This window comes from Aedoeadaptatus coli (genome assembly GCF_900343085.1).
Lineage (GTDB): Bacteria > Bacillota > Clostridia > Tissierellales > Peptoniphilaceae > Aedoeadaptatus > Aedoeadaptatus coli.
In genome coordinates this window covers 1-57,671 of sequence record NZ_OPYI01000012.1, presented here as the reverse complement: position 1 = coordinate 57,671, position 57,671 = coordinate 1, and the positions used below count along the sequence as shown (strand labels likewise).

Annotated in this window: 37 protein-coding genes and 1 other annotated feature; of the genes, 5 read left to right on the top strand and 32 right to left on the bottom strand. The window is 51.0% G+C overall.

Annotated features, from left to right (window positions below; genetic code table 11):
• Positions 1–11: 11 nt before the first annotated feature.
• Positions 12–128, bottom strand: a sequence feature (ribosomal protein L10 leader region).
• 36 nt (positions 129–164) lie between these two features.
• Complete coding sequence (locus tag DG046_RS07450; protein ID WP_234411481.1) at positions 165–1,229, bottom strand: aminoacetone oxidase family FAD-binding enzyme; 1,065 nt, start codon at positions 1,227–1,229, stop codon at positions 165–167.
• Positions 1,226–1,372, bottom strand: a complete 147-nt coding sequence (locus DG046_RS09835; RefSeq protein WP_159082098.1) for an NAD(P)-binding protein — start codon at positions 1,370–1,372, stop codon at positions 1,226–1,228. The genes DG046_RS07450 and DG046_RS09835 overlap by 4 nt, the downstream gene beginning before the upstream one ends.
• Positions 1,373–1,452: 80 nt before the next feature.
• Between DG046_RS09835 and pepT the strand changes: the two genes are divergently transcribed.
• Together pepT and crcB are read left to right on the top strand one after the other, a co-directional pair.
• Positions 1,453–2,670, top strand: coding sequence for a peptidase T (pepT, locus tag DG046_RS07445; RefSeq protein ID WP_108831880.1), 1,218 nt, complete (start codon positions 1,453–1,455; stop codon positions 2,668–2,670).
• Positions 2,671–3,027, top strand: a complete 357-nt coding sequence (gene crcB, locus DG046_RS07440) for a fluoride efflux transporter CrcB (RefSeq protein ID WP_108831879.1) — start codon at positions 2,671–2,673, stop codon at positions 3,025–3,027. It abuts the gene before it with no gap.
• 47 nt (positions 3,028–3,074) lie between these two features.
• Here the strand turns inward: crcB and cydC are convergent, their stop codons facing one another.
• From cydC to purF, 27 genes are all read right to left on the bottom strand, one after another.
• Entirely contained in the window at positions 3,075–4,721 is a 1,647-nt protein-coding gene (gene cydC / locus DG046_RS07435; protein ID WP_199909597.1) for a thiol reductant ABC exporter subunit CydC, read from the bottom strand.
• Positions 4,714–6,453, bottom strand: coding sequence for an ABC transporter ATP-binding protein/permease (locus DG046_RS07430; RefSeq protein ID WP_108831878.1), 1,740 nt, complete (start codon positions 6,451–6,453; stop codon positions 4,714–4,716). The genes cydC and DG046_RS07430 overlap by 8 nt, the downstream gene beginning before the upstream one ends.
• 57 nt (positions 6,454–6,510) lie before the next feature.
• Complete coding sequence (locus DG046_RS07425; protein WP_108831877.1) at positions 6,511–7,365, bottom strand: stalk domain-containing protein; 855 nt, start codon at positions 7,363–7,365, stop codon at positions 6,511–6,513.
• A gap of 11 nt (positions 7,366–7,376) precedes the next feature.
• Complete coding sequence (locus DG046_RS07420) at positions 7,377–9,818, bottom strand: S-layer homology domain-containing protein (RefSeq protein WP_108831876.1); 2,442 nt, start codon at positions 9,816–9,818, stop codon at positions 7,377–7,379.
• Complete coding sequence (locus DG046_RS07415) at positions 9,815–10,330, bottom strand: flavodoxin family protein (RefSeq protein WP_108831875.1); 516 nt, start codon at positions 10,328–10,330, stop codon at positions 9,815–9,817. The genes DG046_RS07420 and DG046_RS07415 overlap by 4 nt, the downstream gene beginning before the upstream one ends.
• Positions 10,331–11,098, bottom strand: coding sequence for an ABC transporter ATP-binding protein (locus tag DG046_RS07410; RefSeq protein ID WP_108831874.1), 768 nt, complete (start codon positions 11,096–11,098; stop codon positions 10,331–10,333).
• On the bottom strand, positions 11,088–12,104 hold the full coding sequence (locus DG046_RS07405; protein WP_108831873.1) for a FecCD family ABC transporter permease: 1,017 nt from the start codon (positions 12,102–12,104) through the stop codon (positions 11,088–11,090). Before DG046_RS07405 ends, DG046_RS07410 begins: the two co-directional genes overlap by 11 nt.
• Complete coding sequence (gene isdE / locus DG046_RS07400) at positions 12,088–12,972, bottom strand: heme ABC transporter substrate-binding protein IsdE (protein ID WP_108831872.1); 885 nt, start codon at positions 12,970–12,972, stop codon at positions 12,088–12,090. The genes DG046_RS07405 and isdE overlap by 17 nt, the downstream gene beginning before the upstream one ends.
• The gene (locus DG046_RS07395) at positions 12,944–13,918 is read right to left on the bottom strand and encodes a heme-binding Shp domain-containing protein (RefSeq protein WP_108831871.1); all 975 of its coding nucleotides are present in this window, start codon (positions 13,916–13,918) and stop codon (positions 12,944–12,946) included. Before DG046_RS07395 ends, isdE begins: the two co-directional genes overlap by 29 nt.
• Entirely contained in the window at positions 13,915–15,741 is a 1,827-nt protein-coding gene (locus DG046_RS07390; RefSeq protein ID WP_108831870.1) for an NEAT domain-containing protein, read from the bottom strand. The genes DG046_RS07395 and DG046_RS07390 overlap by 4 nt, the downstream gene beginning before the upstream one ends.
• A 19-nt stretch (positions 15,742–15,760) precedes the next feature.
• Positions 15,761–16,138: a YbaN family protein gene (locus DG046_RS07385; RefSeq protein WP_108831869.1), complete on the bottom strand. Its 378-nt coding sequence runs from the start codon at positions 16,136–16,138 to the stop codon at positions 15,761–15,763.
• 16 nt (positions 16,139–16,154) lie between these two features.
• Entirely contained in the window at positions 16,155–16,988 is an 834-nt protein-coding gene (locus DG046_RS07380; protein WP_108831868.1) for a MarR family winged helix-turn-helix transcriptional regulator, read from the bottom strand.
• A gap of 136 nt (positions 16,989–17,124) precedes the next feature.
• Positions 17,125–23,463, bottom strand: a complete 6,339-nt coding sequence (locus DG046_RS07375; RefSeq protein ID WP_108831867.1) for a S8 family serine peptidase — start codon at positions 23,461–23,463, stop codon at positions 17,125–17,127.
• Positions 23,464–23,499: 36 nt separating this feature from the next.
• Positions 23,500–29,982, bottom strand: a complete 6,483-nt coding sequence (locus DG046_RS07370; protein ID WP_108831866.1) for an S-layer homology domain-containing protein — start codon at positions 29,980–29,982, stop codon at positions 23,500–23,502.
• 286 nt (positions 29,983–30,268) lie between these two features.
• A complete protein-coding gene (locus DG046_RS07365) occupies positions 30,269–30,985 on the bottom strand; it encodes a hypothetical protein (protein ID WP_108831865.1) in 717 nt (238 codons plus the stop codon).
• A gap of 136 nt (positions 30,986–31,121) precedes the next feature.
• The gene (gene rplA, locus DG046_RS07360) at positions 31,122–31,820 is read right to left on the bottom strand and encodes a 50S ribosomal protein L1 (protein WP_108831864.1); all 699 of its coding nucleotides are present in this window, start codon (positions 31,818–31,820) and stop codon (positions 31,122–31,124) included.
• A gap of 42 nt (positions 31,821–31,862) precedes the next feature.
• Positions 31,863–32,288, bottom strand: a complete 426-nt coding sequence (gene rplK, locus DG046_RS07355) for a 50S ribosomal protein L11 (RefSeq protein WP_108831863.1) — start codon at positions 32,286–32,288, stop codon at positions 31,863–31,865.
• Positions 32,289–32,346: 58 nt separating this feature from the next.
• The gene (gene nusG, locus DG046_RS07350; protein ID WP_108831862.1) at positions 32,347–32,904 is read right to left on the bottom strand and encodes a transcription termination/antitermination protein NusG; all 558 of its coding nucleotides are present in this window, start codon (positions 32,902–32,904) and stop codon (positions 32,347–32,349) included.
• A gap of 19 nt (positions 32,905–32,923) precedes the next feature.
• Entirely contained in the window at positions 32,924–33,145 is a 222-nt protein-coding gene (gene secE / locus DG046_RS07345; RefSeq protein ID WP_108831861.1) for a preprotein translocase subunit SecE, read from the bottom strand.
• An 11-nt stretch (positions 33,146–33,156) separates the two neighbouring features.
• Positions 33,157–33,306, bottom strand: a complete 150-nt coding sequence (gene rpmG / locus DG046_RS07340) for a 50S ribosomal protein L33 (protein WP_108831860.1) — start codon at positions 33,304–33,306, stop codon at positions 33,157–33,159.
• A gap of 133 nt (positions 33,307–33,439) precedes the next feature.
• On the bottom strand, positions 33,440–34,003 hold the full coding sequence (locus DG046_RS07335; RefSeq protein WP_159082097.1) for a hemerythrin domain-containing protein: 564 nt from the start codon (positions 34,001–34,003) through the stop codon (positions 33,440–33,442).
• On the bottom strand, positions 33,990–35,540 hold the full coding sequence (locus DG046_RS07330; protein WP_108831858.1) for an NAD(P)/FAD-dependent oxidoreductase: 1,551 nt from the start codon (positions 35,538–35,540) through the stop codon (positions 33,990–33,992). Before DG046_RS07330 ends, DG046_RS07335 begins: the two co-directional genes overlap by 14 nt.
• A 114-nt stretch (positions 35,541–35,654) precedes the next feature.
• Positions 35,655–40,598, bottom strand: coding sequence for a phosphoribosylformylglycinamidine synthase (locus tag DG046_RS07325; RefSeq protein ID WP_108831857.1), 4,944 nt, complete (start codon positions 40,596–40,598; stop codon positions 35,655–35,657).
• A 9-nt stretch (positions 40,599–40,607) separates the two neighbouring features.
• Complete coding sequence (purH, locus tag DG046_RS07320; protein WP_108831856.1) at positions 40,608–42,134, bottom strand: bifunctional phosphoribosylaminoimidazolecarboxamide formyltransferase/IMP cyclohydrolase; 1,527 nt, start codon at positions 42,132–42,134, stop codon at positions 40,608–40,610.
• Positions 42,131–42,685 (bottom strand): phosphoribosylglycinamide formyltransferase, encoded by a 555-nt coding sequence (gene purN / locus DG046_RS07315; protein ID WP_108831855.1) that lies wholly within the window; start codon positions 42,683–42,685, stop codon positions 42,131–42,133. The genes purH and purN overlap by 4 nt, the downstream gene beginning before the upstream one ends.
• On the bottom strand, positions 42,682–43,716 hold the full coding sequence (purM, locus tag DG046_RS07310; protein ID WP_108831854.1) for a phosphoribosylformylglycinamidine cyclo-ligase: 1,035 nt from the start codon (positions 43,714–43,716) through the stop codon (positions 42,682–42,684). The genes purN and purM overlap by 4 nt, the downstream gene beginning before the upstream one ends.
• Positions 43,717–43,724: 8 nt before the next feature.
• Positions 43,725–45,071 carry an amidophosphoribosyltransferase gene (gene purF / locus DG046_RS07305; RefSeq protein ID WP_108831853.1) on the bottom strand — a complete coding sequence of 449 codons (1,347 nt, stop codon included), beginning with the start codon at positions 45,069–45,071 and terminating at the stop codon, positions 43,725–43,727.
• 422 nt (positions 45,072–45,493) lie between these two features.
• Between purF and DG046_RS07300 the strand changes: the two genes are divergently transcribed.
• From DG046_RS07300 to DG046_RS07290, 3 genes are all read left to right on the top strand, one after another.
• Positions 45,494–46,318 (top strand): patatin-like phospholipase family protein, encoded by an 825-nt coding sequence (locus DG046_RS07300; protein WP_108831852.1) that lies wholly within the window; start codon positions 45,494–45,496, stop codon positions 46,316–46,318.
• Positions 46,319–46,734: 416 nt separating this feature from the next.
• Positions 46,735–46,992, top strand: coding sequence for an AbrB/MazE/SpoVT family DNA-binding domain-containing protein (locus DG046_RS07295; protein ID WP_199909596.1), 258 nt, complete (start codon positions 46,735–46,737; stop codon positions 46,990–46,992).
• Positions 46,989–48,119 carry an alpha/beta hydrolase gene (locus tag DG046_RS07290; protein ID WP_108831851.1) on the top strand — a complete coding sequence of 377 codons (1,131 nt, stop codon included), beginning with the start codon at positions 46,989–46,991 and terminating at the stop codon, positions 48,117–48,119. Before DG046_RS07295 ends, DG046_RS07290 begins: the two co-directional genes overlap by 4 nt.
• Positions 48,120–48,252: 133 nt before the next feature.
• Here the strand turns inward: DG046_RS07290 and DG046_RS07285 are convergent, their stop codons facing one another.
• From DG046_RS07285 to DG046_RS07275, 3 genes are all read right to left on the bottom strand, one after another.
• A complete protein-coding gene (locus tag DG046_RS07285) occupies positions 48,253–48,882 on the bottom strand; it encodes a hypothetical protein (RefSeq protein WP_108831850.1) in 630 nt (209 codons plus the stop codon).
• 65 nt (positions 48,883–48,947) lie between these two features.
• Complete coding sequence (mgtE, locus tag DG046_RS07280; protein ID WP_108831849.1) at positions 48,948–50,273, bottom strand: magnesium transporter; 1,326 nt, start codon at positions 50,271–50,273, stop codon at positions 48,948–48,950.
• A 160-nt stretch (positions 50,274–50,433) separates the two neighbouring features.
• Positions 50,434–57,120: a S8 family serine peptidase gene (locus DG046_RS07275; RefSeq protein ID WP_108831848.1), complete on the bottom strand. Its 6,687-nt coding sequence runs from the start codon at positions 57,118–57,120 to the stop codon at positions 50,434–50,436.
• Between the last annotated feature and the right edge of the window lie 551 nt (positions 57,121–57,671).

The window sequence follows — 57,671 nt, the reverse complement described above, 5'->3', positions numbered from 1 at the left end:
ACCTCCTCGTTTTCTACATAAAAAAATCACATTGCAGACACAATGCGAGTACTAAAATCAAATTCAGTCACCTCGGCAGGAAATTAAGGCGAACCACCTGCTGTCTGCGGTTTCAACTCATTCATAATACCAAAGAAAAGCCCCTGTGTAAAGGGACTTTTTCATTATTTATCATTTTTTTTGATGGCCCGGGCGATGCGATGGGCCGAGGCCACGGCCCAGTGAATGTTGTAGCCGCCGCAGTCCCCGTCCACATCCAGCACTTCCCCGGCGGCGTAAAGACCCGGGGCGTAGACGGATTCCAAATTATCACTGAAGCCCGAAAGGGCCATGCCGCCGCAGGTGACCTGGGCGTAGTCGAAGCCCCGCACGCCGGTAACGGGCAAGGGAAAGGAAAAAAGCAGATTCAAGAGGCGGTTTCTCTCGTCCCAGCTCAGCTGATCCATGGGCTCTTCCCCTTTCAGGCCGCATTCCTTTAAGACCACGTGCGCCCATTTGTTGGAGAGAATGCCGTCGAGAAAATCCTTCGCCGCCACGGGAAGGTAGCTGCGCCCTTCAAGGATGTTTCGGTAATCCGGGAGTTGTTCCAAATGATTCAGCATGGGAAAGGAGACGGCGTAGTCTCCTTTTCTCTCTCCCACGGCGCGGGCGAGATCCAAAACCGGCGGCCCGCTGATGCCGTCTTTGGCGAGAAGAATTTCCCCTTCTTCCGATGCAATCGCCTCCCCGTTTCTGTAAAGGGTGATTCTACCCTGCACTTTCGTGCCGTTTAAGTGTTTTAAATAGGGGCTTTCGCAGAGAAGGGCGGAGATTCCCGGAAAGGTGCGGGTTTTCTTGTGGCCGAAGGCTTTCATGAGGCCGTAGCCCTTGCCGTCGGAACCCGATTGAGGCATGGCCATGCCGCCGGTTGCCACGATGACTTTGTCGGCGAAAAAAGAATTTTCCCCGCTCGCGAGCAGAAAGCCGCCTTTTGATTGTTCGATTGTGTCGATGCAGGTCTCCACCACCTCTTCGCCGCCTGCTACAAAAAAGCGGCGCCTGAGGGCGTTTAACACGGTGCGGGCCTGAAGGGTGGAGGGGTAGAGCTTGCCCCGATCCTCCTCGACCAAGTCGATTCCCAGGGCGTCGAAAAATTCCCGCCGCGCCTCGGCTGAAAAATAGGTGCCGGGATCGAAGGGCAGGGGCGATTCGCTGTGCCAATGGCACGCGCTGAGATCCTCGTTGCTCACATTGGCGCGGCCGTTTCCCGTGGCCAGTAATTTTTTCCCACCCGATTTTTTCGCTCGTAGATCCTTACGGCACATCCCGCCTCGGCCAGGAGACAGCCCGCCGTAAGACCGCTCACGCCGCCGCCGATGATGGCGATTTTCATAGCAAAACCCCTTTCTTTTTCCCCGAGTATAGCACGCCCATGTGCTACAATACAAGTTAGGAAAAACGAAAGGAGATTCCATGAACATTACCGAACGACTGAAAAAATACGTACAAGTTTACACCACCAGCGACGAAAGCTCCACGACCTATCCGTCCACGGCGCGCCAATTCGACTTGGCCCACATTCTCGTGGACGAGCTCAAGGAACTGGGCCTTTCCGACGCCAAGGTCGACGACTACGGCTACGTCACCGCCCATCTGAAAAGCAATGTAGACAAAGACCTTCCCACCTTGGGCCTCTTGTCCCACATGGACACGGCGCCCGCCGCAAAAGGCGAAGGCGTAAAGCCCCGCGTGGTTCGCTACGAAGGCGGCGACATCCTTTTAAATAAAGAAAAAAACATCGTCCTCTCCGACAAAGACTTCCCCGCATTAAAAGATGTGGTGGGCCTGGATCTCATGGTCACCGACGGCACCACCCTTTTAGGCGCCGACGACAAGGCGGGCATCGCCATTATTATGGACAGCCTCCGAACCCTCATCGAAGAAGATTTGCCCCACGGCGATTTGGCCATCGCCTTTACTCCCGACGAAGAGGTGGGCCGCGGCGTGGATCACTTCGACGTAGAGGCCTTCGGTGCCGATGTGGCCTTTACCGTCGACGGATCCCGCCTGGGCGAAGTGCAATACGAATGCTTTCACGCCACGAGCGCCAAGGTTGACATTCAGGGCGTAAGCGTTCACCCGGGCTCGGCGAAAAATCACATGATCAACGCCATCAGCCTGGGCATGGAGCTTGACCGCATGCTACCGGAACAAATGCGCCCCCAATACACGGAAGGCTACGAAGGCTTTTTCCACTTGGATCAATTCCGCGGCAATGTGGAGGCGGCGGAAATGGACTACATCCTCCGCGACTTCGACGCCGATAAAGTAGAGAACATGAGCGCAATCATACAAGCCGCCGTGGACTTCTTAAACAGAAAATACGGCGAGCGCATCACTTTGACCCTGGAAGAAAGCTACCGCAACATGCGTGAAAAAATCGAGCCTCACATGGATCTTATCGACCTCTGTGTCGAGGTCATGGAAGAAGAGGGCATCGAGCCGATTATCGAGCCCATTCGCGGCGGCACCGACGGCAGCCGACTCTCCTGGATGGGCCTGCCCACGCCGAATTTATTTACCGGCGGCATGAACTTCCACGGCCCCTACGAATACATTCCCATTCAACACATGGAAAAAAGCCGAGACGTGGTCGTCGGGCTCATTCAAAAAATGGCGACGAGGGCGTAAATGCAAGTCCTCTGTGCTGCAGCCGGTGGCGCCCTGGGCGCGGCGAGTCGCTTCTTGATCTCCCGGCTGCCCCTTTCAGGTTACGGCCTGCCCCTTCCCACCCTTCTCGCCAATCTCATCGGCTGCTTTCTCATGGGCCTTATCGCCGCCAAGGCCGAGGCCCGCGGCATGGATCCAAATGTGCAGATTTTTCTGAAGACCGGCTTTTGCGGCGGCCTTACCACCTTCTCCGCCTTCAGTGCAGAAACCGTGGCCATGATGGAAAAAGGCCACATGGCAACTGCCGCGATCTATGTCATCGCCACGGTGGCGGCGGGCTTCATCGCTCTCTACGCCGGCGGCCAATTGTTTAAATAAAAAAGAGCTTCCGGCTCGGATTCATTCCAAGCTCGGAAGCTTTTTTATTAAGAAACGCGGTCTGTCTCTAAATGGATGATGCGATCCGCCACAGTTAAAGAGGAGGGGCGATGACTCACCATGAGCACCGTCTTCTCCCCTGCCGTCTCCTTCAGAGACCGCAAAATCATGGCTTCGTTTAAGCTGTCCAAATTCGACGTGGGCTCGTCCAGGAGCAAAAAGGGGGCGTCGTGCAAGAAGGCGCGGGCAAGGCCCAGGCGTTGTCGCTCCCCCGAGGAGAGGCGGCTTCCCATTTCGCCGATTTTCGTGTCGTAACCTTCCGGGAGGGAAAGGACGAAATCGTGCACGGCGGCGCGTCGACAGGCCGTCTCTATTTCCTCATCCGTGGCATCCAAGCGGGCCAAACGCAAATTCGACGCAATGCTATCGTTAAACAAATAGGTATCCTGGGTCATAAACCCCTCCGCCTTTCTTAAAGACGCCGTGTCGACGGTTCGAATATCGTAGCCGCCGATCTTCACGCGGCCGTCGTCCACGTCCCAAAAACGCATAAAGAGTCGAAGAATCGTCGACTTCCCCGAGCCGGACTTGCCCTGAAGAGCGAGGATTTCGCCTTTTTTCACTTCCAAATTCATGGCTTGCAGAATCGCCGTGTTTTCGTAGGAAAAGTCCACCTTTTCAAGCGCCGCCCCCGTGAAATTCACGGCGTCGCCATGTTCGACTTCTTCCACTTTCGGGCTCTCGTCTAAAATATCCAATACCCGATTGCCGGCGGCAAAGGTGGGCTGCAGGGTATTTCCCAAGGCGGCCAGGGCGAGCACGGGACCGTAAGAGGAAAGAATGTATGCCACCGCCGTAAGAAGCGTGACGGGATCTTTTGTGCCTCTCAGGTAGATCGTGCCCGCCAAGATCACAAGACCCATGTGCAAAAGACTTAATACCATGCCCGTCATCGCCATGCCGAAAGCCGTTTCGTCTTTTAAGCGGCCGTTGGCCTCGATGCTTTCTCGGCTCATGGCATTTAAATTCTTTAAATAGCTGTCCTCGAAACGGTACTGAAGAATTTCTCTTAGTCCCCGCAAGCCGTCTAAGACGAAGCCGCTTAAGCGGCCGCTCGCATTTCGCGCATCGAGACCCAGATTTTTATTTCGCCCGGAAAGGTACAGGGGCAGCCCCACGCCGACGACGGTGTAGCCGAAGGCGGCATAAATCGCCAAGAGCGGCTCCGCCTTTGCGAGAAAGACCACGGATATGAGGGAAAAGATCAATGCAATGGCCGCCGGGGAGATGGTGTGGGCGTAAAATACTTCCAACAATTCGATATCCGAGGTGATCAGGGTAATGAGATTACCCTTGTCTCTTCCCTCTAATTTCGCCGGAGCCAATTTCCGCAAAGAAGCAAAGACCTTACTCCGCAAAATGGCGAGAATTTTAAAAGCGATGTGGTGATTGCACAACTGCTCGCCGTAGCGCAGGGGGCCGCGCAAAAAGCCTGCGATGAGAATGGCCGCCACGAGGAAAGAAGGTATCTGCCCGCCCATATAGGCCGATGCCAGTCCGTAGGCCGTAAGGGCGGAAATAGCCGTGGCGGAAAAAAAGCCCAGTACGCCCAGGGCTATGGCCAGTGCCATCACCGGAGCCAGGGGCTTCACCAATCCGACGAGACGCCTCATCACTTCAAATGGTTTACGCATAAGTTTCGCCTCCCCGGTATCGCTCAAGTTCCGCCTGTGTCTTCCACAGGGTACTGTACATGCCACCCTTTTCGATCAATTCGTCGTGGGTGCCCTCTTCCGCCAGGCGCCCCTTATCCAGCACCATCAGCCGCCCGGCATCTTTCACATTGGCCAGGCGATGGCTGATAAATAAAACCAGGCGGGTTTCGGCCAAGGCGCGGATTTCGCCGACGATTCTTTCTTCGCTTTCCACGTCGATATTCGACGTCACTTCGTCGAAGATGTAAACGGGCGTATCGTGTAAAAGGGCCATAGCGAGGCTGAGTCGCTGCCGTTGACCGCCGGAAAGATTGCTGCCACCGCTTTGGATGATTGTCTTCAGTCCATCTTCCGCGGCAAAATATTCCTTTAGATTTACACGCTCCAAGCTGTCCCACATGGCCGCTACCGAGGCCTTTGGATTGGCCATGGCCAAAAGTTCTCTTACACTTCCGCCCATTAAATAGCTTTCGGCACCTAAGTAAGTCACGTGATCCAAAAGGCTTTTTTCCTTCGTTTGGGAAAGTTCCACATCGCAGAACGCCAAGGATCCGCCGTAACCTTTCAGCTGTTTCGATAACACGGCGGCTAAAGTGGATTTCCCCGAGCCCGACGGCCCGACAATGCCCACAAGTTGCGGTCCTTTTACGTCGAAAGACAATTGATCCAAGGCATTTTTCTCACCGTCGTAAGACAAACTCAGACCCTGTGCCGTCAAGTGATCGATCCCGGGCGCCATAGCCAGAGTACCGTCTTCTTCCTCCTCCAAGTCGAGAAGATCAAACATTCTGTCTGCAGCCGCCATGCCGTTCATGGCGATGTGGAAAAAAGATCCCAATTGCCGCATGGGCAAAAAATAATCTGCGGACAAAAGCAAGATAAACAAGGCATCGAAAAAAACTAAGCGGCCGCTCATGCAGGCCTTTAAACAAACCACCAAAGCAATGGCCGCACCGCCATAGGCGACGAAGTCCATGACGATAATGGAATTAAGCTGCATGGTCAAGACCCGCATGGTTTGCACGCGAAAAGCTTCCGCGGATTTTTCCATTTGCCTGTGGCGATAAGGATCGGTGCCGTAGATCTTCAAGGTGGTGAGGCCCTGAAGGTTTTCTAAAAACTCGTCCCCGACATCGGTGTATTCCGTCCAATACTTGGCGAAGGTTCTTTTCGCAAAGGTCTGAATCAAGGCGATGGCCAAGGGAATCAGGGGCACACCGATTAGAAGAACGATGGCCACGGTCCAGGACATGGAGCCGATGAGAAAAAACAGAAAAACCGGCGCAATCATGCTGTAAAAAAACTGGGGCAGATAGGCGGAAAAATAGATTTCCAATTGATCGATCCCCTCGCCGATCATCTGCACCGCCTCCGCCGAGCGCAGACGCTCTTTGTAGCGGACGCCAAAGTTCATAAGCTTTCGAAAGAGTGCACTGCGCATTTTTTCTTTTACAGATGCCGATGCGGCGTAGGCCAGGCGCACTTCTTTTTTTGCCACGACAAAGCGCAAGAGATAAATTATAAAACTGCCGATTACGGCAAAGGATAAGGACCTTTGCCAAGCACTTTCCGTAAAAAACAGGCGCAAAGCATAAACCAAAAGCCCCGTCGCCAAACTATTTAACACCAGGAGCAGGCATTTAAGCCCCACGACCTGAGCGATGGCTTTTTTCGATTCGCTGAAATAGCGAAGTAATCGCTTGTCGATCAATCCTTTCCCTCCTTTCTTTCAGAAAATAAAAGTGCCGGCGAAGGCGCCGGCTCCCTTCTATTTTTGAATGATGACTTCGCGATTGGCTGCGTTCCAGTCCACTTTGGCGCCGGAAAGTTCGCCGATGGCGCGAATGGGCACCATGGTGCGGCCGCCCTTAATCATGGCGGGCACGTCGATGGCCGTTTCCTTGCCGTCGGCGCGAACAATTTTCTTCGAGCCGATGGTAAGTTTCATGGCCTTTGCGCCTTCGTCGACGGTGACCGTGCGGGTTTTTTGATCCCAACCCACTTTCAGCCCCAGGGCTTCAGAGATAAAGCGGACAGGCACCATGGTGCGACCGTCTTTGATAAATGCAGGGCTGTCTGTTTTGACTTCCTTGCCGTTGACCAAAATGGTGATGGCGTTTTTGTCACCTTTGGCTTCGGGGGTTTTGTTCGATTCCGCCGCTTTGGTCATTTTTGCTTGAGACCAGTCGAAAACCAGGCGCGCCTTTTGTTCACCGGCACCGGGCGTGCCGCCTCGCATTTGGTCCATGACATCTACCCATACGGCGACGTCCACCATGTTTTCTTTTGCTCCGCTTTCAAAAGTGAAGCATTTCGTGTATTCGCCTTTGCCTGCGAGGCCGGTAGCTTCTCTACGGCCTCCCGTGAGGACAAAGAGATTGGTTAAATTTCCTTGTTGATTCATGAAATTCAGGGGCTTTACATAGACTTTGTAGGTGAACTTGCCCCCTTCTTCCTTCACTTCTGCAACGGGAGAAAGGGCCTTGTTGGCCATGGATTCTTTTTCGGCTGTGGCATGTTTTAATGCCACGGGAACGTCGTAGGTTTTGCTCGATTCGGCGCGGGCCACATTGGGTGCCAGTAAGCATACAAGGGCCAGGGCCAAGGTTAGGAATTTTTTCATCGTCGCTCTCCTTATTTCATATCTTTGGTATCAATGGTGTACAACACTTGTGCGGCTTGGGCACGGGTAAAGCTGCCTTTCGGCACGAAATTTCCGTTTCCGACGCCGGACAAGAGGCCTTGATTGGTCATTTTTTCGACGGATTCTTTTGCCCAGGATGATACCTTGAGGCCGTCATTAAACTGACCTTTGTTTGTCGAAGAATAGGTTTTGTTCTGATCGGCGAGGAATTTGTCCAAAATCACGGCCATTTCTTCTCGCGTAATGGTGCGGTTCGGTTCAAATTTTCCGAAGCCTGTGCCCTTGACGATGCCTTTGGACTCGGCCCAAGCCACGTAGGGGGCGTAGTAGGCATCGGCTTTCACATCCCCGAAAGCGGTGGATGCGCCGGTTGGGGTGATGCCCGCTTTTCTTCCGAGAATCGTGACAAATTCTGCACGGGTTATGGCGCGGTTCGGTGCGAAACGGCCTTCCCCTTCTCCTTTAAAATAGCCGCGGGCCACGCTGTGGGCGATGGCATTAAGGGCCCAGTGATCGGCGCCGATATCCTTGAATTGCGTCAAAACAGCGTTGCGTTCTCTTTCGCTTTTCGCCTTGAGGGCTTCCTTTTTCTTTTCTTCAGCGGACTTCTGCTCTTCTTTTTTCTTGTCTTCCGTTTTCTTCTCTTCTGTTTGCTTTTCAGGCGTCTTCACTTCGCCGTCGATGCGACGCGTTTCCCTTGCGCTGTTCCAGTCAAATTGCAGGTAAGCGTCTTGTTCGCCGGCTCCGGGCTTGCCCCCTTGCAGCTCGTCCATAATATCCACCCAAAGGGCAATTTTTTGGGATTGGACTTTCTCCTGTAAAGTGAAGGACCACAGGCCGTCGCCGTGATAAGAGGCTCGGCGTTTCGCGCCGCCGTCATAATAGAAGAGATTGGTCAGACGACCTTCCATATTGTTCATCTTCAAGGGTTTAAATTGAACATAATAGGTGTAGCGGCCGTTGTAGAAATCCACCGTGGCAGAGGTGCTCAAGGCCGAGGCGGCCATGGACTTTCCGCCACCGACTTTGGTCAATGCCACAGGGAGTTCGTAGCGAACGGTTTGAGCCTTTTTCTTTTCGTCCTTTTTGTCGAGGGGATTTTCACCCTTCGACTTGTCTTTGTTTTCATCCTTAGGCTTGGTCTCGTTGCCGTCTTTCGGCTTTTCTTTATTTCCATCCTTCGGCTTGGTTTCGTTGCCGTCTTTCGGCTTGTCTTTATTTCCATCTTCGGGCTTGGTCTCGTTGCCGTCCTTCGGCTTCTCGGGCGTTTTTCCGCCATCGTCTGGTTTTTGTCCTTCACCGCCCGGTTTCTTATCGCCGTTTTCAGGTTTGTCTTCCTTAATGCCGGAAAAATCGAATTTCAAGCAGGCGTCTTGTTCACCGGCTCCGGGATTGCCGCCTGCTAACTCGTCCATGATATCTACCCAAATGGCGATCTTTTGCGATTCCACTTTCTCGTTCAATGTGAAAGACCACAATCCGTTGCCACGGTTCGTCGCTTGGCGCTTTTCCTTGCCGTCGTAGTAGAAGAGATTGGTCAGGTGACCTTCCTTGTCCATCACCTTCATGGGAATGAATTGAACGTAGTAGGTGTAGCGGCCATTGGCGACTTCCACCTTCGCCGTCTTATTTATCGCCGAGGCGGCCATGGATTTTCCGCCGCCGACTCTTACTAATTTCACGGGGAGTTCGTAGCTTCGGGATTGATCGTTATTTTTGTCTTGAGGCTTGTCTGGGGTCTTACCGCTCTCCTCGGGCGTTTGTCCTTCCCCGCCCGGTTTCTTATCGCCGTCTTCAGGTTTGTCTTCCTTAATGCCGGAAAAATCGAATTTCAAGCAGGCGTCTTGTTCACCGGCTCCGGGATTGCCGCCTGCTAACTCGTCCATGATATCTACCCAAATGGCGATCTTTTGCGATTCCACTTTCTCGTTCAATGTGAAAGACCACAATCCATTGCCATGGTTCGTCGCTTGGCGCTTTTCCGTGCCGTCGTAGTAGAAGAGATTGGTCAGGTGACCTTCCTTGTCCATCACCTTCATGGGAATGAATTGAACGTAGTAGGTGTAGCGGCCATTGGCGACTTCCACCTTCGCCGTCTTATTTATCGCCGAGGCGGCCATGGATTTTCCGCCGCCGACTCTTACTAATTTCACGGGGAGTTCGTAGCTTCGGGATTGATCGTTATTTTTGTCTTGAGGCTTGTCCGGGGTCTTACCGCTCTCCTCGGGCGTTTGTCCTTCCCCGCCCGGTTTCTTTTCGCCATTGCTTTCATTTGCCGACAGACTATTTTCTGACAAAGGCCTTGTCTGCGCCACTTCCCTTGCGACCATCGGCGCTCCGTAAGCCTGAACCTGAGTCGAAAAAATGGGCTGAGCCACGGCAGGGAGCACCATTAATGCCGCCAAGGCTAAACTCGTCTTTTGTTTTTTCATCGAATTCCTCCTTTTTCCAATTGTTCTGTAAAATACACGGCCGCTTCCTTCAATTCATCCTCCGTCGCCTCTCTGGATTTTTCGGAAGCCTCTTTCATCTGCTCCCGCGCATCCTTCGGCACGAAGACGAGCAAATCGATGCGGGCGGCCAATTTTTCGTCCACTTTCCCGGGGCACAGGTAGGTGCCCAAGCTTTCTTTTTCGTGATCGGCGAGGCATTTTTTAAGGCCTTCCATGGCCCGCGCCCCGTGTTCGGAATCGGGCATGGCGCCCAAGGTCAGAAAAAGACCCAGTTTTTTCGGCGCGCGCTCCAAAGCTTTCATCACCGCCTTGTCGGGCAAGGCCCGATCGCACCAGCCGCCGAGAAGGCCGTAGTCGTATCCCGACAGATCCGGCTTGTCCTTTAAATCCAAAAGGACCAAATCCCGATTTTCTTTCAGCGCGTCGTACAGGTACTGTGCCATGCGCTTTGTGTTTCCCGTCTTCGACGAGTAGGCTATAAATCCTTTCATCTAATCCTCCTTGGGTTTTACAATGGACGCGCCGCCGACCTCGATCAGCTCCAGCTCCGTGTCGTAGAGTTTGCTGATCACGCGGCTGTTCAGCACCTCCTTGGGATCGCCTTGGTAGACGATTTTGCCGTGGTACATGCCGATGACTTCATCGGAGTAATTAATGGCTTGCATAATATCGTGGAGCACCATGACGATGGTGGTGTTGCGCTCTTCGTTGATCTTCTTTACCAGACGCAATATTTCCAGCTGATACTTAATGTCCAAATAGGTAGTGGGCTCGTCCAGCAGAAGAATATCGGAGCACTGCGCCAAAGCCATGGCGATAAACACCCGCTGCTTCTGCCCGCCGGACAGGGTTCTGATTTCCCTTTGCCCCAATTCCGTGATGCCGGTCATTTCCATGGCCCGCTCGATTTCTTCCATGTCCTCCGCCGAATACTTCTGCAGGGGCTTTAAGTAGGGGTTTCTGCCGTAGGAAACGTAGTCTTTCACCTTTAAATCGCCGATGATGCGATTTTGTTGATGCACGATGCCAAGCTCGCGGGCGTAGTCTTTCGGCGGATAGGAGAAGATATCTTTTCCGTGCAAAAGCACCCGGCCGCGGCTCGGCTTCATTTGGCGGCTCATAATTTTTAAAAGGGTGGATTTTCCCGAGCCGTTGGCGCCCATAAGGGTGGTAATGGCGCCGGGTGTCACTTTTAAATTGAGCTTGTTTAAAATCAAATGGCCCTTGGTGTAGGCGTAGCTTAGGTTTTTAATCTCCATAGTTTTCGCCTCCCAGCTTCAACAATGCGATAAAGAAGGGCCCACCGAAGACGGCCATAATCACCGCCGCCGGTATTTCGTAGGGATAGGCCGCGATGCGCCCCACCGTGTCCGACAGAAGCAAGATCAAACTGCCGAGGAGCATATTAAAGGGCAAGAGGTATTTGTGATCGCCCCCGACGAGAACCCGGCCGATGTGGGGCACGATAAGGCCCAAAAAGCCGATGACCCCCGCCACCGATGTGGTGACCGACGCCAAAATAATGGCGATGAGGGCCACGATAAAGCGGTCGCGATCCACGCGCACGCCCAGGGCCCGCGCGGTTTTATCTTCCAGGCTCAATAGATTCAGGGAGCGGATGGTAAACAGGGACACGATCAAAAAGACAATTACGTATAGGCACAGAATATGCACATCGCTCCAGGTTTTTTGCGCCACATTCCCTTCGATAATGGCCTGGGTAGCGCTTAAATTTCGTCCCATGACGGATTTTATGCCTTCGCCGATGCCGATAAAGGTCATGTTCAGCGCCACGCCCACGAGAATCAATCGCGTGGGCCGCACGCCGCCGTCCCATGCCAGGGTGTAGATCAAAAAGTAGGCGAAAAGGCCGCCGGCGATGGAAAACAGGGGCGAGAAGCCCAAAAGGGCAGGGGATAAAGCCAGAACCATGGAATTCACGAAGTTTGCCGCCGCGGAAATGCCGATGATCCCGGGATCCGTTAAGGGATTTTTCATCACTGCCTGCAAAAGGGTTCCCGATGTGGCCAGGGCCGCACCGGCCAAGATGGCGATAAACACACGCGGGAAGCGCAAATCGTAAATCCGCGCCACGTCTCCGTCGTAGGAGACGAAAAGCCCCCGCAGGATTTGACCCACGCCTAATTTTAAAGAGCCTGCCGTCAGGGAGAAGAAAAAGACCACGATGAGGAGGACGGCCACTGCGGCGAAGGAAATCCATCGCCTGCGTACTTTTTGTTTTAATTCGTCAATTCCCTTGTCCATAGAACACCTTTTCTAAATCTCCCAGCGCCTCTTTGTAGGAAAAATTGGCGCTCATACCAAATAGCTTCGTGTTAAGGTCAAACACCTTGTCCTCCTTTACGGCGCGGAAGTGTTTCCACACATCGTTGGTTTTAAATTCGTCTTGAAACATTTCGTGCACCTTCTCGGGCATGGCGTGGGCCGTTCGGAGGATGATGTCCGGATCTTTTTCCAACATATCTTCCGTGTTCACCGTTAAAAACTGCTGATCTTCATCGGGATAGACATTTTCGCCCCCGGCCAGCTTGACCAAGCTGCCCACATAGGATTTGTCCGTCGCCACCACATAGGATCCGGGAAGGCCCATGAGGATCAAGACGCGGGGGGCGGGCCCTTTGTTTCGCGATTTGAAATCCTTCATGAAGTCTTCGTAATCTTTTACGAGAACCTCCGCTTCTTTTTCTCGATTTAAAAGACGGCCCAAGTCCTCGATGGAGCGATACATCCCCGGCACATTGGATAAATTCACGAAGCCGAAGTGGATGCCCGCCGCCTGATACTTTGGCAAGAGGTCGGGCATGAGGCTCGCCGGGGAAAAAACGTAGTCCGGATTCATGGAGGAAATTTTTTCCATATCCGGGCTCATGGCCATTCCGATGGTGGGAAGGTTTTTGTAACGCTCCGGCGGCGGTTGCAATTGCGATTCCGCAATGGCGACGAGGTCCACATCCAGCTTGTCCATGATGTCGGCACAAGCCGCCGATGTGGTGATGATGCGGGCGTGATCGCCGTCGATTCGCTTTTGTTGCTTTTCTTTTTGGTTCACGCAGCCGGTAAGCAGAACGAGGATGAAAGCGATGCTAAAAATCTTCAAAACTGAAGTCTTCATCGTCATCTTCCTCTCTTAATTCATTGAGCAGGCGCTTTTTCTGTGCCAAAACATAGAACAGGCCGCCGGCCGCCAGGGCGCCGCAAGTCACAAAGACCAAAATCGCCATCATGGATGCAAAAACAATTCGCGTCGCAGGCCCCCAAGGGGCTTTTTTCTTTGGCGCTTCGGTTTTGTCGCCCTCGACGGTTGCGCCGCCTTCAAGGGATTTTATCTCCGGCGAATCTTCCGTTAAAAGACCGTGTTCGTAACCGATGTCGCTTTCCGTATCGCCGAGGCCCGAGGCACCGCCGTGGGTTGGGGCAGCTTTTTCGGAACCGGCTGCCTCTGCCGTCGGACTTTTTGCCACAGGGGACGGGGTTTGGGCCGCCGCAGCAGCCGGAGATGCGCCGTCGACTTTCGCTTTGGCGCCGACTGCACTTTTTGCCGGTGGCGATTGTTCCGTTGGGGGCTTTTGGGCCGCGCCTTGCGACAAGACGAAATCCGTATTCCCCGGCGTCCTATTTCCCATGTCGCCGTAGAAAACCACTTCCCGCCCCATGGCGTCGATAAACAGACTCAGGCGAATCACACAATCCTTCGCCGGCAGCTGAAAGCGAAAATCTTTCCACTCCCCGCCGCCTTGAGGCGAGTCGTAAGACACATTGCTGAATCCGCTCGCGCCGCGTTTTTGCGCGGCAATGCTTACTTTAGACACATTGTCCATCATGTGGAGGCGAATGGTTAAAAGGTGTTTTTCGCCCACTTCCTCGTAAAGGGCTTGTGGGTCAAGTACGCCCTCCGCCATGCCTTGGCCGATGCCTTCGTTTTTCCCCGCATCTTCAATGGCCCCGGTAACCGGGTGGCTGTAAGCGGCATGCATTTCTACAATGGAAGGACTTTCGGCAAAGCCGATGCCCGGAACGAAGAGCAGCAAGGCCAGAAGAAGAGAAAATAACTTTTTCATCGGCTCTCCCTCTCTCTTTCCGCTTCATAGATCAATTCGTCCATATACATGCGGTAATACTTTCTCGTCATGTATGCGCCACCTCCCAGGGCGGCGAAGATAATCGTCAAACAAAAAATAATCAGACCCGGCCTCTCTTTCTCTTGCATGTCTTCTTCGTCCAAGGGCGCCTTTTGGGTGCTTTCCTCGGCCACAGCCTCCTCGCCTACATCATAGGCGCCTTCTGCAAAAGCCGGTGCGTCCCCATCCGCCGTTGAATACTCAGGTGTCGACGAACTTGCAGCCGTGGGCGCACTCGTCGATGTTGCAGGGGGCGGGGCAGTCGATTTTACATGCTTCGGCCCCTGTCCCTTCGGCGGCTTCACGGCCTTCTGCTTTGCCTGTGGCTTCATCTTCAGGCCACTGCTTGTGACGGGCTTTGAAGGGGTTTTCGCCGTTTTGATGAAGAATGTGCCCAAGCTTTTCGTCGTGAAATGAATGCTTCCCTCTTTTATTTTTGACGGAAGCTTCTCCCCTTTTTCGTTGTAAATCTCCGCCACGGCCCCTTGAAAGGGAATGGCTGCCGCCACGGGCTTTTGCGGCGAAAGATTGGTTCCCAAGGCTTGAACCGAGCCGGTGTAATCTTTCGGAATCCTTTCAACGGGCTTTCGGCAGGCCAGATTGTACGCCTTGGTTCCCGCAGGAAGATTGAGCTTTCCGAGTGCGGTTTGAAGGTCACGCCCGTTAAGGGCGTTGGCGTAAAATTCAAATCCTTCGCTAAAGGCGCCCTCAGGCACAGAGAGCACCACGCCTTTGTCCGCGTAGCGATGGGCTTGGGCAAAAGAAGGCTTCTTCGGTCCCACCTCCGCCCGATGGGCCAAGGTGTTTTCGTCGGCCTCGATTTTTTTCACGCTTTGAAAATCCAATTTTAATCGCGCGTTTAAAGGCTCATCTCCCATCGGGGCCACTTTCGGATCCACCTTCAGTCGAATCATGGCCTTCTTTTCCTCGAGGGGCAGGGCAAAGATTCGCGGACGAGGGAGCGGCTCATTCTCCGGCTTCAGATCGAAGCAGAGAGGGGCTGCCGCGGAAAATCCCTCGTCGGTTTCATAAAACACGCGACTCAACGAGGCCTGTATATTCGAAACTTTTAACGTCTTCGTGCCTAAAAACAAGGTTCCTTTTCCGTCTTTAACGAAAAGCTCCGCCTTCGGATCCAGGGCGCCATTGCCCATGGAAGGCTTATCTTCCGTTTCGTGCCACAGAGCCACATCGAGGGCATACAAACCATCTTCGAAATCAAGTGGCGCCGACGGGGTCAAAGGGGGCGTGTTTTTATTCGCCGCAGGCTCCGTCTTTTCGCCGCCCTTGTGCGGCCAGTCGATTTTTAAACGGGCCTCCTGCTCGCCAAAACCCATTTCTCCCATAACCGGCACATAAAACTTCAAGTCGTAAATGGCGCGATTGGGATCCACGGAAAAGGTGACGGTCTTCGGGTAAAACTTGCCCTTCACTCGGGGATCGCTTCCCTTTTGCGGGTCGTTGTAGCCGTCGTAATCCTTGTAGTAATCCGCCACCTGAACGCTTTGACCCTCTACGGTGACTTCGCCTAAATAGCCGCGGGTACCCATAAAGTCCAAGGGCAAAAATTCCAGGGTGAGCAGATGTTCATTGCCTTTTTCAATCCATTTCGCCTCCGGCTTTAACGCCTTTTGCGCCATGGAAGGGACGTCTTCCGTCTTCTTTAAAAGCATCACTTTCACTGTGCTCCCGCTCGCCCATGCGCCGCCGGGAATAAGTAAAATGGCGAGGACAAGCAGAAGTATGAATTTATATCGTTTCATGTCCCCATCCTTTAAAATCCTATTCCTCTGCAGTTGCCGCCGACTGCGTAGGGATGCGCTTCAAAAAAATGTAGTAGTGAAGCACCAGCACCAGGGCCAGGGCCATGCGGGCGTGTTTTACGGGAACCACCACGAAACAAACAGCGAGAAGAAAAGTAATCAGCGCCAGAAATTTGCACTTCTTCTCCTTCGTCATGCCCTTTCCCTCAAGCAAGGGCTCGACATTTTCTCGATAGAGGGGCAATTCCGTGAGCCATCTGTGAAATTTTTCCGAGCCCCGCGCGAAACACGCCGCCGCCAAAATCAAAAAGGGCGTCGTGGGAAGCACCGGCAGATACACGCCGATGAGGCCGATTCCCGTAAAGAGAAAGCCCAGAATCATAAATAGTATTTTCAACAATCCACTCCTTTCATTAACACTGTGCAAGATTTAAGACCAAGAGATAATTCGCTTCGGCTCGGTGGCCGGAAAAATTCACCGCCGCATAGGAGCGGAACCAAGTGTAGGCGATCAGCACGCCGCCGCCTAAATAGGTCCACTGGCCGAAAACATCCAAGGGAATTTCCGCCCGTCGGTCTTTAAAGGCAATGGCGTGGCTCTCTCCGTCTTTTTGGTAGACCAACTCTTTGACCGCACCGTGTTTCATATGCCCTTTGTGCTCTTTTTTTAGAGGACGGGTGGTGAATACCACGTGGGGCGAGTCGCCGATGACGAGCTCCGCCGTGTTTTCGAAAACCTTATTGGCCATGGACGGGCGAATCGCCGATTCCGCCTCGTCCACATGTTGCTGAAAAATCGTCAGGTGCACGGGATAGGTTTTCTTATCCAAAATCTCGAGAAGAAAATCTCCGTCCACCTTTTCTCCGGGATCCGGCAAATGCTCGAAGAGCTTCGATTTTTGCGACAGGAAACAGGCGATGCAATTCTCTCCCTTACCGATCAGCTGCGAGGAGAAGATCGTGGCCCGATCTTCTTCAATGCCGAAAATACCCTGCATGGTTAGGGCAAGCAATTGCTTTTCCCGCTCCAATTTGTCTTTAATCAACGTGCCGATTTCGGTGACGTAGTAGTCATTTTTCTGCTTATACAAAATCCCCGCCTTCACCATGCGGTCCAGCATTTTCTTTGCATTGGGCCTGGAACACGCAAAGATTTGACTTAAGTCAATAATCGTGCGACTGGGATGCTCGTCGGTAAAGCAAAGCAAATAATTTTGTTGTTGTTCTGTTAAACGTAAATCCGTCATTGCGTCATCCTTCCAATGAAATCATTGATATGTTTTATCATTTCATACACCTTTTCATTGTAAGTTTTTCTTGCCCTGCGTTCAATCATTTTTTAATCATGGAAAGGAATGCGGAATCATCCGCACCCCTCCATGGTTAATTGGCTGCCTTTTGAATTTCTTTATAGGCCCAGTGATTGGCGTCAACATCATTAAATTGCATCGTTCCGGGTCTTCCGACGACCTTAAAGGCGCGATTTACAATGACGACCAACTCCGCGCGGGTGACCGTGCGCTCGCCGCCAAAGGTGCCGTCGGGGTAGCCTTGAATGATTCCAGCATTTTGCACGGCGCCGACGTAGCCGTTGTACCATGCACTGCCTTTCACGTCGTTAAAGCGGGCGTTGTCCACCTTTAGATTTAAGACGCGGGTCATGATGGCCGCAAGTTCCGCGCGGGTCATGCTTCCTTCCGGTCGCAAATTGCCGTCGTTGTAGCCGTTTAAAATGGACAGGCCGTAGAGTCGAGCCACGCTATTTCCGTACCATTCACTGCCGCTTACATCTTTCGGCAGGCGATAGGCGTCGCTGTTTTGAATGAATTGATTCAAAATTTGAGCCACTTCCCCGCGGGTCACTTCCTTGTTCGGCTTAAAGCTGCCATCGGGGAAGCCTTTTACATACGCTTTTTCAGGCGCTTTCACCGTAAAGCTGTGGGCTTTTTGCTCCGTAAGCTTCGGCGCTTCCTTCTTTGCCTCCGCTTGTTTTACCTCAGGCGCCGATGCTTGATGGCTCGGGCGATAAGAAGGCGCGGGCGATTCGCCTCTCGGCTCTTGGCGAGGCCAAGGATTCGGTTTCGGAACGGGATTCGGCTTCGGTGTCGGCACATTGGGCTGAGGATTCGGCCTCGGTGTCGGCACATCAGGCGTCGGCTTCGGCGTCGGCACATCCGGTGTCGGCTCAGGCTTCGGCGTTTCTTTTACCAATTGATCCATGGCGTTGTAAACAGACGTTACTGCCAGGTCCATGGCCGATGCATCGTCGCCTTCTAATGCTACCTTGGCCGAATGAATGGCCTCTTCAAGCTTGGCTTTCGATTCCGCCGTGTACGATGGGGCGGCAAGTTTTGCTTCCGCTTTTTCAATGGCCTCCTTCAAAGCCGTTTTTGCTTTTTCAAGGCCGTCGTCCACCTTCGGCGGTTTTTCTTCCGATTCTTCGATCTTCTTCATGTTAGCGATATCATAGCTTAAACGCATGATATCTTCGTTAAAGCCCGGTCCGTTACCGATGACGTATTTTACTTTTACGAAATGTTCCGGACGAGGGTCTTTGTCCATGTCGATGGTGAACGAGCTTAAGTCGCCCATGGCATCGGTCACTTTGTCGATGACGGGCATGGCGTCCACTTTGCCTTCCCCGTCGGAGGAAGCAAAGAGAATGTCTTTTAAATGACCTTCCGTGTTCCCAAATGGAAGAACTTTGCAGTTGACGACGACACGGTAATGAACCTTGCCTTCTTTGTCCGTTGTCTTAATCACCTTCGCAGGGGATTTGAAGACGCCGGCGGCCATCGATTCCTGATCCTTGCTTGCGTGAAGGGCTCTAAAGGGAAGTTCGTAGATTTCCGTTTTTTCCACTTCTTGCGAGGGTTTTTCCAAAAGATCGATGGCTTCTTTTAAGGTCTTCCGTCCGTGTTTCAAACTGTCCAAACTGGAATTTTCGTCATCGGCAATCTTTTGTACGAAGACGATGCGCTCTTGCAATTGCAACCAGGTTTTTGGCGTATAATCGCTTTTTTTCAGCTCGCGCGCCGCCAAAAGTTCTTGTTTCAACGCTTCGCGTTCAGCTTCCCGCTCCTTCTTGCCCGTAACGGAGTGAAGTTTCGCCATGGCATCGGTTAATTCCTGTGCCGCGGCATTGACATCTTCTTGGGCGGGGAAGGGGCGATTGAAGATTTCTTCTGCCGCTTCCACTGCCAATTCCAAGCGGTCGAAGGATTCCGGCGTATAATCCTCTGCCTTGTATTGGGCCTCTCTGTAAGCTTTCAACGCGTCTTCCAATACTTTTTTGTCTACTAAAGCCGCATCGTCTTTTCGTTTCAATCCGTCAAGGGCCTCATTCAGATCCATGGCGGCAATATCCACCACGTCTTGATTCTTTTTCCCGTCGGGTTTTTGAAGGATGACTTTCGCATCTTTTAGGGCTTTCTCAACTTCTTTCCAGGATTCATCGGTATAGTCATTGGCCTTTAAGCCTTCCGTCCGTTTAATGGCCTTCTCTAATTTCGATTGATCGAAGCGAGATTCGCCTTTTTTGCGCAGCTTGCTGAGGCCATCTCTTAAATTGTTGCACACCTTGTCTACGTCGTCTTGACTTGCCTTGTCGTTGGCTAAAGTTTGTTCCGCCATAGGCAGGTAGAGGTCGATGTACTTCCAATTGCGAATATCTTCTTCCGTCTCCATGGCGTATTCCGACTTGTTGGCCACGACTTCACGAGTCTTGGCCAATAGTGCGCGAAGTGCGTTCTTATCGACGTAATTGGGATCTTTTTCCTCAAGGGGCGTAAGGGTGACGCTCCAAGCACTTGCATTCGCATTGGCAGCCCATGTTTTGGAACGCTTCGCCAATCCGTAATAGCCGTCTTCCATATCTTGGAGCTCTACATTGGAGGGGATGAAATCAAGACGCACGTTCTTTTCAGTTTGTCCCGGTGCAAATTCAATGTTTTGCTCCGTTCGGTACACGTCTTGACCGATTAACTTTAAGCGTAGGGCACCCTCATAGCCATTGCGTTTTAAGCGAACATTTAGTTCTTTGCTTTCGATGCTGCGAACGTTCACGTTCTTCGTCAGCAGCTTTTGACTGTCGACGGTAAAATCTTCGCCGCCGTCGACCATAGCGTAATAGCCTTTCTGAATGCCGCTAACATCGATGGTGTAGTTGCCTAAGGGCAACTTGATGGTTTGAAGGCCGGGGTTGACAATGGTCGGTACATATTCCTGACCTTCCACGTCTTTACTTTTTACCAGTAGGGAGACATTCGCATTGTCCGGATTCGTCAAACTGATATGAACTTCTGCCGTGTCCACGGATTCGAAACGTACTTCCAGCTCTTTAACAAGTTCGTCTTGTCGGATTTCAAATTCCCGGGTTTTCTCGCCGATTAATTTGTAGTTTCCGTCTTTTACATTGACCACAAGTACGTGTTTGCCGGGAGAAAGATTGTTGGGGTCTTCGATTTTTCCCTCCGGACTTTGTACCGTCCAGGTAAAGGCTTCTGCCGGCACGGGATCGTTGCCCGTCAATGCCTTGATGCGCACGCTTCGTTCGCCACCGGTACGTTCGCCGCTCGCCAGGGGATAGTGCAAATCGTTGCGAGCTTGGTCGTTGATTTCCACTTCGTAATCGTCGATCTTTATATTTTTTAAGTCGAAAACATATTTTCCGTTTTCCACCTTGGGCTCGATGCTGTCTTTGCCTTTTTTCAAAAGCACGGATAAAATGCCGGAGCCGTTTTCCTCGATGGATTCGACGGTGTAGGTGCTCTTGTCTCCGTTAAAGTATGCCTTCTTCACGCGGGGATACACTCTGTCCATGGTAATGGGAAATTCCATGACTTGGCTGTCTGCGCCGATGGATTTTCCAGCGGCGGCGACTTTTACCGTCATGTAGTATTTTCCGTCGGGAAGGGGCGTGCCCGATAAATCGTTGCCGCTCCATTGCCAGTGGGGCTTGGTGGTCATCATATTATTGGCAAACATATTTCCAACTCTCGGATCCACGAAGAAGTTTTTCACACCGTGGTCTTCCGGATTTTTGCTGTAATAAACGAGCTTGCCTTGATGATCTCTAATGGCGATTTCGACGCCGCCGAAATTTCTCAGGAAGGTCGCCATGAAAATAGCTTTGTCCACGCGTCCGTCGCCGTTGGGCGAGAAGGCGATCTTTTCTTTATCAAAAATCGGATTTGCCTTCGTCGATTTTGCTTGCGCACCCAATACGATGAGGTTTTTGTCGATTTCGCCGCCGATATTGGTGCCGTAGTAATCGTCTTCGCCGCCTTTGTCGTAGTAGTAGGAGCGCTTCCCTGCCTTCACTAAATCGTAAAGGGGCGTTTCCGCCACTTCCAGCTTGTCGAAATTGCCGTGGAATCCCACAAAGGGAGCCGACAAATTCACGCCGCCTTGTTCTTCGCAGAAGACAAAACCTTCCAGGAAGAAGCCGTTAGGCATGGTTTGCTCCAGCTTATCCAGCCCCCTTACGGGAAGTTCCACCGTTAATTCCATGGCTTCGTGTGCACCTACGGTGACGGTTTTCTTTTCGCTTTCGGAAATTTTTTCGGGACGCAAGAGAATCTTGCCGCCTTCGACTTTGTCCGTATTTAACACGCCGTAATAGGTGTAGGTCTTCGCCTCATCGGACAAATTGACGATTTTAAAAGGCACGGTGACCTTGTCTCCGCTTAAGTTTTTGCCTAAGTTTATGGAGGTTAAACCGTGGGATCCTTCGATAAAGGCGGTGGCCGTAATCGCTTTATCCACTTGCATAAGCCCGGAGCCTTGTTGGCGGGGCGATGCATAGGCGCCGGAGTCCTTGTATTTGTAAGGTTGCGCCGTAGACATTAAAAGTTTTTTAATGAGATCATACTTCTTATCACCGTGAATATCGGGGAAGTCTTTCTCTACCCGTCGTTTCACAAGGGCCACGCCGCCGGCGACGTGGGGTGCCGCCATGGAAGTACCGTCCATGACGCCGTATTGATTGTCATTTAATGAAGAAAGAATGCCGCCGCCCGGTGCCGCAATGTCCGGCTTCAAATTGCCATTGGGCGTCAAGCCCCAGGAGGAAAATTCCGACGGTTGGCCGCCGTCTTCGCTTAGGCTGTAGATATATTCGTCGTTAAAACGAATTTGCGCTTGGGAATTTCTTGCGACGACGTCCTTTAAATAGAGGCCGTCTTTACGCGTAACGAAGGCCGCGGGAATCGTCGTCCCCGGCGCTTCCACTTGAATCAAAGGCATATTCGGCTCGTTATCGTAAATAATAACGCCTGCATAGCCCTTGTCCCTGGCGTTGTTGATCTTATCCGTAAAGGAAAGGGGATCGCCGGCAACAGGGCCCGGCTCGCCGCGCTCGATTAGAGCGTAGGTGCTTTTATCGCCCTGTTCTTTAAAATCATCGGGCCGCCCGTAACCGCAATCTTTTAGGGAAACCCATTGATCCGTTACCTTCCCATTGGTCGTCGGTTGGAAACTTAACACGCGGTCGTCGCCCTTAATTTGAATGCCTTTTTTAGCCACCTGCATGTTTTGAATGGAGGCTACGGAAAGAGAATTGGGGCTGACAGAGGGGTCGGCCAACATGCCGATATCCGGATTTTCCGCTTTCGGCTTGGCATTTGAGCCGGGGGAATAACCGAAGAATCCATTGTTCCCCGCCGCAATGGCCACGAGAATCCCCGCTTGCTTCGCTTTTTCAAGGGCGAGCACGGTGTTGGGGAAGACGTAATCTTCCGTACCTGCAGGGGAGCCGATGCTGATGTTCATGGAATCCACGCCCAGTTTAATGGCGTCGTCAATGGCCTTGGTATAAATTTCCGCCGTGGTGCCGCCACCGAAGACGCCGCCGCCGAAAACGCGCATAAAGACGATTTGTGCTTCCGGCGCCACCCCTTGAATTTTTTTGCTGTTCCCTGCCACAATGCCGGAGACGTGCATGCCGTGGCTCATGGGATCAAATTCTTTGATGGAGGTGGATTTGTTGGCGTAGTTATAGCCGAAAGGAATCTTCGAGCTGAAATACTCGCCGCGAGCGATATCCAAGTCGTCGATCAACTTCTTCACTTCGCCTTGGCTTTTGATTCGACCACTGCCCGGGTCGCTGAGCTTCATGGCTTCGTGGTAAGGATCCACGCCGGAGTCGATGACGGCGATGACACTGCCTTTTCCGGCGTAGCTTTTTTTCCACGCCTTGTCTGCTTCCACCATATTATTGGACGAGGTGTCCGTCTTCCCGAAGGAGCGGGGCATGATGGGTTTTTTCGGCGCCTTAAACTGTTGGGAAATTTCCACAGAGGCGACGTCCGCCATTTTTTCAATGGCGGGAATTTCTTTCCGCTGCACTTCCAGAGCGACGCCGGTATAGGCCACGTCGTAGGTTTCCACCACTTCGTAATGGATTTTGGCCGACTTTAAGTTATTGTAAAAAGTTTCTCGTGCCGCGCGGGCATAGGCCACTTGTGCGCGAATATTTTCTCTTGTATTTAAATCTTCGGCATCCACCGACGGTAATCCCGTTCTTTTTTCTCGCTTGCGCTCTTTCAGCGCCACGAGTAAGGTGATTTTTTCCGATGGATCTTTGTCGCCAAAGGAGGCAGCTTTGGCCGCCCCCTCGGGAGCGGCTGCAAAGCTGGGACTTATCATCGCTGTAAAGAGCATTAAGAAACTTAATACCACAGGTATGACAAATCGTCTGATACGAACTCCTTGTTTACTCATTGGATGAGCATCCTCTCTTTCTTACTTTCTCCGTATTTAGTTTGCAGCTTTTTGAATGTCCTCGTAAGCCCAGTGGTTTTGTGGCAAATCGCTGAACGCCTTCCGGGATTGTTTCTTGGGAATATTGAACGCGCGGTTGATTATGGCGATAATTTCCGCACGGGTAATGACGCGGTCTCCGCCAAAGGATCCGTCTTCGTAGCCGACGACGATGCCCGCTTCTTGAGCGGCTCCGGCATAACCTGCATACCATGCGTTTGCGGGAACATCTTTAAATCCGCCTTGTTTCGGTTGAAGACCTTTTAATCTGGCGATCATAGTAACCGCTTGGGCCCTGGTTACACCTTCATTGGGACGGTAAGTGCCGTCGCCGTAGCCGGTGATAATGCCTGCATTGATTAAGGTTTTAAAGCTGTCGAAATACCAGTCCGTGGTGCGAATGTCTGCGAGGGCTTTTTGCAAATCGCCGCTTACACTTATAAAACGCGCCAGCATGGTGGCGATTTCCGAACGAATCACTTTTTGATTCGGTTTAAAGCTTCCGTCGGGATAACCTTTGACATAGGCTTCTTGGAGCACGTGAACCGTAAAACCGGGTTTTGTTTCCGTCGTCTTCGGTTTTTCAACCGATTTGCTTTCCTGAGCTTTCGTCGGAGCGGATTGAGAATTTCCGCCAGGTCTGTGCCCGATCCAAACGGAAGAGGAACCACTAGACTTGTCTTTCTTATCTTGTGATGGCTTCGGTTGAGGCGTCGGTTGCGGTTGCGGCGTCGGCTGCGGCGTCGGCTTTTGTGCTTCTTTTAAGCCTGCCACCGCTTTTTCAAGATCGGCTTTCGCCTTGTTCATGGCCGCTGTGTCCCTTCCCGCTACATCTTTTTCCGCTTGGTTAATGGCCTTTTCCACAGCCGTTTTCGTTTCAGCCGTGTAGGTCTTGCCGTCCTTCAATTTAGCTTTTGCCACTTCAATAGCCTTGGTTAAAGCCGCTTTCGCTTCTTTAAGCTTCGCATCTTCTTGTGGAACAACTTCCTTTTCTTTAAGAGCCTTCACAGCATTTTCAAGATTAGCTTTCGCCGCGTTCATGGCTTCGGCATCGTTTCCTTTTAATGCTTCTTTAGCAGCTGCCACTTTTTCTTCTACCGCTTTCTTACTGTCAGCAGTATAGTCTTTGCCGTCTTTCAGCTTGGCTTCTGCGGCTTCAATGGCCTTGGTTAAAGCCCCTTTCGCTTCTTTAAGTTTTTCGTCTTCTTGGCTTGCTTTCGGCTTTTCTTTAAGGGCCTTCACGGCATGTTCAAGATCAATTTTCGCCTTGTTCATGGCCGCTGCATCACTGCCTTTTAAAGCTTCTTTCCCTGCCGCTATCTTTTCCCTTGCTGCTTGCTCGGTTTCCTCGGTGTACTCTTTGCCGTCGTTGAGCTTCGCTTCTGCCGCTTCAATGGCTGCCCTTAAGGCATCCTTTACCTTGGCGAGACCATCGTGGGCAGCCGCTTCAGGGGTTTTAAACTCCAGGGTGTAGCTAAATTCCGTTTCGAAATTATTCTTCGAAAGCAATAGGCGACGGGTCAGTTTGTAGTTTGCTCCGGGATCCAATTGAGCTTCAATGACGGGGTTTAAGCTGTCCACCGGATCAATTTCCGATTCAACATCGTTGTGCCCCTTGTTCTTTACAAAACCGTTATAGACGACTGTGGCCTTCTCTCCGTCGACCGTTTCGATGATGTTTTGGATCTTCCAATCCCATCCGTCTTTATCTAAGACTTGTGCAATGCCTAATTGGTCGTTGCCTGTGCGAATACCGTACTTCTTATAAATGGTGTTTTCAACAAAGGCCTTGTATTCACCGGGACTCTTGAAGAATTTCCAATCGTTAATGTCGCCGCTATTCCAGTAGAACATTTGAAGTAAATCCAAGTCTTGGCTTACCTTTACTTTGCCCTCTGCATAGCTTACTTGCGCATTGATGGCGCTACGTTGCGGTTGATAATAATTGTCGTGGGTGTCTTTAATGATGACGCCTGCTTTTCTAATGATGGCCAATTCGTCGCCTGTCAACGTGGATTTCAAGTAGTTGCAGGATACGTCGAATTTGTTGAAGCGCACCCGTTGACCGCTGGCTTTTTCCGCAATCTTTTCGAAGGGAATGTCTTTCAACAGATTGCCCTTGACGATTAAATTCGGATATTTCGTGGCGTATTTGTTGGCATTGTCCGCAAGTCTCAACCATAGACTTTCCGGTAATGATTCAATCGCATTGTTTTCCAAATCGAGGATGACCAATCGGTTTAGTTTATCCATGGTCTTGGGAAGAGCCTTCAGCTTGTTGTTGTTGGCTCGAAGTTCTTCCAAGGAATGATAGCTTCCGAATGCTTCCGGCAAGGACGTCAATTGATTGCCATTAACATTAATGACTCTTAAACGTCGATAGTTGTCTGCCAAAACGCCGTTTAGGGTGGTCAATTCGTTTTCGGAAGCATAGAAGGTTTCCAAACGACTTGCATCTTTCAAGAAGCCCTCCGGTATTTTTTCAATGCCGTTATTGGACAGGTCGACCTCTTTGATTCTCTTGTTTTTCGCCAGTAAATCTTTGTCTAAGTCTTTCAACTTATTCCCGGACATCCATAAGGTGGAGAGATTTTCGTTGTTATCGAAAATGCCCTTGGGAAGGGATTCGAGCTTGTTTCCGTAAATATTTATATGGGTAATGCCCGTCATCTTGTCGAAAAGCCCTACGGGAATTTCGGTAATGTCGTTGCTTGAAAGCTCGATGCCCGTAACGCCGGGGCCGAGATCCTTCAACATGGAAATATCCGGCGTCTTGGCAATTTTTTCTCCGGAAAGATCCAGATGGCCCGTCGCCTTACTCAATTCTTCAGGGGAAAGCTTGCCGTCATTGTTCAAGTCCTTTACGCCGGCATCTAAAAGCTTCAAAGTGAGATTGTCGGCGTTTCTCTTCTTTTGTGCTTCGGGATCCGTGGGATCGTCGTAGCCTGTAAAGCCTTTTTTAATGGGGGCTTTAAAGTGGAGGTCGGCCTTCGTGTACTTATCGAACTGACCGAATTGATCTTTTTTGCCGCCCATAATATCGACGAGAGCTGCCAGTTTTTGTGCTTTATCCAAGTCCTTAATTTCGAAAGTGAAAATAGCTTGGCCTTGATCTAATCCTTCGGTTTTTCTCGTGCCGGATTTAAATGTGTCACCTAATTTCATGGCTAAATCCAACATATTTTTTTCGCTGGATTTTGCACGTAGTGATAAGAACATTTTTCCGTCTTCGACTTTTAATAAACCGCGATCGCCGAAGAAACCGGTAATCATGGTAAATTCTTCCGTGCTTCCTTCTCGGGTCGGTGTGAAGTGAATCGTATATTCGCCGTTGGGAAGCTTGTCCGTCAAATCGAAATTATCGGTCTTGGGAGGCGCTTCGTCGGCTTTTCTATTTTCCCACTCGCTTCTGTCGGAGAAGACCACTTTGATGTGGGGATTTTCTCCCGCCTTTTCCATGGCTTCTTGTAAGCTGTCGCTAATGACGTCAAAACCATTGACGCTGCCGTAAGAGCAGTAGCCTTCCACATTCTTAACGGACTCGCTGCCGTTGACGATAAACGTGGCTTCCTTTATGGCCTTGGCTAAAGCCTTTTGTGCTTCTCTTTCCCCTTGCTTCGGATAGTTTTTAAAGTAGATCTTTAGTGATTTCGAGCCGTAGCTGGAGGTTTCAAGTTTCACCGCTTCAATGGCGAAGCGTTCATTAAGCTTTCGCGTATCCCCGGCCTCTTCCCTTACGCCGGAAGTTACAAAGTAATAGCTGAATTTATCCGCTTCAAAGACGATGTTGTTTCCTTGGATCTTTACATCGTTTACAAGCTCCGGTGCTGCTGCGCCCTCTTTATCGAAATGGTAAACTTTCACGCTGTCTTTGTCGTGGGCCCCGAGAGGAAGAGTCACTTTGACTTTACGTGCAGGTTGTTGTTTCTCGCCGTTGAGTAAGAAGCTGATGTCAAAAGCCGTGACGTTCTTCGCTTTTTCAGCAACGGCTTTTACCGCCTCATTATCTTTTACAAATTGATCGCCTGCGACACCCACGACCTTCAGTTCAGTGCCGTCTTTGAAGGCGCCCTTGGGGTATTCAACGGATACCTTCGCAGCGTCGTCGGTTTTTTTGATCATCTTGTCGCTTGTTATGGCGTAGGTGATAAAGGAGTTGGTGGAGTAGGTAATAAAGTCGCCTTCCACTTCCGGTTTCACTTTGTCGGTTCCCGTTTGCATTTGATCGTCGTCGTCTTCATAAGTATAGGCTTGGTACAACGCGACGCTTGTTTTGTTGTGCTCGCCTACGGGGAAGAAAAGCTTCACATTCTTAATGGTGCCTTGCTTTACTCCGTTCTTTACGAAGGACACGTCGTAGGCGGTAAAGTTCCCTGCTTTGTCGATTTCCTTGTCCGCGTTTTTATAGGTTTCAAAGAATTTCGCCTTATCGACTTTTTTTACTTTTAATTCCGTTCCCTCTTCAAAGACATCGGACATATATTCCGCTTTAACACCTGTGGCTGCATCCACTTTGGTGACGAGCTTGGGCGTTTCCGGTTGCGGTTTCGGCGCATTGGGATCTTCCACCGGCGTAATGGTCACGGTTTTGGTCGCCGTGGTGCCGTCATTGTAGGTAATTTCCACTTTGATTTCGCTCTTGCCGTAAAGGGCTTTGGCAATGGCTTCGTCGTTGGAAATGTAGTGATCGGTGACCCTGCTGTAACCGAAGGTCGATTTATCGTAAGCTTTTCCGTTGATTTTAATGGTCTTAATTTCGTTACCGACTTCGTTTGCCTTTTGAGCCGAACCGAAATCCAATTCCAATTGAGGCGAGGTTCCATTGATTTTAAAGATGATGTTTTGAATGGGGTACTCGTCTTTCTTTCCGGTTTCAGGCGCCGGCGTTTCCTTTCCACTTTCGCCGGGTTTGTTGTCCCAGACGGAACCGTCGGAGAAGGTGACCACAATATGGGGATCTTCCCCTGCTTGTTTTAACGCCTCTCCTAAAGCCGGTCCGCCATACTCACTAGTCGAGTAGGCTTCAAAACATTCGGTCATACCTCGTGTGATCCAGCCTTGAACATTGGTAATTTTTTCTCCACCATTAACTTGGAAGCTGGCTTCCTTCATGGCTTCTTCCAATGCCGTACTTTCCGCCGTATCTGATTTAGGCGGAAGGTTTTTAAAGAAAATTTTAGGCGTACTGTAGTCGTATTCCTTTTTCCAGTTTTTAGAGAAACCGATGCGATCGATTTGGAAGCGCTTAGCCAATGTGTTTTCATTGCCCGTTTCCGGTTTTTGCGTTTTGTCTTCCTTTTCGATGTATTTCCTCACATCGAATTTAATGTCTTTCGGCGCTACATAGCCCGCTTGGGTGTAGGTAATGGTGTTTCCGTCTTTAAAGCCGATGACGATTTTGTGAGGCTTGTTGTCCAATAATTTTAAGCCCGTCATGGCAAATTCAAGCTTCCCGTTAAGCAACGTAAGGTCTCTCGTGTCTTTCTTTGCATCGACAAAGAAGTTTGAATAACCCGGTCTTAACTCATTGCCTTGGTTGTCGTCGACGAGAATGTAGCGAATGTTTTGGAAGTATTTGCCATGCCATTCTTCTTGTGGCGTATCGCTGGAAAGAATCAGAGCGTTGCCTAATTTTTCAGGCGTTCCCACGCCGTCGATTTCCAAACCGGCTGCCATGCCCCCGGTATTCACTTGGCTGAGTTTTTCATTGGGCGCAGGTTCATTGTTCTCGTCCACATAACCTTCTTCCGTCTTCACGACTTCCGAGCCGTCTTTCATGATGATTTTAAATTCGTGAGCGGCGTTGTTACCGAAGTTCTCGACAATGGCCGTCGCATCTTTCATCTTATCCCATGTGCGGAAGACGCCGCCTTGCCAAAGAAGATTGGGATAATTGTCGCTGCCTGTAAAGTTCAGCGTCTTGCCGTCGATGACGGCTCGCTCCACATTGTTTTTTAATAAGTAAGTTAATGCGCCGCCGTTGGAGTCATGATCGTATTTTAATCGAACACCGACGTAAGTTCCTATGGGATCTGTGGCGGATTTTCCTGTTTCAATGGATGTGATCGTCAGGCCATCTGCCATCTGCTTTATGTTTTCGTTTTTGATCACACCTCGATAGAATGTATAACCTTGCGCCGTGATCTCAATGGGATTCTCCGGCAAGACGAGGACGTGGTTGTCGATGATGATCTTTCCTTCGTCTTCATCAAAGTCAAAGGTGTAATTCATTTCGCCTGCCGACGCGCCCTCTAAGTAATAGAATTGCTTGTTTATTTTAATCGACGTGATGCTTCGCATCCAATCGCTTTGCGCTTCGCTGGGCTCGCTGCCTGCAAATCCGATTTTCAAGGCCCCTTCTGATGTATCGAAGACGATGCCCTGAGGCACTTCCTTCGCCCCATTGGCGTGGACGCTCCTTACAGGAAAACTTGTCAGCAACATACAAAAAGCCAACAAGAGTGCGATAGGTCGTTTCATTCATGTTCCTCCTTCTGTCTATGGTTAAATAGAAACTAACTGATTTTTCCTATCATTATGTTAATTAAGCCGATATAATTTATCAATGGATTCGGTGTATTTTTTTGCGTTAACCTTCGTTAACGGAGAAGGAATGATATATCCTCTCATTGCCAATTTATCCCCATGATTACAAGGTTTTTCCCACCGTAAACAGGGGGTTATTCTAATTTCAATCTTTACTTTTCAACGGCACAAAAAAAGCACCTCCGTAGAGATGCTTTTTCGGTCTTTATCATAGATTTTTTTACATTTTTACCGAGGTCAATAGGGACATAATGCTGTCGATGGCATAGGAGCGACGGCTCGGCACCTCGCCCTGTTTTCGCGGTTCTTTTTCTTTCACAGTGGCCACCAAATAGTTTCCCTCTTTCGCGCCTAAGAGGAGCTGATCTTTTTTCGGAAAGTTCTCGGGATTTTCTTCAATGGTGCCTAAAATTTCGCCGGTGGCTTTAAACTTAAAGGCGATGCTGCCCTTGCCCTTTACCACTTCCACCCCTTCGATGCCGTCTACCGGCCAATCCCAGGTAATGGCGGGACCGGTGAGGGTTTCTTTTTGCGTGATGTCGCTGTATGCCAAATCCTTCCGGTCGAAGGTTCCCAGGACGAGAAGATGTTTCTCTTCATCGTAGCAGACGGTCTTTTTCTGCGATTCAAAGACCTCTTCCATGTTCACGTAGCGCTTGTCGCCTTGACGGAGGACGGTATCTTTTCGAATGGGTATTTGAATGATTTTTTCCGATATGGTTTTAAAGGACACATTTTTATCGTCTTTCACGGGCAGGTAGCAGGCCTTTTCCATGACCACCTCTTCGTCGATAAATGCCTTGCCGTCTTTTTCTATGTAATCCGACGCGTCCAAGAGCTGACCGCAAAAGATCACATGATCGATCGTTCGCGACGCCGGCGCCGTGCAACCCACCAAAAAAAGCAAGAGAAGCGCGGCGAATAATCCTTTTTTCATTTCATCTCCCCCTTTTTTCTCATTATAGCAGAGGCCGCTAAAGAAAAAGAGTCGGCGCATCTAAGCTTTTGCAAAGATTTCAGTTCTTTTGGCAAAAGAAAAGCGCCCGCCGAGGCGAGCGCGATCTTTTATTTTGTTAATCCATTAATTTAGAGCCGTTTACGCGGATCCCGGGGCCCATGGTGGAAGCCACGGTGACGGAGCGCAAGTAGCGACCTTTGGCTGCTGCCGGTTTCGAACGAATAATGGCAGACATTAAGGTTTTGAAGTTTTCGGTAAGTTTTTCGGTACCGAAGGATTTCTTGCCGATGGGTACGTTGATGATGGCCGCTTTGTCGACGCGGTATTCAACTTTACCTGCTTTGATTTCTTGCACGGCTTGTGCTACTTCAAAAGTAACGGTGCCGGCCTTCGGGTTCGGCATGAGGCCCTTGGGACCTAAAATACGACCGATGCGACCGACGACGCCCATCATGTCGGGTGTTGCCACGACGACATCGAATTCGAACCAGTTTTCGTCTTGGATCTTCTTCATGAGCTCTTCGCCGCCGACGTAATCTGCGCCGGCTTCTTCGGCTTCTTTTGCCTTTTCGCCTTTAGCGAAGACCAAGATGCGTTCCGTACGGCCGGTGCCGTGGGGCAGGACGACGGTGCCGCGAACTTGTTGGTCGGCGTGACGGGGATCGACGCCGAGACGAACGGCGAGCTCGATGGTTTCATCGAAATTAGCGACGGCGGTCTTTTGTACCAATTCAATGGCTTCGTTCACATCGTAGAGATTGGAACGATCGACGAGTTTAAGACTGTCTTGATATTTTTTACCTCTCTTAGGCATGTTTAACCTCCTTGTGGTTCAAACGAAATGGAATTTCTCCCACTAACCTTCTACTTCGACGCCCATGCTGCGTGCCGTACCGGCGATCATGCGCATGGCCGCTTCGACATCGGCTGCGTTTAAGTCGGGCATTTTCGTTTCGGCGATTTGGCGGCATTGATCTTTGGTGATCTTGGCCACTTTGTTCTTGTTGGGTTCGCCGCTTGCCTTGTCGATGCCTGCCGCTTTTTTAATTAAGACGGCTGCCGGCGGGGTCTTGGTAATAAAGGTAAAGGAACGATCTTGGTAGACGGTCATGACAACCGGAATGATCATACCGGCTTGGTCTTGCGTCTTGGCGTTAAATGCTTTGGTAAATTCCATAATGTTAACGCCGTGGGGCCCGAGGGCGGTACCGACCGGCGGTGCCGGCGTTGCCTTGCCTGCGGGGATTTGTAATTTAACGATTGCTATGACTTTCTTTGCCATAGTACACCTCCTAATGTGGTTTTGCGGGGTTTCCCTCCCACTCTTAATGTGCTTACGTTTATGCCTCGGTTAATTGGTTGACATCCAATTCTACCAATGTGTCGCGGCCGAACATGGAAATGGTGACTTTCACCTTGCGATTTTCCTCGTCCAGCTCTTTGACAATGCCGACGAAATCTTCGAAGGGTCCCGTCAGAACTTTGACGCGATCGCCCACGGCATAGGTATCTGACAGGGCTTCTTTTTTCGTCACGCCTAAGTGCTTGACTTCTTCGTCGGACAGGGGAATGGGTTTGCTCCCCGGGCCGACAAAGCCGGTAACGCCTCTGGTATTTCTGACGACGTACCAGGATTTATCGTTCATGATCATTTTTACCAGGACGTAGGAAGGGAACATTTTGCGTTCCTTTAATTTCTTTACGCCGTCTTTTTCTTCGACGTAATCTTCCATGGGAACCTGGACATCAAAGATCATGTCGCCGAGATCCTGATTTTTCACCATGGATTCCATATTGTCTTTGACTTTGTTTTCGTGGCCGGAATAGGTATGGATCACATACCAATGGGCTTCTTCCTGAGAGTTTTCACCCTGGGTGCGATTTAAATCATCTGTCAATTGAAATCCTCCATACCTCTTACAGGCCGAAAATCAGGCCCATAATGTGGCTAAAGACAAAGTCAACGGCGTAAAGAAACAGGGCGGTGACGATGCTTACGAAAATAACGATTAAGCTATATTGGAATAATTGTTTTTTCGTCGGCCATACGACCCGTTTAAATTCCCTTTTGACACCGCGAAAATATTTCGTCAAGGATTGTTTTTCCTCAACTTTCGGCGTAGTGGATTTTTGCGCCATCGTATCTCTCCTTACTTCGTCTCCTTGTGGACCGTATGAGTCTTGCAGAATTTGCAATACTTCTTGATTTCCATACGTTCAGGCGTATTTTTCTTGTTCTTGTACGTGACATAGTTTCTTTGCTTGCACTCTGTGCATTCTAATGTGACGCGATCTGCCATCACACACCTCCTCTGACTAAATTAATGGAAATAAACTCAATAAAAAAGGGGCTTGTATCAAGCCGCTTTTTCCGGTTTTCCGGATTTGGTTTACGGAGTAATCCTATCAAATATCCGGCTTCCTGTCAATTGTTTAGGCCTTTTTATTTTCCAAAAGCCCTTCCCAACGGTCCAGTTCCTTCAGGTAGTTTTCCCTGCGCGCCGCGTGTTCGGTTTCAAATGCTTTCGTCTCCCGATCCACGGCCTCTAAACGCTCGGCGCTTAAATTTCTTTCGGCAAAGGGATAGACCACGGCGTTTTCACGCTCGGCGTGGGCCTCGAGCAAAAAGGCGTAGTTGTACATGAGCCCGAAGACATCAAGTAAATGTTCTTCCGTTGGATCAGCTTCCCACACTTGCCGCGCCTCGTCTAAATTTCTCACGATGTTTCGCGCCTGATCGTGTTCGACAAACATGCCTTGGCGCACGATATATTCCGCCACATCGCCTAAATCCGACAGCATATAGCGAAAGAGAATGTCCTCTTCTTTTCCGTGGTGATGAGCGTCGGAGTAATTGCGAATAAATTCGATCATGGGAAGCACTTCATCTTGAAACAAAACCTCCCCTTCCAATGCCTTGACTAAATAGCGGCGAATGATCCCGGTAAAGCGCAGGATCTGTTCGTGTTCGTTCATGAGTACATCAATTCCGTACATGGTCTTTCTCCTTTTCGATGATTTTTTCCGCCACGCGCATGCCGTCCATGGCGGAGGAGACGATGCCCCCGGCATAGCCCGCCCCTTCCCCTGAGGGGTAGAGGTTTTCGTGGCTTATGGATTCCAATGTCGTCGCATCCCTCGTGATGCGCACCGGCGAGGAGGAGCGTGTCTCCGGCGCCGTGAGCATTGCCTTTTCGATAAGGGCCGGGAAGCGGCGGCCCATGTCTTTAAGTCCTTCCGTCAAGGCGCGGTCCAGTTCCTCGGGATAAATTTCGTGCAGATTCGCCTCGAAGGTTCCGGGCTTGTAGGTCGGCGTAACGGCCGCCGTTTCCTCGCCGTAAAGGTAGCTGCTCGCGCTTTCAACCGGCGCCTTGTAGCTCTTTGTCATGGCGAAGACCTTCTGCTCGATTTCGCGCTGAAATTCCACGCCGGCGAGGACGCCTTCGCCGTAGGTGGTGTGATCCACGGTGACGAGGACGGCGGCGTTGGCATTTTCCCCGTCGCGAGCCTTGTAGCTCATGCCGTTGGTGACCACGCCGCCTGCTTCCGATGCGGCGGCCACCACTTTGCCACCGGGGCACATGCAGAAGGTGTAGACGCCCTTCTCTTCCACCTTGGCGGTGAGGCTGTAATCGGCGGCGGGGAGAAAGCGGCACATGTCCCCGTACTGGCTTTCATTAATGGCGGCCTGTGGCTCTTCGATGCGAAAGCCCACGGCGAAGGGCTTCTGCTCCATAAAAACGCCTTTTTCGTAAAGCATAGTAAAGCTGTCCCGGGCCGAGTGGCCGAGAGTCAGCACCAGGTATTTGGCGCGAAAATCCCCGCTGTTTGTCGTGAGAAGATAGCCCTCTTCATCTTTTGTAATGGATTTTAACGCCGTGCGGAAGTGAATCTCCGCCCCCATGTCCTCCAGTTCTTTTCTTAAAAGAACTAAAACCTTTCTCAAGGCATCGGTGCCTACGTGAGGCTTCTTCTTGTAGAGAATGCTCTCGTCCTCCGCCAGACGACTGAACAACTCCAGCACCGTGCGACCACGGGGATCTTTGGAGCGGCTGGTGAGTTTGCCGTCGGAGAAAGTGCCGGCGCCTCCTTCGCCGAACTGCACATTGCTCTCGGGATCCAGCTCGCCGGTTTCCCAAAAGGCCTCTACTTTTTTCACGCGATCTTCCACGGCGTCGCCTCGCTCGATCAAGATCGGCGCCATGCCCCGCTTGGCCAGCACCCAGGCGCAGAAGAGCCCGGCCGGTCCCGCGCCGACGACGACGGGCCGCTCCGCCGTTTCGATGGGCGTTAAATCGTAGGGCTTTTCTTTCACGGGAAGGATCTGTTTGTTTTTGCGCACTTTTTTGTCCGTGCTTATGTCCACGGCGGCGGTGAAGCGCATGGTGCGCCCTTTCCGTGCGTCGATGGATTCCCGGTGGCGGTGCCAGGTGTAGTCGCCTGCCTTTAATCCGGTGATTTTTTCGATTTCGGCCTCGTAGGCCTCGGGTTTCGAGTCGATGGACCGATGTAAATTGTTGATTCGATAGTTCATAGGCTCAATTATCCTTTGTCTTTTTCAAAAGGTCAAGTTCAGTATACGTCTTTTCCCGGGAAAATTCCGTAACTTATGTAACGAAAAAGCCTCCCCGCAGGAAGGCCTTTCGACTTATTTATTTTTCTTTCCCAAAATGTAGTCCACGCCCGCTTGAATCACCGGCATGATCTTCATATTCGGAATGTTTTTAAAGAGATTGTCTTCGACCCGTTCGATGTGGCCCATCTTTCCTAAGATGTGGCCGTCGGGGCTGATAAGCCCTTCGATGTTGAATTCGCTGCCGTTGGGATTATCCACATAGGTGAAGGCCACTTGATTGTTTTCGACCAGTGCCTTCGCCTGTTCTTCGGAAAGAACCAGTCGACCTTCCCCGTGACTGATGGGCACGGCGTATTCGTCGCCGGGATTCAGGTACATGAGCCAGGGCGAATCGTTGGTCATGACTTGGGTGGTGACCATGCGGGCCACGTGGCGGGAATTGTCGTTGAAGGTCAAGGTGGGGGATGCGGCTTCTTGCACTCGGGCTTCGCCGTAGGGCAGGTAGCCGGATTTAATCAATGCTTGGAAGCCGTTGCAAATGCCGAGCACCAGGCCTTGCTTTTCCTTCACCAGGTGATCCACGGCGGATTTCACCTCGTCGGTGCGAAGAATATTGGCGATGAATTTCGCCGAGCCGTCCGGTTCGTCGCTGAAGCTGAAGCCGCCGGGAATGGCGAAGATGTCCGCTTCTTTAATCTTTTCGGCGAGTTCAGAGATGCTCTTCACCGTTTCTTCCGCCGTTTGATTCTTGAAGATAAAGACTTCCGCTTCGGCGCCGGCCTTGGTGAACACGTCTTTCGTGTCGTATTCGCTGTTGGTTCCCGGGAAGCAGGCGATGAGCACGCGACAGCTGTCTTTTACGGCGATGTTTTCCCCGCGGGTGCTTGCCGATTGTACCGTGGCCAAAGCTTTCTTTTGATCGTGGATTTCCGGCGGGAAGACTTTGTCCAGTCCCGTCATGTAGGCGTTTTTAATTGCTTCTTCGTCGAGCTTTTCGCCGTTTACCACATAGCCGGATTCTGTCAGACTGCCCACGGCTTCTACGCCGTCGAAGGCATCTTTGTATTCCACGATGATGTCGCCGTAGCGGGCGTTGTAAAGGTCGTCTAATTCGACGTCGAAGCCGAGGTCGTTGCCGAGGGCCGAGATAATCATCCCCGGCAAGGTGCCCTTGTGGGTAATGGCGGCGGCGGAAAGAATATTCCCGGAAGCCATTTCTTTTTTCAGCACCTTGGCCGATGCCTTAAAGGCGTCGATATCGATTCTGCCGTCGCCTAAGCGTTTTGCTTCCACGATGCCCAGCTTGTTCCCTGCCGCCGTGAAGGCATTGCCGATGACATCTTTCGCCGCCATGGGGGCGATGGCAAAGGAGACCAAGGTGGGCGGAACGTCTTTGTCGCGGAAGGTGCCACTCATGGAGTCTTTTCCGCCGATGGGAGGAATTTCAAAATCCATGCAGGCGTCGAAGGCGCCTAAGAGGGCCTTCAAGGGCTTTTGCCAACGGCTTTCGTCTTCCGCGAGTTTTTCGAAATACTCTTGGAAGGTGAAGTACATATCTTCGATTTCCGCGCCGGTGGCCACGAGTTTTGCCACGGATTCAACCACGGCGTAGTAGGCGCCCAGGTATTGATTTTCCGAAAGAAATTCGGGATTGCAGCCATAGCTCATGACGCTGGCCGTTTGGCTCTTCTTCCCTTCCACGGGGATCAGACCCGCCATGGCTTGGGTGGGGGTGAGCTGCATCTTGCCGCCTAAAGGCATAAGCACCGTGCCGCGGCCGACGCTGTTGTCGAATTTTTCGATTAAATTCTTTTGGCTCACCACATTTAAATCGCCCATGCGTTTCAAAATGTCTTCCGCCTTGTAATCGTCGTAGCGATTCAAATAGCCGCACGCAGGGTCTTTTTCCACCTTCACCTTTTGGCTGCGGTCCACACCGGCCGTGTCGATAAAGGCGCGGTCCAAATCCACGATGAGCGTGTCTTCGTAGTAGAGGCGCATGGCGGCTTCTTTTGTCACTTCCGCCACGACGGTCATTTCGAGGTTTTCTTCCCGACTCATTTCTTCTAAAAGGGGCAAATCTTCTTTTTCGATGACTACGGCCATGCGTTCTTGGGATTCGGAGATGGCGATTTCTTTCGGCTTGAGGCCCGTGTATTTCAAGGGCACTTTTTCCAATTGCACGCGGATTCCCGGAGCCAATTCGCCGATGGCCACGGAGACGCCGCCGGCGCCGAAGTCGTTGCAGCGCTTAATGCGGGAGGCGATTTCCGGGCGGCGGAACAGGCGCAGGAGTTTGCGCTCTTGCGGGGCATTGCCCTTTTGCACTTCCGCACCGGCCGTGGCCAGGGAGGCCGCCGTGTGTTTCTTGCTGCTTCCCGTGGCGCCGCCGATGCCGTCGCGGCCCGTGCGACCGCCCATTAATAGGATCAAATCCCCGGGCTTCGGTTCGCCCCGCCAGACATTGCTTTCCGGAGCGGCACCGACTACGGCGCCCACTTCCATACGCTTGGCCATGTAGCCGTCGTGGTAAAGTTCTTCCACGAGGCCGGCGGGAATGCCGATTTGATTGCCGTAGGAGGCGTAGCCGTTGGCGGCTTCCGTGGTGATTTTCTTTTGAGGCAGCTTGCTTTCCCATGTGTCTTCAATGGGCATGGTGGGATCGCCGCTTCCCGTGAGGCGCATGGCCTGATAGACAAAGGCTCTGCCGGAGAGGGGATCGCGAATGCAGCCGCCCAAGCAGGTGGAAGCGCCGCCGTAGGGTTCGATTTCCGTCGGGTGGTTGTGGGTTTCGTTTTTAAACATGAGAAGATAGGGAATGGTTTCTTCATCGCCTGTGCGGAGATCTTCGGCCACGACGTTCACGCGAATGGAGCAGGCGTTGATTTCTTCCGACTCTTCCATATTTGTCTTTACGCCTTCGGCCTTTAAGTGTTTCGCCACCAAAGTGCCGAGGTCCATGAGGCTTACGGGCTTTTTGCGGTTTAATTCTTCACGCATCTTCATGTAGCGATCGTAGGCGGCGGTGATTTTTTCGTCTACGCCTTCGTCGAATTCGATTTCCAGGGCCGTGTTAAAGGTGGTGTGGCGGCAGTGGTCGGACCAATAGGTATCCAAAATCGCCAGTTCCGTTTCGTTAATGTCTCGGCCCACGTCTTTAAAGTGGTCTTGAATAAAGGCGAAGTCTTCGAAGCTCATGGCCAGATCCATGGCATCGAAGCGGCGCTTTAATTCCTCTTCGTTCCAGGCAATAAAGCCTTCGATCACGGCGTTGTCCGTATTCTTTTCCGACTCTTTTTTAATGGTGGTGGGCACGCCGAAGAGATTTCCGATCTTTTGATCCACCGGATTCACCAGGTGTTTCACGATGGCGGCGTAGTCCTCTTCGTCGATGTCGCCGATAAAGTCGTAGACCGTGGCGCAGGTGGCTTCCAGGTGAGTGTGACCGAAGATGGCCGTGGCCGTATCCAGGACGCCGGCTTGGCGCTGATCGTATTGACCCGGTTGGTATTCCACCACGAGGCCGTGATCCATTTCAGACTGAAGCTTGAAGGCGTCGGCATCGGCGAAAACCACATCGCTGGGCGCTTCGGAAAGCACTTCTTTTGTGAGGCGATCCACTTCCGCAGCCGTCAGGCCTTCCAAATCGTAGCGGGCGTAAATCTTCACGTCGTCCAGATGAATGCCCAGCTCTTCGTTTAATTGAGCGGCAAGGCCCTTGGCCGCATTGTCGAAGCCGGGCTTTCTGCCCACGTAGACGCGGCTGATCATGGGGCCGATGTCGCGGCGGATTTGTTTATGTTCGAATTGAATTTTTTCCGCGCCGGCATAGGCTGCGGCAATGGCTTCTTCGAAGGTATCGCCCACGGCGGTGACGGTGAGCACCCGTCCCCCGTCGGTGACGAGCTTGCCGTCTTCCATCTTCGTGCCGGCGTGGAAGACGGTGACACCTTTTAAGTCCTCGGGAATGGTGATTTCAACGCCCTTTTCCGAGGATTCGGGGTAGCCGCCGCTGGCCAAGGTCAGGGACACGACTTTCTTGTCGTTTTCTTTTACGGACACCTTGTCCAGTTCGCCCTTGGCCGTGGCCATCATAATGTCCAATAGATCGCCGTCGAGGCGTTCCAAGACCGATTGGGTTTCCGGATCGCCGAAGCGGCAATTGTATTCGAGAATTTCCGGGCCGGCGTCGGTAATCATAATGCCCATGAAAATCAGGCCGCGGAAATCCATGCCGTCTTTTTTCAAGCCCTCCATAAAGGGGCGCACCAATTTTTCGTCGATGGCATCCAACAGGGGCAAGGCTTCCACATTGGGAGCGTAGCTGCCCATGCCGCCGGTGTTCGGTCCCCGGCCGCCTTCGTAAATAGATTTGTGGTCCTTGGCCGTTGAAAGGGGCACGATGGTTTTGCCGTCGCAGAAGGCGAGAAGGCTCATTTCAAAACCTACCAAAAATTCTTCCACGACGACGCGGTCCGTATGGAAGCGGTCTTTTTCATAGACGTCGATCAAAAAGGCCTCGATCTCCGCTTCCGAATAGGCGATTGCCACGCCTTTTCCCGCGGCCAGGCCGTCGGCTTTTAAGACGCAGACGCCTTTATCCGCGAGAAGGTTCATGGCCGCTTGGCGCACCGTATCGGGATCCGTGGATTCGGAATAGGCCGCCGTGGGAATGTTGTGGCGCACACAAAATTCCTTCGTAAAGAGCTTGGAGCCTTCCAGCTGAGCCGCTTCTTTTCGCGGGCCGAAAATCGTAAGGCCCGCATCTTCAAAATCATCGACGATGCCGTCGACTAAAGGCGCTTCAGGGCCGACGACGGTTAAGTCCACGGCCATGTCTTTGGCGAATTTCAACAGGCTTTGAATGTCGTCAGCGGAAATGGCGATGTTTTCGCCTACATCTTCCGTGCCGCCGTTGCCCGGTGCAAAGTAAATTTTTTCTACCTCTTTGTTTTTGGCGATGGCATGGCCGATTGCGTGCTCGCGACCGCCGCCGCCGACAATTAATACCTTCACAATGCCTCCTTAATGTTTAAAGTGACGGACGCCCGTAAATACCATGGACAGTCCTTTTTCGTTACATGCCTTAATGGAATCCTCGTCGCGAATGGAGCCGCCCGGTTGAATAATGGCGCTCACGCCTTTTTCCGCTGCCGCCGTGACGCAGTCGTCGAAGGGGAAGAAGGCGTCGCTGGCCATGACGGTGCCTGTGAAATCGCGATCGGGATTGTGGTTAAAGATATTTTCAAGGGCCCAGATGCGGCTGGTTTCGCCGCCGCCGACGCCTAAGGTCATGCCGTCTTTAATGAGGACCACGGCGTTGGAGCGCACGTATTTTACCACCTTCATGCCGAAGAGGAGGTCCCGCTTTTCAGCTTCCGTGGGCGCCTTGTCCGTGACCACTTTGTAGTCTTCCGCCGCGTCGAGATCCGTATCTTGAACCAAGACCTTGCCGCTTGCGAAACGCATTTCTTTTTTCATGGCACCGGCAGCGTAGTTCACTTGAATGACCCGCAGGTTTTTCTTTTGTTTGAAGACTTCCAGGGCCTCGTCGGTAAAGTCTTTTGCCGCGACCACTTCCAGGAAGATCTTCACCATTTCTTCGGCGCAGGCCTTGTCTACCGTGGTGTTTAAGGCTACGATGCCACCGAAAATGGAGAGGCTGTCGGCTTCAAACATCTTCTTGTACGCGTCCACATCGGTTTCGCCTAAGGCCACGCCGCAGGGGGTGGCGTGTTTCAAGCCCACGCAGATGATGCCGTCTTTTTCTTCGTCGAATTCCCCGGCGAGGCTGACCGCCGTGTTAAAGTCGTTGTAATTATTGTAGGAAAGTTCCTTGCCTTGGAACTGTTTCAAGTGGCTGAAATAGCTGTTCACCATGGGATCGGAATAGACCGCGGCCTTTTGATGGGGATTTTCCCCGTAGCGCAGATCCGCATCTTTCTTCAGGCCGATGGTTAAGAGATCGTCCTCTTCCCCGGTGACTTCCTTGAAGTAGCGGGCGATCATAGAATCGTAGTAGGCGGTTTTGCTGAAGGCCTTCATGGCGAGCTTCCGGCGGAAGGCGAGGTCGTCTTTTCCTTCTTTTAATACGTCGAGCACGTCGTCGTAATCGGAGGGATCGGTGACGATAAGCACGTCTTTGTGATTTTTCGCCGCGGAACGCACCATGGAGGGGCCGCCGATGTCGATGTTTTCGATCATGTCGGCTTCGGATTTATGTTGCTTGTAGCTTTCTTCAAAGGCGTAGAGATTGACGCAGACCAAGTCGATGGCGCCGATGCCGTGTTCCTTCACCGTGTCCACGTGGCTCTTTTCGTGGCGTTTAAATAAAATGCCGCCGTGTACTTTCGGGTGCAGGGTCTTTACCCGGCCGTCCAGCATTTCGGGAAAGTCCGTGTAGGCATCAATGGGGGTGACCTCCACGCCGCCTTCTTTAATGGCTCTCAGGGTGCCGCCGGTGGACAACAGTGTGAAGCCCAGGTCCACCAGGCCCTTGGCGAAGCTCACAATATTTGTCTTGTCCGTAACGGACAGCAGTGCGTATTTCATAGTATGCCCTCCTCGCAAAATCGAATGGCTGTTTTAAGTAATTGATGCTCCAAGACGAGCACCGTTTTTTGAATGGCTTCCGGCGACGTTAATTTCTCGATGTCCACGGAAGATTGAAGCAGGATGGCGCCGCCGTCGACGGTTTCGGTGACGTAGTGCACCGTGGCGCCGCTTCTCTTTTCCCCGTGGGCAAAGACGGCCTCGTGGACGTGGAGGCCGTACATGCCCTTGCCGCCGTACTTCGGCAGAAGGGCCGGATGGATGTTGATGATGCGCCCGGCGTAGCGCGTCAAAAGATCCTTCCCGAGGATTTTTAAATAGCCGGCGAGGACGATAAAGTCGATGCCATTGGCTTCCAAGACGGCCATGAGGTCGCCGTCTTCTTCAACGAAGGTGGCCTTCCCCGCCTCCTTCGCCCGCACGAGGCCGTAGGCGTCGCGGCGATTGGAGACGACCAGGGCGATTTCCGATTTGAAAAATCCCTCCGCCTCGGCATCTAAGAGGGACTGCAAATTGGTCCCGGATCCGGAAATAAATACGGCGATTTTCATTTCAGTACGGTTTTGCCTTCGCCCGCGGTGATTTCGCCGATCACCGTGGCTTTTTCGTCGGTCTTTTCATTTAAATAGGCCAGGGCTTTTTCCGCCTCGTCCTTGCCCACGATGATTACCATGCCGATGCCCATATTAAAGGAGCGATAGAGCTCTTCTTCGGCGATGGCGCCGGTGTTTTCGATAAAGGTAAAGAGATCGCCCTTATCCCAGCTGCCCTTTTCGATGGTGCAGTTTAAATCGTCAGACAGAATGCGGGGGATGTTTTCGATGAATCCGCCGCCGGTAATGTTGGAGACGCCCTTCACTTCCACCTCGTCCATCAGGCCCAAGACGGGCTTCACATAGAGGCGGGTGGGGCGAAGAAGCACCTCGCCCACCGTGCCGTCAAGGCCTTCCGCGGTGCTGTCGATGTCCAATTTCAAGTGATCGAAGAACAGCTTCCGCGCCAGGCTGTAGCCGTTGGAATGAAGGCCGCTGGATGCGAGGCCGATGACCACGTCCCCTTCTTTTACTTTGCTGCCGTCGATGATTTTGTTTTTATCGCAAAGACCCACGGCAAAGCCGGCGAGATCGTATTCGTCTTCCGCATACATGCCGGGCATTTCCGCCGTTTCGCCGCCGATGAGAGCGCAGCCCGATTGGCGGCAGCCTTCGGCCACGCCTTCCACGATCTTTTGCATCTTTTCGGCGGACACATGACCCGTGGCCACGTAATCCAAAAAGAACAGGGGCTTCGCGCCTTGGCAGATCAAATCGTTTACGCTCATGGCCACGAGGTCGATGCCCACGGTGTCGTGGATGTCCATCATTTGTGCCACCATGAGCTTCGTGCCCACGCCGTCCGTGGCGCCTAAAAGCACGGGGTGTTCCATGTCCTTGGCGGCGGAAAGGTCGTAGCCGCCACTGAACAGACCGATGTCACCTAATACATTCTTGTCGTAGGTGGATGCGACGGCTTTTTTCATGAGTTCGACGGCGCGATTGCCTTCGGTAATGTCGACGCCGGCGTCTTTGTACGATAAAGTCATAATGCCTCCTAAATAACCGTGGGGTCTACCGGGTAGTCCCCGTTAAAACAAGCGATGCAGTAATTGTCGATGCTCTTCTTTCCGGCGCGGGCCAAGCCGTCCATGGAGATAAAGGCCAGGGAATCGGCGCCGATGTTTTCTTCGATTTCCTTAATGCTTTGATTGGCAGCGATTAAATGTTTTCTGTTCGGCGTGTCGATGCCGTAGTAGCAGGAATATTTTACCGGCGGCGAGGTGATGCGCATGTGTACTTCCTTGGCACCGGCCTCCCGCAGGCGGTGGATCAAATTGCGGCTCGTCGTGCCCCGCACGATGGAGTCGTCCAACAAGACGATGGATTTTCCCTTTACCACGTCGCCTAAGGGATTGAGCTTGAGTTTTACCGCCATGTCCCGTTCCTTTTGGGTGGGCTTAATAAAGGTGCGGCCCATGTAGCGGTTCTTGACCAGGCCTTCGCCGTAGGGAATTTTTGCCGCTTGGGCGTAGCCGATGGCCGAGGGAATGCCGCTGTCCGGCACGGGAACGACCAAGTCCACATCACAGGGCGCTTCTTCCCACAAAATTTCGCCGCAGCGTCTTCTGAAAGTGTAGGCGTTAATGGCGTCCAAGGTGGCGTCGTTTCTCGCGAAATAGACGTATTCGAAAATGCAGTTTTTCGGCGTATCTTCCGATTCAAAGTGATCGGAATGGATGCCCGTTTCGTCGATGACGAGAATTTCCCCGGCGCCGATGTCTCGGGTCATTTGACCGCCAATAATTTCAATGGCGGCATTTTCACTGGCCACGATGACGTCGTCTTCGTCGCGACCTAAAACCAAGGGGCGGAAGCCGTTGGGATCTCTGAAGGCCACCACCTTGCCCTTGAGCAGGGCCGTGACGGAATAGGCGCCCTTAATGACGCTCATGGTCTTTTTAATGGCGGCCACAATGTCGCCGTCGTAGTAGCGGGTAATTAAGTACAAAATCACTTCCGTGTCGTTGGTGGTTTGGAACATCATCCCTTCTTCTTCCAACCGTTCACGAAGCACTTGGTAGTTGACCAAATTGCCGTCGTTGGCGATGGCGATGGTTTCCCCGCCGACAAAACCCATAATGGGCTGAATATTGTAATCGTGGGAACCTTCCGCCGTGGAATAGCGCACATGGCCGATGCCGATGTGTCCCGCCAGGTCCCGTAAGCTTTCTTCCGTGTAGGCGTCGATGACCAAACCCATGGCCCGTTTTCTCAAAATCTCTTCCCCATTGTCGATGGCCATACCCGTAGCTTCCTGTCCCCGGTGCTGCAGCGAATTCATGCCGTAAAAAAGACTGGTTGCTACATTCGATTTGCTATAAATTCCAATTACTCCACACATACTTTGTGTTTGATCCTTTCTATCTAACGATACCTTCTCTGTTCGTGCTACTTGATTGTTTTAAAAGGATACTTCTTCATCGGCTCCTCTCGAGGAGCCACGCACAAAACCTCCTAAAAGTGAAAAAAGAGATACGAGTGCCGTATCTCTTTAAATGCCTACACTAAGGCCGTGGAGTGATCGAATTTTTCGCGTAAAAAAGCAAGCTCGCGAAAAGCCAAGTGCTTTAAATGCAATTGAATGAAATCAAATCGGATCAACCCCACGCCCCCCTTTTTCAGAATTATTGTACCATATTTTTTTAGGCGGAACAATCGACCGGGAAAAAAACGGGACGTGTCGGGAAAATCCATCTTGTCAGTTTCGATCAATCGTGAAATAATGAAAACAAAACAAGAATTCGTCAACGAAAAGAGGGATACATGCTTGGAATTATTGATGTAGGCGGCGGCATGCGCGACGTGTTCGGCGCCGGCGTATTGGACTACTGTTTGGACCACCGCATTCAATTCGACTACTGCCTCGGCGTCTCCGCCGGTGCCAGCAATTTAATCGGCTACCTGGCACAGCAGCCGGGCCGCTCCAAAACCTTTTACACGGACTACGCCTTTCGCGACGACTACATGGGCGTGAAGCACTACAAGGAAACAGGGGATTTCATTAATCTGGATTACATCTACGGCACCCTTTCCAATCACGACGGGGAATACCCTCTGGATCTGGATCGGGTAATGGCCTCTTCCGCGCAATTTGTCGTCGTGGCCACCGATGCCTTCACAGGCGAGGCCACCTATTTTACAAAAGACGATTTGGCTCAAGACCGCTACGGCGCCATCGCCGCCTCGGCCTGCGTACCGGTGGTCAATCACCCCATGGCCTTTCAGGGCGGCTACTACGTGGACGGCGGCGTCTCCGATCCCATTCCCATGGAGAAGGCGCAAGCCGACGGCGTGACAAAGACGGTGGTCATCTTGACGCGGCCGAAGGATTACTTCAGGCGCTCGCGGCGGGATCTCTACTTCGTTCTGCGCCTTCGAAGGGAGTATCCCGCCCTGGCCCGGGCCCTTTCCAAGCGGGCCGAAACCTACAACCGTCAGCTGCGCCGCATTTTGGCCGACGACAATACCCTCGTCATCGCCCCCAAATCCACCCTTCACATGAAGACCTTGAAATTGGATCTGGAGAAAATGAACATTCTTTACGAAGAAGGCTACGAAAAAGGCGCCCGGATTTCCGAATGGATTTGATCTTATAGGCTCCGTCATGCGAGACAAGTGTGACGGCCGATAAAAACAGAAAAAATTTTTTCGTCAGAAGCTCTCTCTTTAATATTCATCAAAATAAAGCAGTCGGCTTCGTGTCGATAGTAAAGGCCGCTTTTCTTCGAGTCGCCAACACGCTCGTCTCATGACTTATCGCCATGATTACGATCCGGTTTAAAAAACGATGGGAAAAGATCGATCGAAGCCACCGTTAAGCTACATAAGTCCGAAATATACTTCGTCAGATTATGGCGAAGTATTTTTCTTGGAACTCAATACCCATCTCTTCATCTATGTCCCAATTCTTTAGATTCTTTCAGCCGTTTTATGCAAAGGAGAGGATGAACGTGGTATTATAAGTATGAAAAGTATGACATATTGCAGAAACGGAGAGGGCTTCTATGGAAACAAACAGTTCTAATCACACTCACTTGACCTACAAAGACAAAATCGAAAAAAACAAACAGGGACTTTATGCCTGGACGGCAAAAGTCGGCAGCAAAGGGCAGATTGTCATTCCTAAAGAGGCGAGAGATCTTTTTCATATTCAAAGTGGTGATACGGTTCTTCTTCTGGGTGATCAAACGCAGGGCATCGCACTGGTAAGCGGAGATCAAATGACCGCCATGCTTCATGCGATTAAGGGGAAAATACTATGACCTTTTTCAAAAGAATTGCGATTATTTTAACCGTGATCATCGTCCTGCTCGGTGTCTTTGCTTATCGCACACTCAGCTTTGACTACGGCAATGATCGATTTATGAAAAAGAAAGGTGAACGCTTAGGCTTTGAGGAAAAGGTATATAAGACGTCGGATGGCTATGAAATTTCATACATTGAAGGGCCTGACAACGGGGAACCTCTCTTGCTGATTCACGGTCAAATGGTCTCGAAAGAAGATTACGCCAACGTTCTTCCCGAATTGTCCAAGTACTTTCACATCTATGCAGTGGACTGTTATGGGCACGGCAAGTCGTCGAAGGTACCGGCAAAGTATAATATTACTTCAATTCGCGACGACCTTATTTCCTTCATGCACCAAGTCATTCGGAAAAAATCTTTTCTGACGGGACATTCCTCCGGCGCTTTAATTAGCGCGGCTATTGCGGCAAAGGATAAGGAACAGGTGAAGGGACTTCTTCTCGAAGACGGCCCCTTTTTCTCAACGGAACCGGGGCGAGCGAAAAAAACTTTCTCCTATCTTGAATTTAAAATGATTCACGATTTTCTTTCCCGGAATATGGAGAAAAACTACACGGCGTATTACCTTGACCACACCTATATGAAAGAATTCTTCAACAAGGACGGAAAAGATCATTGGAGCGCCCTCGTAAAAGATCCTTTTACAAAACGTATGAAGAATAACGCGGCCAGGATGCCTATCGTCTGGTATTATCCACCTGAAATCGGCTTGAACGGATTGGTCTTTATGACGAGAAATATGCAAGACGGGACGGGAGATTACGATTTGCGCTTCGGCAACGCGTTTTACGATTTTTCCTGGTTTAAAGACTTCAATCAAAAAGAAGCGCTCAGGCAAATTACATGCCCTACGATTATTCTCCACGTCGCACCTCCCAAGGAGACCGCGCCGAGCTATTACGACTATAACGACATCCTCCTTTCCGCTATGGACGAAAAAGACGCCGATGAAGTACACGCTCTAATTAAGAATAGTGTATTGAAATCCGGGTATCCGTCGAGTCACGATATTCATGCGGACTTGCCTAAGCAGTTTATTGAAGCCATGACGGAAATGAGGCTAATGAATAAGCAGAAAATTTAATCACAACATTCAATTTTCTTTAATATCTTTCATCCCTTTTCCTGACCTGTTTCATAAATCAACCCCCCGGCGCGCAGCCGGGGGTTTTCTAATGCAAAAGGCATCAAGCGAAGGAAATAAACTGAAAGCCTTATTATTCGGGATCCAAAGGCGATTCCAACTCTTCGTTTTCGAAAAAACTCGAGCCGTCATCCACATTGCCTTGGAATGCGCCGAAGGTGGAGATGTAGTTTTCTCCGTCGATCGTGTAATGGACTTCCACCTGTAGGTATTCCAGAAAGTCTTTTTCGTATTGGCGGCCGTAGCGCTTGGTGGTGTAGCTGTAGCCCAAGTCCCCTTCATCTTTTAGTACGTCGGTGATGATCCGCGTCTTCTCGGGATCGTCGTAATGGGAGGCGTGGGCGATGATTTTAATGCTTATCTTTTCAGGCTTTACGGGCTTTTCATTTTTCTCGAATTGGAAAAAGATCCGGGGCTTCTTGTTTAATTTGATACAGGGGATATCCCCTTCGATCTTTCCGCCGATTGTATCCCGCACCTTCGCCAATTGATTTTCCGTTAAAGCCAAATAGTCTTTTTCTTTAAAGGTGCGGATGATGGGCTTGCGCTCGTCCCACGCCACGACGACGTCCATGCGCACGCCGTCCACGGTTTCGTTGCGCCGAAAATCCGGCGTCGGCGAGAAGGCATAAGACAAAAAGGCCGCAAAAGCCACCCCCGCTGCAAAGAGAATCCCCAAGGCGATCAAAATTTTCTTTCTCATACCATACCTCCTTTCCCTTTATTTACCCTTTTCCCGCAATAAAGAACCGGCCCGAGGCCGGCGTTTTACAGATTGATTAAGTGGGTGGCCACTTCGAAGTAAATTAAAAGAGCGAAGGTGTCCACCAAGGTCGTAATAATGGGCCCGGCCATGACCGTCGGGTCCACGTGGATTTTCTCCGCGATCAAAGGCAGCATGCCCCCGACCATTTTCGATAACATGACGGTGATTAAAAGGGTCAGAGAGACGGTGAGCTTCACAGGCAGCGTCTCCGGTCCTAAAAGAGTCATGCGGATAAAGTTTACGATCACCAGAATGATACCCGTAATAAAGCCGACGCGCACCTCTTTCCACATGACCTGAAGGGTGTCGGAAAATCCGATGTCGCCGGTGTAGAGGAAGCGAATCACCGTGGTGGAGGATTGGCTCCCCGCGTTTCCCCCGCTGTCCATGAGCATGGGAATGTAGGCGGTAAGGGCCACACTGGCCGCCAAAAGGGATTCATAGCGCTGAATGATAAAGCCCGTCATGGTGGCGGTGATCAAACAGATGATGAGCCAGGTGGTGCGATCTTTTGCGATGGCGAAGATGGAGCGATCCAAATAGACGTCGTCGGAAGATTCTTGAATCCCGTGAATGTTCGACAAGTCTTCTTCGTACTCTTCGTGCATAATATCGACGGCATCTTCCAAAGGAACCGTCCCGATGAGGCGCCCTTCGGAGTCGGTGACGGGAATCTCCGACAAGTCGTAGCGGTAGGCGAGCTTTGCGACAATTTCCTGGTCGTCCGTGGCCTGAACCGTGCGAGGTAGGGGCCGGAGCATCTCTTCCACCGGCTGATCCATGTAGCGCAACACGTCGGCCAAAAACACGTAGCCCAAAAGAATCAAAGAATCGTCGGTGATCCAAATTTGCTCCAGCTTGTCCCCGTCCAAATTGGACGTCATAACCCGCTGATAAATATGTTCCATGCCCGCGGAGGCCTTGGCGGAGACAAACTCCACAGTCATAATGGCGCCGACGCTGTCTTCCGGATAGCCTAATAATTTATTGACGATCACCCGACGGTCGCCGGTGACGAATTCATCCATGAGCCTGCGCACCATGTTGGCGGGCAACTCTTGCAAGGTATCCACCAGCTCGTCCTCGTCGAGCTCCTGAATCAGGGTTCGTATGGCATCGTCGGTGTAGCTGTCGATTAATTGACGCTTCGTTTCCCTGTCCAATTCCGCGAAAGTATCCGCCGCCTTGTCCTTATCCAAAAGCTTCAGCCACAAGGCCACGGATACGGGATCCATGTCCTGCAAACGATCCGCCAAATCCACCGGATCCATTTGATTGATTTCCACTTTCAGAGACTTAATTGCGTCCACATCGTAATTACGCGTCATATCGTCCCCCCTTTTCTAAAGAAAAAGGATCGAGCGCACTCAATCCTTTTTCTTTGTTTCCAATGAATAGCCAAATTATATCATAGGCCGTGGAAAGAAGATAGTTTTCACATATTTGTACAAAAAAGACAGACCGGTCTTTCCGATCTGTCTTTTGATTTTAGTGGCCGAATTGATAGATGACTTTTGCCAGTTGCGCGCGGGTGAAGTTTCCTTTCGGAGCGAAAGTTTTGTCTTCGTTTCCTTGTAGGATTTCGTAGCGGCTCATGTGCATTACCGCTTCTTGTGCCCACGAGGGAATGGTATCGAAGTCGGTGTATTGCGGCACTTGTTCTGTTTCTTTCAATTGAATTTTTAGGGTGTTGGTGTATCGATAGAGGATGGTCGCCATTTCGGCGCGATCCAGTGTTTTGTTCGGTGCAAAGCGATTGTCGCCTACGCCCAGGACGATTTTGTTTTCTGCCGCCCACGCGATGTAGGGGGCGGTGAAGTCGCCTGCGTCCACGTCTTTGTATGGCGCAAATTGGTATTTGCTTGTGTCCACATTGGCGTAGCGTGCCAGGACGGTGACAAATTGTGCCCGTGTAACTGGGAGATCGGGCATGAAGGCGATGTCGCCCGCAATGTTGTTGAAGTAGCCTTTTGCCAAGGCATCTCGTATAACGGTTTCCGCCCAGTGGCCGGTGAAATCGTCTTTAATTTGCGATGCTTTGTTTCCATCGGCAGGATCTTGGGAAGCGGATCCGCGGTTCGGTGTAGAGGGGTACCAATTATGACTCGATCCGCCACTGCCGGGCTTGGTGCCGGGGTTGGGCTTGGTGCCGGGATCGGGCTTAGTTCCGGGATTGGGATTGGTGCCGGGATTGGGTTCCGTTCCGGGATCGGGCTTTGTTCCCGGATCGGGTTTCGTTCCCGGATCAGGATTGATTACTGTTTCTTTCCATTGCGCCGTAATGGTCATGGGGTCGTCAATGGTGACTTGTTCATTGGGTTGCTTCAGTTTGCCCGATACGAGCCAGCCGGCAAATTCCTTTCCTGCCGGTGCTTTAAAGCCGTTTTCCGGCAAGATAATGCTAGAGCCTTTTTCTACATCCTTGGATTGTGCCGTACCTTGTCCGCCTGCTCCTTCGAAGTTTACAGTTATTTTTTCTTTAGGTTTGGCGTTTTTGAATACGGCGGTAATGTCGAGATTTTTTGTTGCGTTAAGGACTTCGCCCGGTTGACGTAAACCTTTAAGGTCTTCCTTTTCCGCCGAAGGTGCACTGCCCTGTGTTCTCGATACGCCATCCATAAAGGCGTTGGCTTCTTCTACGCGCCATCCTGCAAAGACTTTGCCTTTCGGCGCCGTCAAAGTGCATTCCGGTAAGGCGAAATCTTCCCCTTGGGCGACTTTAATGGACTTCATCGCGCCTTCGCCTTCGCCACCATGGAATTGAACGGTGACCTTTGCGTTTGTTTTTTCGTTAAGTTTGTCTTTATCGGGATCGAAGGATACGATTTTCACCGTCGTATTCCGCGCGTAGTCTTTTGCCACGACTTTGATTTCATAAGGAGCGTAGCCGTATTCATCTAAGTTCGTGCCGGCGATATAAGATTTGCCGTTAATGAAGATCTTCTTTTCTTGGATTTTTCCTTCTTTTCCATTGGTACGCTTATCCGTTACGTTCACGTAAAGTTTTTTGTCGTTGCCATAGGGGATGGCCTGTGCATTGTCTTTGGCTTCTTTTGTAATGGTAACCGCCGGTTTTACATCGTCTAAATAGAGATGGTATTGGGTGGTGAGGGCACGTTGAATGATGTTGCCTTCGCTGTCTTTAATGTCGCCGGGCATGCCGTTTCCGGAGTAATCTTTTGCCGCCCAGTCCATGCGGTCTCCGTCTTCGAAGGGGATTTTTACTTCAAAGGGTCGGCTGTTGTCGCTCTTTAGATCGCCGTAGATCAAGTATTCGTCGACAATGCTTTCGTTAATACGCAGGTGCCAGTTAAAGCCGCCTTTATCGCCGACGACGCCTTTCATTACCAAGGGGCTCTTGCGAACGTAAAGTTTGCTGTCGGCGGTGGGGTTAAAGAAGTTTTTATCCATATCCAATTGCACAGCTTCTTTGTCGAAGTATACGCATTTGCCTTTTTCGGAAATGAGATTTTTCTCATTCAGTTCCACCTTGCCGTCCTTTGTAATCGCGTTGCCCTTGTCATCTAAGGCGATTTTGTAAACCTTGTAGTTTATGTGGTTAAAGCCTTGGAGAATATTGAAGCGGACATTTTCGTCTTTTCCAAAGTCCTCGCCCTGTTCGCAACGGGATGCGTCGCAGTAATACACGTCGGAGCTTAAGGGCTTTAAGCCGTTTTTGCCCGGGTTGAAGGATGTGATCTTTACGGCGTAGCCTTTGTAGATCTTCAACGCTTCCCGCATTTTAAAGACGGTGTTGCCGTTAACGTCTTTATCGGCTTGTACTTTGCCGTTTAAATCGCCGTTATCGAGTTCTTCGATATCGCCGACCTGGGATTCGACGGGATGGAATACTTTCTCGTCTTTTTTCTTCGTTTTGGGCATTCTAAAGAAAATGGGTTTGCTGTCGCCCTGTTGATCGACGACGAAGAGTTTAATATCCCGTTCGTAGTTGGTTCCCTTATCGTTATTGACGTCGTCTTTGTTGCCGTAGAAATCGAAGGAAAGGGTATTGTTTTTGTCATTGTAATCGAAGGTCATGACTTCGGCCCGTTTGCCGGTTTTTATCATGGTCGCCGATTGATAGTAAAGCTTCGCCTTCTTCGATACATTTTTCAAGGTGCCGGATACGCGGAAGCCGCCGTCTGCATCGGGTGTGATTTTGCCGACATAGCCCTTTGCCTTTAAATCCTCCATGGTTTCCTTGGTGTATTCCATCTTCGTTCCGTCTTCATAGAAGAGGGGATTGCCGTCGGCATCGAGTTCTCCATAGAAATTGCCGTAATCGGTATAGGGCTTTTCTTCGCCGCTAATAAAATCGTATTTATTATAGGTCTTGGGTTTCGGCATGCTTCGTAAATCGGCAGCTTCTAATTGTCCTGTAGTGGAATGTTTTTCATTCAAGACGATTTCAGGTTTGCCCTCAATCTTTTTATCGTTCTCTTGTTTTTCTTCTTCCGGTTTATTTTCAAGGGGCGCGGCGGTTTTAAGTTTGCTGCCGTCGATGACGTACTTATCATCTGCCTTGTAGCCGTCTTCGTCCTCGTTCGCCTTTGCGTTTACTTCATATTTCAGCTTGCCGCCGGTAAGGCTTTGATCGAATTTCACGCGGAAGGTATCGGAGAAGTTGGTGGCGCCGTCAAGTGCCGCCAGTTCCAAGGTCTTGCCTTGAAGATCGCTGTTGGCGCCTTTAATGACGTAGTGTGTTTCGCCGGTATTGGCATCGTAGCCTTTGTTGAGAACTTTTAAGTTCGGCTCTTTGATTAAATCGCCGTAGTCATCGACAAAGGATGCGCCAAGGAACCAAAGTTTGTTGGAAACTTCTTTAAAGGCCTCGGGATGTTGTTTTTGATCGTAATTAAACCACGTCTTCGATTTGTCCGGGTTTTGGTGATAGGTGTCCTTCGCCACGACCTTAATTTCGTCGGGATTGGAACAATCCACGGAAAGAATCTTCGGCGCCGTATTGTCGACCTTTACGGGAACATAGGACACTTGATAGGGGTAATCCGGCGTGAGACGGTATTGGAATTTGTAGTAATATTGTCCTTCCGCCAAGGGTGTCAGACCCGGTTCGATGTAGTTTCCATCGAGTTGCAGTTCTTTCGGCGAGTATACTTTGCCGTCCCATTGCATTTCGGGGAATACTTTCATCTTGGATTTTTTCAATCCCTTTGCCGTGTTGCTCTTACAGTTTAAAATGCCCTTTACAAATTGTTGTACGGAAAGCACTTTAAGGTTCCGTTGGCCCGCTTCTTCCTGTTGGTTGACAATGGCCACTTTCGCGTCGTAGGCGGAACGTAAAATAAGGGGCGTCGGCGTCACCATTTTATCGGTGGTGTAGCCGTCGACTATTTTACTGTCGCCGGTGGTTTTTTGCGTAAAGTCCATGCTGTTATTCAAGGAGAAGAAAGCGGGGTCTTGTTCAAAGTTCGGGTTGCCGTCTTCGGTGTTTTGAATGACGCCTGCCGGGTTAAAGAGGTCGATGCCGTGTTCACCGCCGCGTCCGCGGTTCATGGTGCCGGGGCGTTTTAAGTTGCCTTCGTCGTCGTAGCCGACGATGCCCTTGGATTTAGAGCCCTCTTCCCAAGCCCATTTGTCGATAATGGTTTCTTTGTTCCAGTCCCCTGCAAAGCCCATAACCGGCATAGATAGGGAAGGTTGTGCGTTTTCGTTTTTACCGTCGGCTGCTTCTTTCGATTCAAAACTCAAGAAGCTTTCCACAAATTGATTGTTCGCCTTGCCCGTTTCCATTTTTGCCGCTAAATTATAGCTGCTGTGCGCGGGGACGGTAATGGTTTCGGAACCAAGGCTTAAGCGGGCACCTTCTACTTTTTTCGGGTGAATTTCCGCTACGATCTTTTGTCCGTCTTGGCTCTTTTCGTCTTTGTATTCTTCGTCCAGTTTTTTCACCGGCGTTTCCCCGTCGGTGGTGACCGGGCTTGCGGACACATTAAATGTCAGGTCGCGGTCGGAAATGTTGCGAAGAGTAATGGTGAAATCTTTCGATCCGTCTTTAATTTCCCGCAAGGAAGCGGAACCGTAATCGTTGGATTGCCCGTCGCCGCCTTTGGCTTTTACGGACACGATGACGTTGTTCTTCAATGCTTTGTCAACGTCGATAATGCCTGCCCCTTGTTGACGAGGCGATGCAAACAGGGTTTGGTTCTTTTCATCTTTCGTCGTCGGGTCTTTCATGGGCCGCGCCGTATTTTGAAGCATAATCTTCGTCAAGGTTACGAGGTCGATGCCCGATCCTTTAATGAGAGGATCTTTTTCGATTTGTTTTAAGCGGGGACGAATCAATACAGTGGACGCGGAGACCACGGGAGTCGCCATGGAAGTACCGCTCATGTATTGATAGGTGCTTTCGCCGTTGATGACGTTAAGCGTAGAGTAAATGTTTTTACCGGGAGCGGAAACATCGGGTTTTAGAAGAAGGTCTGTACGGGGACCCCAGGATGTGGAACCTGCCGGCACTTCTTCGTCGCCCCATTTGATTTTATCGTTTAAAAATTCGACAGAGAGACGCTTTTCCTGTCCGACGGCGGGTTTGTGGGCGTCGAATGCCTTCATGTCGATGCGGTAATCGCCTTTTTTACTTTGCTTTTCATCGGCAGTCGTTTGTTTGCCGGTGATCATGTCCCAAAGATCCCTGCCGTCGTAACCGGAAAGGGAGAAGACTTGCACTTGTGTGCGTTCGTCTTGTTCGTAACCCATAGCAGGTACATTTTCCCAGTCGTCACGGTTGTAATAGTTCACGGTGTTGACGACGATAACGCCGACGGCGCCTTTGTTTTTAACTTTTTGGAAGGCGTATTTCATGTCGGTTGAGAAAATACGGTCCATGACGACGATTTTGCCTTTGACGTCTTTTCCGGCGATGTCTGCGTCTTGGCATTTGCCTAAGTAAATAAAGTCGTAATCTTTTTGGGTGAAGTGTTTTTTGTCGAAGAAAGCGCCGATTTGAGAATAGCGCATATCTTTTCCGCCAATCTTCACACCGTTAAATTCCACGACGGTGTTTCTCGACGATGCGACGGCGATGGCATCTTCGTGGGCCGCCGTACGGGTGACGTTCCCCGTGTCGGTCATGTTAAGGGCATTGTTGCTGTAGCGGTCCCACGAGGAATCCGACGCGGATGTGGCGTAGTTCCCCGTGGCGACGCAAACGGGAATATCGGCTTTCCTCAGGCCGCGAATGGCTTGCCAGTATTTTTCGCCTACGAGACCGGTTCCCGTAAAGCCCGATGAAATGGAAATAACGTCGGCGCCGTGGGTAATGCAGTCTTCAAAGGCGTGGAACATAGTTTCATCGCCGGCAAAGCCGTCGCTGGCATCGGAATACATCTTGTACGCCATTAACTGGGCGTTGGGAGCAATGCCGCGAATCCCGTTTTTAGCCTGAAGATCTTGATCCGTGGCGTTGGCGGCTAATATCCCGGAAATGTGCATGCCGTGGGGATCGTGATAATCGCTTCCGTCGTCATACATTTCCTTCGTAATCGTTCCGCCGCTTAAGTAGTTGAAGCTGCGAGGCACTTTCGGCGACAAGTAAAAGGGCTTGTCTTCGGGTTTTAAATTCTTTTCCTGGATTTTGGCGGCAGACAAGGCGTCGTTATCTAAACGCATATCCTTGTGCTTATAGTCCATCCCCGTGTCGATGTTGGCGATGAGCATGCCTCGGCCGTCGTAATGTTTTCCGATTTCGGGATTGGTCGCATTAATGGCCTTTAAGTAATCAGTGGCTTTATCCACTTTGACAACTTTCCGCGCATTTTCCATTAAAGGCTCGAGGGTTCCGCAACGCTCCACGCTCTTGACCCCCTGCAAGGTTCGGATAACTTCCGCCTGTTCGGGATAGGTCTCCACGGAAACCGCATTAAAAAGAATGTGATAATCGTATAGAATTTTCACATCTTTCATCTTTTTTAATTTTTCCTTCACCGAAGCACGCATCGCTTCTTGTGAAAACTCTACGATATAGGCGAATTTTTCGTTTTGCACTACCACATTTTTCTGTGACGCTTCAAAATTTTTTACAATGGCACTGGCTTGCGGCGCTTTATTATGTACCGTCGCCTTTTTGGTGACGTCAACAGCTGCTGCAAGCGCACTTTCAGCCGATGAAAAAATCATCGTCGCCGCCAAAAGCAAGCTAATCGTCTTCTTCTGCATCCAAAACCTCCTTCATTGGATCGCTAAACTATTCTTGGGAACGATAACCATTATCGCCCGATAGAGATTATAAGTTTCTAACTATTTCACGTCAAGAGACTTTTTACTTAATTGAAAACAAAGCATGTCTTTTCACCGAAAGCGAATCGTCATGCTCTATTTTTTCGCGCGAACGCTCTAACTGATAAAATAAATCGAAATTGTTTTATTCCTTTCCGGAAAATGAGTCGATCATTTTCTCTTCCCTGAAAATGAAAAATACCTTCTCAAGAATAAAGCGTAAAAAACGACCGATGCTTACTGTTCTCCATGAAGTTAGCAGGAAACTTTTCGACCGGTCCTCTTTTAATCCTTGCTTTTAGACCGAATACTTCGTTACTTCTTTTTATGGCAGGCAGGTTTTTTCCTCCCGATGCAAATCAGAACCACCGGCTTAGCCGGTGGTTTGTTTTGCCCCTATAAGGGGCTGTTACCGGCAGCACTTTCGTGCTCTGAATTTCTTCCTCTTGCAACAATTCCCCAGTTGGCGCTAAAGCGCCTATTCTCATACT

Coding starts and splice junctions, on each gene's coding strand:
- DG046_RS09835 (WP_159082098.1), bottom strand. CDS start 1,372: ATGAAAATCGCCATCATCGGCGGCGGCGTGAGCGGTCTTACGGCGGGC.
- pepT (WP_108831880.1), top strand. CDS start 1,453: ATGAACATTACCGAACGACTGAAAAAATACGTACAAGTTTACACCACC.
- crcB (WP_108831879.1), top strand. CDS start 2,671: ATGCAAGTCCTCTGTGCTGCAGCCGGTGGCGCCCTGGGCGCGGCGAGT.
- cydC (WP_199909597.1), bottom strand. CDS start 4,721: ATGCGTAAACCATTTGAAGTGATGAGGCGTCTCGTCGGATTGGTGAAG.
- DG046_RS07425 (WP_108831877.1), bottom strand. CDS start 7,365: ATGAAAAAATTCCTAACCTTGGCCCTGGCCCTTGTATGCTTACTGGCA.
- DG046_RS07420 (WP_108831876.1), bottom strand. CDS start 9,818: ATGAAAAAACAAAAGACGAGTTTAGCCTTGGCGGCATTAATGGTGCTC.
- DG046_RS07415 (WP_108831875.1), bottom strand. CDS start 10,330: ATGAAAGGATTTATAGCCTACTCGTCGAAGACGGGAAACACAAAGCGC.
- DG046_RS07410 (WP_108831874.1), bottom strand. CDS start 11,098: ATGGAGATTAAAAACCTAAGCTACGCCTACACCAAGGGCCATTTGATT.
- DG046_RS07405 (WP_108831873.1), bottom strand. CDS start 12,104: ATGGACAAGGGAATTGACGAATTAAAACAAAAAGTACGCAGGCGATGG.
- isdE (WP_108831872.1), bottom strand. CDS start 12,972: ATGAAGACTTCAGTTTTGAAGATTTTTAGCATCGCTTTCATCCTCGTT.
- DG046_RS07395 (WP_108831871.1), bottom strand. CDS start 13,918: ATGAAAAAGTTATTTTCTCTTCTTCTGGCCTTGCTGCTCTTCGTTCCG.
- DG046_RS07390 (WP_108831870.1), bottom strand. CDS start 15,741: ATGAAACGATATAAATTCATACTTCTGCTTGTCCTCGCCATTTTACTT.
- DG046_RS07380 (WP_108831868.1), bottom strand. CDS start 16,988: ATGACGGATTTACGTTTAACAGAACAACAACAAAATTATTTGCTTTGC.
- DG046_RS07375 (WP_108831867.1), bottom strand. CDS start 23,463: ATGAGTAAACAAGGAGTTCGTATCAGACGATTTGTCATACCTGTGGTA.
- DG046_RS07370 (WP_108831866.1), bottom strand. CDS start 29,982: ATGAAACGACCTATCGCACTCTTGTTGGCTTTTTGTATGTTGCTGACA.
- DG046_RS07365 (WP_108831865.1), bottom strand. CDS start 30,985: ATGAAAAAAGGATTATTCGCCGCGCTTCTCTTGCTTTTTTTGGTGGGT.
- rplA (WP_108831864.1), bottom strand. CDS start 31,820: ATGCCTAAGAGAGGTAAAAAATATCAAGACAGTCTTAAACTCGTCGAT.
- rplK (WP_108831863.1), bottom strand. CDS start 32,288: ATGGCAAAGAAAGTCATAGCAATCGTTAAATTACAAATCCCCGCAGGC.
- secE (WP_108831861.1), bottom strand. CDS start 33,145: ATGGCGCAAAAATCCACTACGCCGAAAGTTGAGGAAAAACAATCCTTG.
- rpmG (WP_108831860.1), bottom strand. CDS start 33,306: ATGGCAGATCGCGTCACATTAGAATGCACAGAGTGCAAGCAAAGAAAC.
- DG046_RS07335 (WP_159082097.1), bottom strand. CDS start 34,003: ATGTACGGAATTGATGTACTCATGAACGAACACGAACAGATCCTGCGC.
- DG046_RS07330 (WP_108831858.1), bottom strand. CDS start 35,540: ATGAACTATCGAATCAACAATTTACATCGGTCCATCGACTCGAAACCC.
- purH (WP_108831856.1), bottom strand. CDS start 42,134: ATGAAATACGCACTGCTGTCCGTTACGGACAAGACAAATATTGTGAGC.
- purN (WP_108831855.1), bottom strand. CDS start 42,685: ATGAAAATCGCCGTATTTATTTCCGGATCCGGGACCAATTTGCAGTCC.
- purM (WP_108831854.1), bottom strand. CDS start 43,716: ATGACTTTATCGTACAAAGACGCCGGCGTCGACATTACCGAAGGCAAT.
- purF (WP_108831853.1), bottom strand. CDS start 45,071: ATGTGTGGAGTAATTGGAATTTATAGCAAATCGAATGTAGCAACCAGT.
- DG046_RS07300 (WP_108831852.1), top strand. CDS start 45,494: ATGCTTGGAATTATTGATGTAGGCGGCGGCATGCGCGACGTGTTCGGC.
- DG046_RS07295 (WP_199909596.1), top strand. CDS start 46,735: ATGGAAACAAACAGTTCTAATCACACTCACTTGACCTACAAAGACAAA.
- DG046_RS07290 (WP_108831851.1), top strand. CDS start 46,989: ATGACCTTTTTCAAAAGAATTGCGATTATTTTAACCGTGATCATCGTC.
- DG046_RS07285 (WP_108831850.1), bottom strand. CDS start 48,882: ATGAGAAAGAAAATTTTGATCGCCTTGGGGATTCTCTTTGCAGCGGGG.
- mgtE (WP_108831849.1), bottom strand. CDS start 50,273: ATGACGCGTAATTACGATGTGGACGCAATTAAGTCTCTGAAAGTGGAA.
- DG046_RS07275 (WP_108831848.1), bottom strand. CDS start 57,120: ATGCAGAAGAAGACGATTAGCTTGCTTTTGGCGGCGACGATGATTTTT.